General features: G+C 34.4%; 69 protein-coding genes, 3 tRNA genes and 3 pseudogenes (1 of these 75 cut by a window edge). 19 read left to right on the top strand and 56 right to left on the bottom strand.

All coding sequences use genetic code 11. The features are described from left to right. Positions 1 to 39, bottom strand: the start of a protein-coding gene (gene rpsG, locus AAGD89_RS02450; RefSeq protein ID WP_341808693.1) for a 30S ribosomal protein S7. The gene continues 441 nt to the left of window position 1, outside the view; only the first 39 of its 480 coding nucleotides appear in the window; it begins with the start codon at positions 37 to 39; its stop codon lies off the left edge, out of view. A 6-nt stretch (positions 40 to 45) separates the two neighbouring features. Continuing rightward, positions 46 to 420, bottom strand: coding sequence for a 30S ribosomal protein S12 (gene rpsL / locus AAGD89_RS02445; RefSeq protein ID WP_341808692.1), 375 nt, complete (start codon positions 418 to 420; stop codon positions 46 to 48). Between the two features lie 289 nt (positions 421 to 709). On the opposite strand from rpsL, the gene AAGD89_RS02440 reads away from it, so the two are divergent. Further along, complete coding sequence (locus AAGD89_RS02440) at positions 710 to 1633, top strand: aspartate carbamoyltransferase catalytic subunit (RefSeq protein WP_341808691.1); 924 nt, start codon at positions 710 to 712, stop codon at positions 1631 to 1633. Here AAGD89_RS02440 and AAGD89_RS02435 read toward each other — a convergent pair. Together AAGD89_RS02435 and AAGD89_RS02430 are read right to left on the bottom strand one after the other, a co-directional pair. Next, complete coding sequence (locus tag AAGD89_RS02435) at positions 1588 to 2115, bottom strand: hypothetical protein (protein WP_341808690.1); 528 nt, start codon at positions 2113 to 2115, stop codon at positions 1588 to 1590. The two genes, AAGD89_RS02440 and AAGD89_RS02435, sit on opposite strands and share 46 nt — an antisense overlap. Positions 2116 to 2186: 71 nt before the next feature. Next, positions 2187 to 2271, bottom strand: a tRNA-Leu gene (locus AAGD89_RS02430). A gap of 62 nt (positions 2272 to 2333) precedes the next feature. Here AAGD89_RS02430 and tldD point away from each other — a divergent pair. The 8 genes and pseudogenes from tldD to AAGD89_RS02390 all read left to right on the top strand — a co-directional run bounded on the left by tldD (position 2334) and on the right by AAGD89_RS02390 (position 10858). Then, a complete protein-coding gene (gene tldD, locus AAGD89_RS02425) occupies positions 2334 to 3764 on the top strand; it encodes a metalloprotease TldD (RefSeq protein ID WP_341808689.1) in 1431 nt (476 codons plus the stop codon). 152 nt (positions 3765 to 3916) lie between these two features. Then, positions 3917 to 4528, top strand: a complete 612-nt coding sequence (locus tag AAGD89_RS02420) for an L-threonylcarbamoyladenylate synthase (protein WP_341808688.1) — start codon at positions 3917 to 3919, stop codon at positions 4526 to 4528. Between the two features lie 8 nt (positions 4529 to 4536). Then, the gene (locus AAGD89_RS02415; RefSeq protein ID WP_341808687.1) at positions 4537 to 5367 is read left to right on the top strand and encodes an AAA family ATPase; all 831 of its coding nucleotides are present in this window, start codon (positions 4537 to 4539) and stop codon (positions 5365 to 5367) included. Between the two features lie 61 nt (positions 5368 to 5428). Beyond that, on the top strand, positions 5429 to 6244 hold the full coding sequence (locus tag AAGD89_RS02410) for a hypothetical protein (RefSeq protein ID WP_341808686.1): 816 nt from the start codon (positions 5429 to 5431) through the stop codon (positions 6242 to 6244). A 65-nt stretch (positions 6245 to 6309) separates the two neighbouring features. Then, the gene (locus AAGD89_RS02405) at positions 6310 to 6969 is read left to right on the top strand and encodes a VirB8/TrbF family protein (protein ID WP_341808685.1); all 660 of its coding nucleotides are present in this window, start codon (positions 6310 to 6312) and stop codon (positions 6967 to 6969) included. A 327-nt stretch (positions 6970 to 7296) separates the two neighbouring features. After that, positions 7297 to 8070 (top strand): ankyrin repeat domain-containing protein, encoded by a 774-nt coding sequence (locus tag AAGD89_RS02400; protein ID WP_341808684.1) that lies wholly within the window; start codon positions 7297 to 7299, stop codon positions 8068 to 8070. A 19-nt stretch (positions 8071 to 8089) separates the two neighbouring features. Then, positions 8090 to 8923 (top strand): annotated as a pseudogene (locus AAGD89_RS02395) (transposase). 72 nt (positions 8924 to 8995) lie between these two features. Beyond that, on the top strand, positions 8996 to 10858 hold the full coding sequence (locus AAGD89_RS02390) for an ankyrin repeat domain-containing protein (protein ID WP_341808683.1): 1863 nt from the start codon (positions 8996 to 8998) through the stop codon (positions 10856 to 10858). Positions 10859 to 10920: 62 nt separating this feature from the next. On the opposite strand, the gene AAGD89_RS02385 is transcribed toward AAGD89_RS02390, so the two are convergent. Further along, positions 10921 to 11937, bottom strand: coding sequence for a hypothetical protein (locus tag AAGD89_RS02385; RefSeq protein WP_341808682.1), 1017 nt, complete (start codon positions 11935 to 11937; stop codon positions 10921 to 10923). Further along, positions 11867 to 12379: a hypothetical protein gene (locus AAGD89_RS02380; RefSeq protein WP_341808681.1), complete on the bottom strand. Its 513-nt coding sequence runs from the start codon at positions 12377 to 12379 to the stop codon at positions 11867 to 11869. Before AAGD89_RS02380 ends, AAGD89_RS02385 begins: the two co-directional genes overlap by 71 nt. Positions 12380 to 12779: 400 nt before the next feature. Here AAGD89_RS02380 and AAGD89_RS02375 point away from each other — a divergent pair, with 400 nt between their 5' ends. Both AAGD89_RS02375 and fumC read left to right on the top strand, forming a co-directional pair. After that, positions 12780 to 13283, top strand: a complete 504-nt coding sequence (locus AAGD89_RS02375; RefSeq protein WP_341808680.1) for a hypothetical protein — start codon at positions 12780 to 12782, stop codon at positions 13281 to 13283. Positions 13284 to 13436: 153 nt separating this feature from the next. Beyond that, a complete protein-coding gene (gene fumC / locus AAGD89_RS02370; RefSeq protein ID WP_341808679.1) occupies positions 13437 to 14819 on the top strand; it encodes a class II fumarate hydratase in 1383 nt (460 codons plus the stop codon). On the opposite strand, the gene AAGD89_RS02365 is transcribed toward fumC, so the two are convergent. Next, positions 14812 to 15060, bottom strand: a complete 249-nt coding sequence (locus AAGD89_RS02365) for a hypothetical protein (protein WP_341808678.1) — start codon at positions 15058 to 15060, stop codon at positions 14812 to 14814. The genes fumC and AAGD89_RS02365 overlap by 8 nt on opposite strands. Before the next feature lie 275 nt (positions 15061 to 15335). On the opposite strand from AAGD89_RS02365, the gene AAGD89_RS02360 reads away from it, so the two are divergent. Further along, a complete protein-coding gene (locus AAGD89_RS02360; protein WP_341808677.1) occupies positions 15336 to 15701 on the top strand; it encodes a hypothetical protein in 366 nt (121 codons plus the stop codon). Between the two features lie 44 nt (positions 15702 to 15745). Here AAGD89_RS02360 and AAGD89_RS02355 read toward each other — a convergent pair whose 3' ends face one another. The 4 genes from AAGD89_RS02355 to recJ all read right to left on the bottom strand — a co-directional run bounded on the left by AAGD89_RS02355 (position 15746) and on the right by recJ (position 22421). Further along, on the bottom strand, positions 15746 to 18862 hold the full coding sequence (locus AAGD89_RS02355) for a phosphoribosylformylglycinamidine synthase subunit PurL (RefSeq protein ID WP_341808676.1): 3117 nt from the start codon (positions 18860 to 18862) through the stop codon (positions 15746 to 15748). Between the two features lie 49 nt (positions 18863 to 18911). Continuing rightward, positions 18912 to 19331 carry a hypothetical protein gene (locus tag AAGD89_RS02350; RefSeq protein WP_341808675.1) on the bottom strand — a complete coding sequence of 140 codons (420 nt, stop codon included), beginning with the start codon at positions 19329 to 19331 and terminating at the stop codon, positions 18912 to 18914. Between the two features lie 195 nt (positions 19332 to 19526). Further along, entirely contained in the window at positions 19527 to 20531 is a 1005-nt protein-coding gene (locus tag AAGD89_RS02345) for a gamma-glutamyl-gamma-aminobutyrate hydrolase family protein (protein ID WP_341808898.1), read from the bottom strand. Between the two features lie 150 nt (positions 20532 to 20681). Continuing rightward, on the bottom strand, positions 20682 to 22421 hold the full coding sequence (recJ, locus tag AAGD89_RS02340; RefSeq protein WP_341808674.1) for a single-stranded-DNA-specific exonuclease RecJ: 1740 nt from the start codon (positions 22419 to 22421) through the stop codon (positions 20682 to 20684). Between the two features lie 70 nt (positions 22422 to 22491). On the opposite strand from recJ, the pseudogene AAGD89_RS02335 reads away from it, so the two are divergent. Beyond that, positions 22492 to 22587 (top strand): annotated as a pseudogene (locus AAGD89_RS02335) (IS481 family transposase); the annotation flags it as partial. On the opposite strand, the gene AAGD89_RS02330 reads toward AAGD89_RS02335, so the two are convergent. The 6 genes from AAGD89_RS02330 to AAGD89_RS02305 form a co-directional block, all read right to left on the bottom strand. Next, entirely contained in the window at positions 22583 to 23614 is a 1032-nt protein-coding gene (locus AAGD89_RS02330) for a nitronate monooxygenase (RefSeq protein ID WP_341808673.1), read from the bottom strand. The pseudogene AAGD89_RS02335 and the gene AAGD89_RS02330 overlap by 5 nt on opposite strands. 5 nt (positions 23615 to 23619) lie before the next feature. Next, complete coding sequence (locus AAGD89_RS02325; RefSeq protein ID WP_341808672.1) at positions 23620 to 24141, bottom strand: cytochrome b; 522 nt, start codon at positions 24139 to 24141, stop codon at positions 23620 to 23622. 17 nt (positions 24142 to 24158) lie between these two features. Further along, positions 24159 to 24608: a hypothetical protein gene (locus tag AAGD89_RS02320; RefSeq protein WP_341808671.1), complete on the bottom strand. Its 450-nt coding sequence runs from the start codon at positions 24606 to 24608 to the stop codon at positions 24159 to 24161. A 243-nt stretch (positions 24609 to 24851) separates the two neighbouring features. Continuing rightward, the gene (locus AAGD89_RS02315; protein ID WP_341808670.1) at positions 24852 to 25178 is read right to left on the bottom strand and encodes a cell division protein ZapA; all 327 of its coding nucleotides are present in this window, start codon (positions 25176 to 25178) and stop codon (positions 24852 to 24854) included. 63 nt (positions 25179 to 25241) lie between these two features. Then, on the bottom strand, positions 25242 to 25523 hold the full coding sequence (locus AAGD89_RS02310; RefSeq protein WP_341808669.1) for an HU family DNA-binding protein: 282 nt from the start codon (positions 25521 to 25523) through the stop codon (positions 25242 to 25244). Positions 25524 to 25545: 22 nt separating this feature from the next. Next, entirely contained in the window at positions 25546 to 27174 is a 1629-nt protein-coding gene (locus tag AAGD89_RS02305) for a 30S ribosomal protein S1 (protein ID WP_341808668.1), read from the bottom strand. 129 nt (positions 27175 to 27303) lie between these two features. Between AAGD89_RS02305 and trmB the strand changes: the two genes are divergently transcribed. Then, positions 27304 to 27972 carry a tRNA (guanosine(46)-N7)-methyltransferase TrmB gene (trmB, locus tag AAGD89_RS02300; protein ID WP_341808667.1) on the top strand — a complete coding sequence of 223 codons (669 nt, stop codon included), beginning with the start codon at positions 27304 to 27306 and terminating at the stop codon, positions 27970 to 27972. A 44-nt stretch (positions 27973 to 28016) separates the two neighbouring features. Beyond that, a complete protein-coding gene (locus AAGD89_RS02295) occupies positions 28017 to 28730 on the top strand; it encodes a TerC family protein (protein ID WP_341808666.1) in 714 nt (237 codons plus the stop codon). Positions 28731 to 28873: 143 nt separating this feature from the next. Here AAGD89_RS02295 and AAGD89_RS02290 read toward each other — a convergent pair whose 3' ends face one another. From AAGD89_RS02290 to AAGD89_RS02110, 37 genes are all read right to left on the bottom strand, one after another. Beyond that, on the bottom strand, positions 28874 to 30163 hold the full coding sequence (locus tag AAGD89_RS02290; protein WP_341808665.1) for a M48 family metalloprotease: 1290 nt from the start codon (positions 30161 to 30163) through the stop codon (positions 28874 to 28876). Positions 30164 to 30216: 53 nt separating this feature from the next. Next, positions 30217 to 30855, bottom strand: coding sequence for a 3,4-dihydroxy-2-butanone-4-phosphate synthase (ribB, locus tag AAGD89_RS02285; RefSeq protein WP_341808664.1), 639 nt, complete (start codon positions 30853 to 30855; stop codon positions 30217 to 30219). Positions 30856 to 30858: 3 nt separating this feature from the next. Further along, the gene (greA, locus tag AAGD89_RS02280; RefSeq protein WP_341808663.1) at positions 30859 to 31353 is read right to left on the bottom strand and encodes a transcription elongation factor GreA; all 495 of its coding nucleotides are present in this window, start codon (positions 31351 to 31353) and stop codon (positions 30859 to 30861) included. A gap of 9 nt (positions 31354 to 31362) precedes the next feature. Further along, positions 31363 to 32904, bottom strand: coding sequence for a F0F1 ATP synthase subunit alpha (gene atpA / locus AAGD89_RS02275; RefSeq protein ID WP_341808662.1), 1542 nt, complete (start codon positions 32902 to 32904; stop codon positions 31363 to 31365). Beyond that, positions 32901 to 33461, bottom strand: coding sequence for an ATP synthase F1 subunit delta (atpH, locus tag AAGD89_RS02270; protein WP_341808661.1), 561 nt, complete (start codon positions 33459 to 33461; stop codon positions 32901 to 32903). The genes atpA and atpH overlap by 4 nt, the downstream gene beginning before the upstream one ends. Positions 33462 to 33473: 12 nt before the next feature. Further along, the gene (locus AAGD89_RS02265) at positions 33474 to 33845 is read right to left on the bottom strand and encodes a YraN family protein (protein WP_341808660.1); all 372 of its coding nucleotides are present in this window, start codon (positions 33843 to 33845) and stop codon (positions 33474 to 33476) included. Between the two features lie 20 nt (positions 33846 to 33865). Further along, positions 33866 to 34294: a 50S ribosomal protein L17 gene (rplQ, locus tag AAGD89_RS02260; RefSeq protein ID WP_341808659.1), complete on the bottom strand. Its 429-nt coding sequence runs from the start codon at positions 34292 to 34294 to the stop codon at positions 33866 to 33868. A gap of 7 nt (positions 34295 to 34301) precedes the next feature. After that, on the bottom strand, positions 34302 to 35369 hold the full coding sequence (locus AAGD89_RS02255; protein ID WP_341808658.1) for a DNA-directed RNA polymerase subunit alpha: 1068 nt from the start codon (positions 35367 to 35369) through the stop codon (positions 34302 to 34304). A 21-nt stretch (positions 35370 to 35390) separates the two neighbouring features. Further along, positions 35391 to 35777, bottom strand: coding sequence for a 30S ribosomal protein S11 (rpsK, locus tag AAGD89_RS02250; protein WP_341808657.1), 387 nt, complete (start codon positions 35775 to 35777; stop codon positions 35391 to 35393). 23 nt (positions 35778 to 35800) lie between these two features. Further along, the gene (gene rpsM / locus AAGD89_RS02245; RefSeq protein WP_341808656.1) at positions 35801 to 36169 is read right to left on the bottom strand and encodes a 30S ribosomal protein S13; all 369 of its coding nucleotides are present in this window, start codon (positions 36167 to 36169) and stop codon (positions 35801 to 35803) included. Between the two features lie 59 nt (positions 36170 to 36228). Then, the gene (locus AAGD89_RS02240; protein WP_341808655.1) at positions 36229 to 36879 is read right to left on the bottom strand and encodes a nucleoside monophosphate kinase; all 651 of its coding nucleotides are present in this window, start codon (positions 36877 to 36879) and stop codon (positions 36229 to 36231) included. Further along, entirely contained in the window at positions 36876 to 38204 is a 1329-nt protein-coding gene (gene secY / locus AAGD89_RS02235; protein ID WP_341808654.1) for a preprotein translocase subunit SecY, read from the bottom strand. Before secY ends, AAGD89_RS02240 begins: the two co-directional genes overlap by 4 nt. Positions 38205 to 38207: 3 nt before the next feature. Next, positions 38208 to 38678, bottom strand: a complete 471-nt coding sequence (rplO, locus tag AAGD89_RS02230) for a 50S ribosomal protein L15 (protein WP_341808653.1) — start codon at positions 38676 to 38678, stop codon at positions 38208 to 38210. A gap of 3 nt (positions 38679 to 38681) precedes the next feature. Beyond that, the gene (rpsE, locus tag AAGD89_RS02225) at positions 38682 to 39194 is read right to left on the bottom strand and encodes a 30S ribosomal protein S5 (protein WP_341808652.1); all 513 of its coding nucleotides are present in this window, start codon (positions 39192 to 39194) and stop codon (positions 38682 to 38684) included. Positions 39195 to 39204: 10 nt separating this feature from the next. Continuing rightward, entirely contained in the window at positions 39205 to 39576 is a 372-nt protein-coding gene (rplR, locus tag AAGD89_RS02220; RefSeq protein ID WP_341808651.1) for a 50S ribosomal protein L18, read from the bottom strand. A 5-nt stretch (positions 39577 to 39581) separates the two neighbouring features. Then, on the bottom strand, positions 39582 to 40127 hold the full coding sequence (rplF, locus tag AAGD89_RS02215; RefSeq protein ID WP_341808650.1) for a 50S ribosomal protein L6: 546 nt from the start codon (positions 40125 to 40127) through the stop codon (positions 39582 to 39584). Positions 40128 to 40143: 16 nt separating this feature from the next. Continuing rightward, entirely contained in the window at positions 40144 to 40539 is a 396-nt protein-coding gene (gene rpsH, locus AAGD89_RS02210) for a 30S ribosomal protein S8 (RefSeq protein ID WP_341808649.1), read from the bottom strand. Positions 40540 to 40560: 21 nt separating this feature from the next. After that, the gene (gene rpsN / locus AAGD89_RS02205) at positions 40561 to 40869 is read right to left on the bottom strand and encodes a 30S ribosomal protein S14 (RefSeq protein ID WP_341808648.1); all 309 of its coding nucleotides are present in this window, start codon (positions 40867 to 40869) and stop codon (positions 40561 to 40563) included. A 16-nt stretch (positions 40870 to 40885) separates the two neighbouring features. Then, positions 40886 to 41419, bottom strand: a complete 534-nt coding sequence (rplE, locus tag AAGD89_RS02200) for a 50S ribosomal protein L5 (protein WP_341808647.1) — start codon at positions 41417 to 41419, stop codon at positions 40886 to 40888. A 6-nt stretch (positions 41420 to 41425) separates the two neighbouring features. After that, positions 41426 to 41743, bottom strand: a complete 318-nt coding sequence (gene rplX, locus AAGD89_RS02195; RefSeq protein WP_410541862.1) for a 50S ribosomal protein L24 — start codon at positions 41741 to 41743, stop codon at positions 41426 to 41428. Beyond that, positions 41743 to 42102: a 50S ribosomal protein L14 gene (gene rplN, locus AAGD89_RS02190; RefSeq protein WP_341808646.1), complete on the bottom strand. Its 360-nt coding sequence runs from the start codon at positions 42100 to 42102 to the stop codon at positions 41743 to 41745. Before rplN ends, rplX begins: the two co-directional genes overlap by 1 nt. A 13-nt stretch (positions 42103 to 42115) precedes the next feature. Beyond that, on the bottom strand, positions 42116 to 42352 hold the full coding sequence (gene rpsQ / locus AAGD89_RS02185) for a 30S ribosomal protein S17 (protein ID WP_341808645.1): 237 nt from the start codon (positions 42350 to 42352) through the stop codon (positions 42116 to 42118). Beyond that, a complete protein-coding gene (gene rpmC / locus AAGD89_RS02180) occupies positions 42345 to 42548 on the bottom strand; it encodes a 50S ribosomal protein L29 (protein WP_341808644.1) in 204 nt (67 codons plus the stop codon). The genes rpsQ and rpmC overlap by 8 nt, the downstream gene beginning before the upstream one ends. Before the next feature lie 11 nt (positions 42549 to 42559). Further along, positions 42560 to 42973, bottom strand: a complete 414-nt coding sequence (rplP, locus tag AAGD89_RS02175) for a 50S ribosomal protein L16 (RefSeq protein WP_341808643.1) — start codon at positions 42971 to 42973, stop codon at positions 42560 to 42562. Between the two features lie 14 nt (positions 42974 to 42987). Beyond that, positions 42988 to 43608 (bottom strand): 30S ribosomal protein S3, encoded by a 621-nt coding sequence (gene rpsC / locus AAGD89_RS02170; RefSeq protein ID WP_341808642.1) that lies wholly within the window; start codon positions 43606 to 43608, stop codon positions 42988 to 42990. A gap of 39 nt (positions 43609 to 43647) precedes the next feature. Then, entirely contained in the window at positions 43648 to 43998 is a 351-nt protein-coding gene (gene rplV, locus AAGD89_RS02165; protein WP_341808641.1) for a 50S ribosomal protein L22, read from the bottom strand. Between the two features lie 5 nt (positions 43999 to 44003). Then, positions 44004 to 44288 (bottom strand): 30S ribosomal protein S19, encoded by a 285-nt coding sequence (gene rpsS / locus AAGD89_RS02160; protein WP_341808640.1) that lies wholly within the window; start codon positions 44286 to 44288, stop codon positions 44004 to 44006. A gap of 3 nt (positions 44289 to 44291) precedes the next feature. Next, on the bottom strand, positions 44292 to 45116 hold the full coding sequence (gene rplB / locus AAGD89_RS02155; protein WP_341808639.1) for a 50S ribosomal protein L2: 825 nt from the start codon (positions 45114 to 45116) through the stop codon (positions 44292 to 44294). A 1-nt stretch (position 45117) separates the two neighbouring features. Next, entirely contained in the window at positions 45118 to 45405 is a 288-nt protein-coding gene (locus AAGD89_RS02150) for a 50S ribosomal protein L23 (protein WP_110409471.1), read from the bottom strand. After that, on the bottom strand, positions 45402 to 46016 hold the full coding sequence (gene rplD, locus AAGD89_RS02145; protein WP_341808638.1) for a 50S ribosomal protein L4: 615 nt from the start codon (positions 46014 to 46016) through the stop codon (positions 45402 to 45404). The genes AAGD89_RS02150 and rplD overlap by 4 nt, the downstream gene beginning before the upstream one ends. Positions 46017 to 46018: 2 nt before the next feature. Then, complete coding sequence (gene rplC / locus AAGD89_RS02140; protein WP_341808637.1) at positions 46019 to 46744, bottom strand: 50S ribosomal protein L3; 726 nt, start codon at positions 46742 to 46744, stop codon at positions 46019 to 46021. 10 nt (positions 46745 to 46754) lie between these two features. Further along, positions 46755 to 47075 (bottom strand): 30S ribosomal protein S10, encoded by a 321-nt coding sequence (gene rpsJ, locus AAGD89_RS02135; protein ID WP_341808636.1) that lies wholly within the window; start codon positions 47073 to 47075, stop codon positions 46755 to 46757. Between the two features lie 13 nt (positions 47076 to 47088). After that, positions 47089 to 48261 (bottom strand): elongation factor Tu, encoded by a 1173-nt coding sequence (gene tuf, locus AAGD89_RS02130; RefSeq protein WP_341808635.1) that lies wholly within the window; start codon positions 48259 to 48261, stop codon positions 47089 to 47091. Positions 48262 to 48339: 78 nt separating this feature from the next. Then, positions 48340 to 48410, bottom strand: a tRNA-Gly gene (locus AAGD89_RS02125). Between the two features lie 4 nt (positions 48411 to 48414). Continuing rightward, positions 48415 to 48497, bottom strand: a tRNA-Tyr gene (locus AAGD89_RS02120). A gap of 108 nt (positions 48498 to 48605) precedes the next feature. Then, a complete protein-coding gene (carA, locus tag AAGD89_RS02115) occupies positions 48606 to 49703 on the bottom strand; it encodes a glutamine-hydrolyzing carbamoyl-phosphate synthase small subunit (protein WP_341808634.1) in 1098 nt (365 codons plus the stop codon). 88 nt (positions 49704 to 49791) lie between these two features. Next, entirely contained in the window at positions 49792 to 50559 is a 768-nt protein-coding gene (locus AAGD89_RS02110) for a GNAT family N-acetyltransferase (protein WP_341808633.1), read from the bottom strand. A gap of 300 nt (positions 50560 to 50859) precedes the next feature. On the opposite strand from AAGD89_RS02110, the gene AAGD89_RS02105 reads away from it, so the two are divergent. Then, the gene (locus tag AAGD89_RS02105) at positions 50860 to 52140 is read left to right on the top strand and encodes a hypothetical protein (RefSeq protein ID WP_341808632.1); all 1281 of its coding nucleotides are present in this window, start codon (positions 50860 to 50862) and stop codon (positions 52138 to 52140) included. A 3-nt stretch (positions 52141 to 52143) separates the two neighbouring features. Here the strand turns inward: AAGD89_RS02105 and miaA are convergent, their stop codons facing one another. Further along, the gene (gene miaA, locus AAGD89_RS02100) at positions 52144 to 53028 is read right to left on the bottom strand and encodes a tRNA (adenosine(37)-N6)-dimethylallyltransferase MiaA (RefSeq protein WP_341808631.1); all 885 of its coding nucleotides are present in this window, start codon (positions 53026 to 53028) and stop codon (positions 52144 to 52146) included. Positions 53029 to 53103: 75 nt separating this feature from the next. Between miaA and AAGD89_RS02095 the strand changes: the two genes are divergently transcribed. Further along, on the top strand, positions 53104 to 53601 hold the full coding sequence (locus AAGD89_RS02095) for a hypothetical protein (protein WP_341808630.1): 498 nt from the start codon (positions 53104 to 53106) through the stop codon (positions 53599 to 53601). Between the two features lie 70 nt (positions 53602 to 53671). Here the strand turns inward: AAGD89_RS02095 and AAGD89_RS02090 are convergent, their stop codons facing one another. After that, positions 53672 to 54895, bottom strand: a complete 1224-nt coding sequence (locus AAGD89_RS02090; RefSeq protein WP_341808629.1) for a pyruvate dehydrogenase complex dihydrolipoamide acetyltransferase — start codon at positions 54893 to 54895, stop codon at positions 53672 to 53674. Positions 54896 to 54967: 72 nt separating this feature from the next. Between AAGD89_RS02090 and AAGD89_RS02085 the strand changes: the two genes are divergently transcribed. Next, entirely contained in the window at positions 54968 to 55399 is a 432-nt protein-coding gene (locus AAGD89_RS02085; protein WP_341808628.1) for an SH3 domain-containing protein, read from the top strand. A gap of 123 nt (positions 55400 to 55522) precedes the next feature. Next, positions 55523 to 56356 (top strand): annotated as a pseudogene (locus AAGD89_RS02080) (transposase family protein). Positions 56357 to 56507 lie beyond the last annotated feature (151 nt).

Below are 56507 nucleotides of genomic sequence, written 5' to 3'. Positions count from 1 at the left end.
ACTTACTTCTCTTTTTTTTGCTTCATTCCGACGAGCCATAAATTTTTAACCAGATTTCTTTACACCATATTTTGAACGAGATTTCTTTCGGTTTTGCACACCACGCAGATCAAGGGCGCCTCTTATTATATGATAACGTACACCAGGTAAGTCTTTTACCCTTCCACCACGTATCAGAACAACTGAGTGTTCTTGTAAATTATGACCTTCACCTGGTATGTAAGCCGTTACTTCACCATACCCACTAATTCTCACTCTGGCTACTTTACGGAGTGCCGAGTTAGGCTTCTTAGGAGTGGTGGTATATACTTTAGTGCAAACACCTCTCCTTTGAGGATTGCTTTCCCCCAAAGCTGGCACTTTTTTCTTATGGGTCAATCTCAATCTACCCTTACGTACTAACTGATTTATTGTAGGCATAATTATAAACTCAAGCTTATTAAAACAACCAAGTCTCTAGTTATAAAATAATCAATCTCAATAGTCAATATAAAAATATACATTATTATCCTAATAATTTTAGGCTTAGCTGCTTTATTGTTCCAAATTTGGGCCAAAAGATAAAAGTGTATTGAGTCTATTGATTTGTGGATAATTTCTAAATATCCTTCATCTTACCAAAACAGCTGTTGTACAAGAGCTCTATTGAAAAAAAAGCAAAAGGCAAGTAGAATAAATTCAAGTAATTGAGTGATGTTAATAGAAAGCTATGAAGAGCGGAAGGAATTTGTTAAGCATCTCGGATTTTACAATCAACGATGTAGAAAATATAACTAAATTGGCTAATCAGTACCTTAAAAAAGAAGTAGCAAATGCTAATATCTTAAAAAATAAAACAGTAATAAATTTATTCTTTGAAGATTCAACACGTACACTTGCATCTTTTGAAATAGCAGCAAAAAGCCTTGGAGCAAACGTTGTAACTTTACCAGTAAAATCTTCTTCTATTAACAAAGGAGAAGATCTAAAGGACATGGTTAAAACGCTAAATGCTATGAATCCTAATTACATAATAATCAGGCACAAAAATAGTGGTATTATTAATACGTTGGCTGAGCACGTTAGCTGCTCGTTAATCAACGCAGGCGATGGAAGAAGTGAGCATCCAACTCAGGCCCTTGCAGACTACCTTGTAATTAGCAGTCATAAAAAGCAAATAAAGGATCTCAAAATTGTAATATGTGGCGATATTTTGCATAGTAGAGTTGCAAGATCAAATATAAGATTGCTAAAAATGTTTGGAGCAAAAATAAGTTTAGTTGCTCCACCAACTTTGATTTGCAAGAGTTTTCCTGAAGTAGACTCAATACATTATTCGTTAATTGAAGGTATAAAGGAAGCTGATGTGATTATGCTCCTCAGATTGCAGAAAGAACGGATGGATAATAGTTGTTTTGTTCCTTCGGAGAAAGAATATTTCCATTTATATGGGCTTGACTCGCAAAAGCTATCATGCGCAAAAACAAATGCGATCGTTATGCACCCAGGACCAGTAAATAGAGGAGTTGAGATTAGCAGTGATATAGCAGATGATGTTATTTTACAGCAAGTAGAATGTGGATTGGCAGTACGTAAGGCAGTTCTGTATTATCTACCTATTGCAGGATCTTTTACCTTAGCAACGCTTACGTAATCTTCTTGTGTTTGTGGTTTGCTGTCTGCGCACCTCCTGATAATATTAACTGCCATAATAGCACAGCCTAAAATAAAAAAAGATGTAGAAACGAAGAAGATAATGGAAGCCTCGTGCAAAGACAAAGTTGCTGGATTACATGCTAAAGATGCAACCCCTCCTGCTAAAAACGAAATACTAGATGCAATATCCAAATATATCTTTGTCAACTTTTTCTTTTGCTCTGGAGTTCCTTCTATTCCAATTTTCTTATTAGCATCACGTTTTAGAAAATGGTCAGCTAGCGACCATATATTTAAAGCAAGTGAAGCTGCACTTAGTATAGTACCAGCAATAGCGAAATGTAAATCAAAATCAGAAATACCAATGACCAATGCTGCTATGTACCCAGCAAGAAATGCGGTAGATAATGTAGTAACTACAAATTTTAAATCAGCTCTTACTTCCCTTCTGCCAGCTAACCTTTCTTTTTCACTACGCATAGCGTAAACATCATTGAGTATGCCAAATTATAGCATTAATTAACTTAGTAAGCAATGTGGAAATTTAAGAGTGCCCGAGAGAAGACTTGAACTTCCACAACTTAAAAAGTTACTAGCACCTGAAGCTAGCGCGTCTACCAATTCCGCCACCCGGGCTTTTTATAGTTTACTGCGTTAAGATTAAGTAATATACTTAAACAATCTTTAGTTTAAAGCCGATGCCAGACAATATAAATCTAGATCAAATATTTTTTGCTCAAAACAATGTTAATATTAATAACGTATATAAAATAGTCAATAGCGCTTTGAGCAACAGTGATGGTGGCGAGCTATTTTTAGAATTTTGCCAGTCAGAATCTCTACTTTTTGATGATAATATATTAAAGCATGTGGATTTAAATACCAGGAGAGGGTTTGGTTTAAGGTCTTTTTGTGGCGATAGTACATCTTTCGTTTGTTCCTCTGAAATTAGCGAAAAAGAAATCAGTAACGCAGCTTCTATAGTAAAGCACTCATCTGCACTGAATAAAACCAATTCAGTAAATTTAAATGAAGAGACAAAAAAATTATATTCAAGAGTTAACCCAATCAAAGAAATAGATTTAAGTTCAAAAATTAAGCTACTTAATAAAGTAAATGAATACGTAAGATTCAAAAATAGTTCTGTAAAGCAAGTAAAAATAACTTTAAGCGGGGAATGGCAAGTTGTACAAATAATAAAGGATGGTGCCTACAGAGTAAGCGATATAAGGCCTCTAGTGCGCTTTAATGTACTGGTTGTTATAGAGAAAAATGGTCGAATCGAAAGAGGTTCTGCAGGGCATGGTGGAAGAGACTCCTATAGTGAATTTGTTTCCGAGAAGAAGTGGAAAGATGTTGCAAATCAAGCCCTGGCACAAGCATTAATAAATCTTGAAGCAGCACCATCTCCAGCTGGAGAAATGACAGTTGTTTTGGGATCAGGTTGGCCAGGAGTTCTATTGCATGAGGCTATAGGCCATGGGCTCGAAGGTGATTTTAATCGCAAAAAAGTTTCAGCATTTTCAAATTCTATAGGTAAACAAATAGCGGCTAGTGGTATCACAATAGTTGATGACGGAACCCTACCTAATTTACGTGGTTCTATTAGTATAGATGATGAAGGCACTCCATCTGGCTATAATGTATTGATAGAAGATGGGATCCTCAAGGGTTACATGCAGGATCATATGAACGCTAAACTTATGGATGTTAAGCCAACTGGTAACGGCAGAAGAGAAAGTTACAAAGAAATTATTATACCACGTATGACAAACACTTATATGTTACCTGGAAAGCACACACCAGAAGAAATAATATCTAGTGTGAAGAAAGGGCTATATGCAGTAAATTTTGGCGGTGGACAGGTTGATATAACATCGGGAAAATTTGTTTTTTCCTCTTCGGAAGCCTATTTAATAGAAAATGGTAAAGTTACACAGCCAGTTAAGGGAGCAACACTCATTGGGGATGGTCCAACCGTGCTGAAAAAAGTGTCTATGATTGGCAATGATCTTAAGTTAGACCCAGGTGTTGGTACATGCTCCAAAGATGGACAGAGCATACCAGTTGGAGTTGGCCAGCCAACGCTTAAAGTTGATTCAATAACTGTTGGCGGAACTGAAGTATAACCTTTCAAGGCCTACGCATGAAAATTTGGTAGTTAAAAAAAAAGAGAAGGAGCAAAGCGTCTATACATAAGACCTTCTATTCTTAAATTGCCTTGTATGGTTGGATTTTTGCGATGATAATTTGTTAATGATATTTAAATGATTTTACAAAGATGATAACAGAAAGCGTTGCAAAAGACTTAGTGAACGCAATAGAGAGTAATTTGTTAGTATGCTTCCCAACAGAAACAGTATATGCTCTTGCTTGCAATGCTCTGAGCTCTGAAGCAATAAAAAAAGTATATGAGATAAAAAGACGCTCTCAAACCAAGCCACTATCCATATTTGTTCGTGATACTCACGATTTAGCAAAAATAGCAAAAGTAAAGGAAGAATATACTGATTTAATAAACCGATTTTCTCCTGGGCCGATCACCTATATTTTACCACTTAAAAACAACACAATATTGCCGAGCGAATTCTTTAAAGGCAGCATAGGTATAAGAATACCTGATCATCCAATTGCAATTTCAATATTAAACGAACTAAACGTCCCAATAGTTGCAACCAGTATAAATGTTTCAGGAGAAAAGAGTGTGTCCAAGGTAGAAGATATACCTGAGTCCATTAAGCAACATTTGTCTGCAGTGTTTGAATATGATGAATCAGTTTCAGGTGTAGAATCAACCATTGTTGACTTAACTGGAGATAAAATTAAGGTTTTAAGGGAAGGTACAGTTTCAATACAAGCATTAAATAAAGCGCTTTCAAGCTCAGATCTATAGGAAGAAGCATGAAAAAAGTGATAGGTCACAACCAAGCTAAAAAAAAAATAATGAATAACTTGCCTGTTCAATCTTGGCTGATCTGTGGCAAAAAAGGTATAGGAAAAGCAACGCTTGCAAAGTCCTTTTCCAACTGGCTGCTCATAAAAAGTTATGAGTCAGCAGCATTGGACCTGCACATTGTTGAAGGTGATACAATAGGAATAGAAAAAATCAGAGAGATGAAAAATTTTCTGCACTTAAGCCCTATTCAATCAGAATACAAGGTAGCTGTAATAGATAGCTTAGAAGCGATGACCAATAACGCTAAGAACGCAATATTGAAAACATTAGAAGAACCACCAAAAAATTCTAAAATATTCATAATTAGCCATAAACCTCATGACATCCAAACTACTATTAAATGTAGGTGTTTTCAACTGAATTTATTGCCGCTTACCTATGATGAAACAAAACAAGTTGTTTCTTTTCAATGCGAATTTGATGATCAAATATTTAACGAGGTTAACACTCTATTTCCTGGAATGCCAGGAATAATAATAAATGTACTGGATAAAGATGCTTATGAAGAATATAGATGCTTTTACACACTCTTTCACAATTTAAATGATCCTGATACAATTAATAAATTAATTAATAGCAAAATTGAACTGGAATTAGCATCTGATATAATTCAGAGGTTTATTTTAAAAATTGTAAAGAAAGGTACAAATAATATTGAAATTTTACTCAGCCAGTGGAAAAAAATAGATGAGCTTTTTGTTGCTGCAAGACAGCTTCACTTAGATAAAAAGCATGTTTTAGCTAATGTAATTAACATCATAACCGAAGTTTTCTAAATATAATACTTTTAACATAAATTTATGATAAAATTCTATAATTTAGTATAAAATATACGTTTTGGCTGATTCTAAAGAAGATCCTCATAAAAATTCTTTATTAACCGTATGGGAATCAATAAGAATTTTGACAAATGCCATCATAAAAATTCAAGAAGAACTTTCTGCGCTGAATCAGAAAATAACTTTAAAAAAAAGAGCCGAATTATTACCCAATAGCATTTATTATGAAGCACAGATTAAGTTAAACGATGAAGTCAGAGCTACTTTGCCAATAGTTAGCTATCGTATGTTGGGTGGTGAGCTGATTATACGTAATCATATTACAGCAGAAGAAGTAAAAATTCCTAGGGATTTTCATTACCTTAAAGTCGTCAAATTTGGTTACGATGATTATAAGTTAATCTTTTGTAATGCCCTAGGTAGTGAATTTTTTGAGTACAAAAAGTATGACCCTAAATACTCTAGTGTTTCAGATGAATATAAATTTATAAATTTCAATAGTATAAAAAAAATTTACAATACAGATCTTAAGGAGCCTGTCAGTCACGCACCTTCCTTTTTAATTGCAGAAGGAGATATTGAACCTGGATCTCAAAATCATGCAGTCGATTTATTTGAGTTAGCCCAAGGTGCTAGAGGTAGAAAAATCGGAACGCTAGTAGATGAACTTGGTTATTTTGACAACAAAGATCGCTTAAACTATTGTAATTATCACAATAGTGCAGAAAGTAATATTTATGGCCCAGAAGAATTCAAGGTGAAAAGAATAAATATGGATATGAGCGAAAGCGACGAATTTCACCTTATTGTAAAATCTGATAATGTGCTGGACAGTACACTACTTCATCCTATAAGTAATTTAGATATATTTTAAAGTTTTTAGAGTATCTAATTGTTTTATTGTTATAATAATACAATTAAGCTCAGTAGCATTATATTATGGAAGATAAATTGCTTGAATCAGTAAAAAACAAAAGCTATTTTAGCAAAGCGGTTGAATGGTATTGCCACAGATACTTGTTTTGTGTAGCAGAAAGGTCTTGGATTGCATTAATAGTGTCGTTTCTGCTGGTATGCTTATGTTTATTACTGCTCAATATATACTTATTATTTCCCGTTAAAAAAGATTTAAATTTTGTGAAGTATGTGAACCATGCAGAAGATGAATTTTCTGTAATATATAAACTTAGTTTTAATAAAAAAGAAGATGAGTATGCTGCCGTAGCAAGGTATTTAGTAAGCAAATATGTCGAAATATATGAATCAAATAAAGTTGTTGAACCAGAGTACCAAGGAAATTTTATAAAAAACAACTCTACACATAAAGTCTACCAAAGCTTTCAAGATAGAATGAACAATGAGTCTGGTTCATCTAAAATGAGCATTGTTAACGTAAATGTAGTAAAATTATTTATTGACCGAACAATCAAGGATCTAGTTACATTTGCTGGAAATGCTACTGTAGTTTTCACAACTGAGCAAAATAAGAAAGTAAAAGATCAGATTGTTGAGATCAGCTTTACTTTACCGAATATACAGGCAGCTCTGAGTGGCATAATATCATTTAAATTTATTGTTAACGGTTATAAGCTAAGGTAGTTTTGTAAAACACACCCACATTGATAAACTTAATCACTAATTGTAAATATTTTAGTATTTTCTAATCCATAGTTTTGTCCAAAGTAAAATTTATTTAATTTACATAATAATTTTTCTATACCTTTCAAGTAAATTACTGTAATTAACACATTATGTAAACAATAGTGGTAAAATTATGGTAAAAGAATATGAATATCAAAGCAGCAATAAATATGGATCATTATATCAAAAGGCAGCACTCCAACGCACACAGGAGCTATCTGGTATAACAAATCAAAGGAGGAAACTGCTATTGAAATAGAAGAAAACAATAATCTTAAAGCAGAAATGGGTCCTGCTGTAAGTGAAGAGAATTTAAAACACTATTATAACATAACATTTAAAAGCAAAAGTGGTGGCTATGGTGATCATGCAAGCCTAAACCAATGGAAACATTTTTTCACTTACGAGAAAAATATGACGCTTTTACATTTGGCTGCACAGGACGGAGATACAAATGCTATTAAAAAATTAATAAATAAAAAGGCAAAATTTAAGAAAGACATTGATGGAAGAACTCCTTTGCATTATGCAGCTATTGCTGGTAAGCAAGAAACACTTGAAACTATTCTTAAAAAATCGAAATGCGATGGAAGCGAAATTAACAGGCAAGATGAGTATGGTAATACCCCTTTACATTATGCATCTAATGTGGGTTGTATAGAGTCTCTTATAAAAAATGGAGCGAGAATTATAAAAAACAATCAGGGTCATACACCATTACACTCTGCTGCTATAAAAAGGTTAAAAGAATGTGTTGAGTATTTGATAGGCATATCAGCTATCAATCGAAATCTTGATTCTAGGGATAATAAGCATTGCACGTTACTACATTATGCTACTAAATCTGGTGTTGGCACACAATATATAAGTTATCTGTATAAATGCGGTCTAACACTTATAGATGATGGTGAATTAATTGCAGATGAAAGTGGTAAAAGCCTGCTGTTTTATGCTGCAATGAGTGGAAGTTGTGAATATTTTGTAGACTTTTACACTTCATTAGACCCCCTGCGAAAAGGTAAAAAACAGATGAAAAACATTAAAAAGCATGTAAAATGAAAGTTTTAGAAGAGGGAAGATGGCAATAAGTTACGTAAAAATAGCAAGAACACCATATATTTTTAGACAATTGACAGGGCTCACAACATCTGAATTTGAAAAAATTGTGGCAAAAGTGCGTCCAGAGTGGGAAAAAATGGAGGCGAAAAAGAAATGTCACGGAAGAAAATCGCATGTTGAGGAGCTAGAAGACAGGATTTTATGTGTTCTAATTTATTACAGAACGTACATAACGCATCCATTTTTAGGGTTTTTGTTTAATTTGCACAACTCAAATATTTGCCGACTTTTTAAGAAAATGTAGCCATTATTGGCCAAAAAAATTACTATAAAAAAGGATAGAACGCTGACGCCAGAAAGGATTTTAAAAATTTTAGCAGACGTCACGGAGCAACCGATACAGCGGCCGAAAGACAGCAAAAAACGTAAGAAAAGTTATTCCGGAAAAAAGAAAGCAACCACAATAAAAACCGAAATTGTGATCGAGGGAAATGGGCAAATTCTGTCGATTTCGAAGTCGCATAGAGGTCGAATGCATGATTTTCGCATAAGGAAACAGGAAAAATTGTTGGCCAAAGATAGCATAAAATATGCCGATTCTGGGTATCAAGGTTGGCAAAAACTGCAGAAAAACGTTGTGATTCCGTACAAAAAACACCGTAAAAAGCCACTAACGGAGGAGCAAAAGGAGCATAATCGGAAGCTGGCATCGTTCAGGATGCGTGTGGAAAATAAGATTCGCGAGATAAAAATCTTCAAAATAATGTCAAATGTTTACCGCAATTTTCAGAAGAAATACAACATGAGATTTAATATTATAGCAGGAATTGTGAATTTGAGGCATAGTTTTTAATAATTTTTAGGCTGGGGATTTCTTACCAGATTTTATCAGCAACTTGCTTCACGTTGTTTCGCAGGGGGTCTATTGATTACGGTAGATGGATTTAACTCAGAATTTGAAATCGGAAGAAAAGATGAAGATGGTGCTACAATATTACACCATACTGCTCAATCGGATGAAGAAGATTTATTAAAATTTATAATAGGACAGGGAATCGAAAAAAGAAATCCGGTTCATCTAAGTAATAGTAAAAATTGGATTATCAAAGACGCAAAGGGGCGTTCTTTATTGCATTACGCTGCTCAAAGTAAAACGGGTAATTGTCTTCAGTTTCTTATAAATCAGTTGGAAAGGGATAGAACAAAATATCGAATTGATCTAAGTCAAGAAATAAATATGCAGGATGAAGATGGTAATACACCTCTACATTATGCTGCAAAAGAGGGGAATAGGGAATGTATTGAATTATTGTGCAAAAGAGGAGCAAAAATTGATCTCGTTGATAAAAATGGAATGAATCCATTACATATTGCCTCTATCTACGGGCACGTATCTTGTATTGAATTACTTATTTCTCATAGCAAAAATGAACAAGATTACATTAACAGCAAAACTCTGAATGGCGAAACGCCATTCCTTTTAGCCATTAGTGGAAACCATGAAGACTGTGCTAAATTATTAAAAGATGCAGGTGGGAAAATTCATGCTTGCGATAACATACGGGCTAATGCGTTACACCTTGGCGCTGGCGGAGGCATAGAGTATCTTAATCTTGTTATAGCAGCAATGAAAAGTTTCGATCGAATATATAATATTAATGCATGTGATGAGTATGGAAGAACACCGTTACATTCCACAAGAAATAGAGAATGCTTTGAGGCCCTTATACAAAATGGTGCAGATTTTGTTGATCAAGGAAAACTTATTCGTGATCACCATAATAAAACCATATTACATTATGTTGCTGCAAGTGGAAACGCAAGCTTTATGGAATTCCTTTTGAAGGAGTTGAAAAAACATAAAGTTGATATCAGCAAAGAAATTAATCATCAAGACGATAATGGCAGGATGCCACTATATTACGCAGTTGATCAAGAAAATTTGGAGATGGTAAAGCTGCTTTTAAGCATCAATACTCAATTTGCTGCTGAAGAAATAGATAATTGTATTAAGGGTGGGTTGCGCAAGCTATTAACGTATAATGTATCAAATAAAGACGAAATTCTGCATACTAAAGACAAATATGATAAGACTATTTATGATTATGTTTTAAAAAGCAACGCCATTCCTGTACTAAAGATCTTTTCAGACTTCTCTTTCCAAATGAAAAAATTAAAGAAAAGGTTTCATGATAAACTGGATAATCAGTTTTTAAGCAAATTTGCTTACTTTAGTATTATTTATACTAATATTATGGCTTTAGTTGGTATCAGGTCTTTTTTTGAAGGGGATTTTTTCGGAAAGCGCGAACTTTTTTATTTTGCGATTTCTGTCCCAATTGTTAATGCTTCCTTAAATAACTGTCTTTTGTATGCTAAAAGAAAACTCAATCAATCAGAAAAGATATCTAATACATATGAAGAGGAAATAAAAAAAATTAACACTAAAATTGGTGAAATTCAAAAAGGAGAATATGACGAAACTCAAGATTTAAACAAACAAATTCAACAATACGTTGAAGCAGCAGTAGGAGAAGGTAGCGAACCAGACAATCAAAAAAAATGCCTTGATGATTTAAAAACAACTCACAATGACAAAACCCCTTTACAGAAAAAAGTAGCTGAAATATTACTTTCAGATTTATTTTGCACAAAAGCACAAAAGCGATGGAAGAAGGCAGTAAGAAAAACAATTGATGATATACGGATCCAAAAAGTTGCTGTTAAGGGTATCAACGATCAAGACATGCAAAATCAAAAGGAATATGAGGAAATAACTAAATTCTAAGCAATTTAAGGGAGAGTGCTTGTAATTACAAGCACTATTTACAGAAAATTGAATGATTTATATTATACATTACTATATCGAAGATGATCCGGTTTCTTAGAAAACAAATCCTTCAACATAGTTCCAGCAGCTTCCGATTTGCTTATCCCATACTCTGTTGCCATGTTACTGACTTTATCATCAACCATTTCACCTGCTATTCCTATTGCTGCTAGTATTGCCAGTCCTCCTATAACACCTGCAGCACACGCAATTCCAAAAGGCAACCCGGCAAATAAAGCACCAGCTACACATAACATACCCGCAATACATGACACTGCTGCAATCTTTCCTTTGTTTTTATCCCAGAAGGTTGGAGATTTTTCGCTGGTGTTATCATTATCAGATAATACGCTCGTTCCACGTAAATGAGTGGCATAATCTGGATCGCTTGGACCTGCAGGTGATTGGCCTTCATCACCTGAACTATCGGATGATATACTTGTTCCACGAGAATAAGAGCCAACTGTTCCATTTAATTGTTCCTGTGTAGGAAGAGGTAATGCACCAAGATTTAGTCCCTCTCCCACAAAAGGTACATTGCTTTGGTCAACAGGTTGGCTCGGTTGAGCTGGAACTTTAAGTCCAAGCTTTTTCATCTTTTCTTCAATCACCTTCTCAAGCGCCGTCCCCAACCTACTACTATGTTCTCTAGCATAACTCAATGCTGTATAAGATTTACCATCTATAGTTGACTCTTCCTCAAAAAGTTTACGAAAAGCATCTTGATATTTATCAGCTAATCCAATTAGCTCATAAAAATTATTGAAAATAATATTTTCTTCGTAAAAACAATAAGTCAGAATTGAGAAGACGTTTCCATTCTCATCTCGCTTTGCGCTTAAAACTGCATTTAAATCTTCTGAGCAATCAGGACTTGTAAATATTTCATAAAGACTTTTTCGGAATTCTAGTTTCATACCTTTAACTACTGTATCAAATAAATTCCTTTGATTCTCATGTAATTTATCATAACTTAACACACTTTCTCCTCCTTGAGCTTGTTCCTGCCCATCTTCTGAAGAAGGAGGTGATATCAAGATTTAGTCCCTCTTCCATACAAGCTTCATTGCTTTGATCAACAGGTTGTCTCGATTGAGCTGGAACTTCAAGTTCAGCCTTTTGTATTCCTTGAATTATATCAAGCACATCAATATATTTTTCAGAAAAATCATCGTTCCTATCTACTCTGTATTGCAGATAATCCGATAAATTCCCTTGAAATTCGTCTTTTTCTACCTCCATGCTAAGGCATTCTTCTAAAATACGTAAACGACTAGCTGCATTAAAGAGATCTTTGTAATGATTTTGCATTATCATTCTAATCAATCGTTCAGAATTCTCACCAAGAAATACTAACCTAAAATCTTTTAGACTTATATCCTGTAAATCCTCAGGAAAAAAATGATTTCCATATCCCATATCAAGTAAATAGTCTACTGCACTTCCAATATCAATAGTTCCTCTATTGTAAAGTCGCATACTTCCTTCTCCATTTAAAAATAAATATAGTATAATTATTATATATTTTTATAAATAAGTCAACTATATTATTTGATTAAATTATATTAAGTTTATAGTAAAGTTAATATAAAATTAATAAGATCCCAGTGTCAGCTACTCGGATGACAAACATGGGTGCGCTGGGATGACAAGAGTGGGATGACAAGAGAAGGGCTACTGGGATAACAAGCCCCTGAATGCACTGGGATGACAAAAATTGGTGCTGGGGTAACAAATCTGATTTAAAGCCCTTCCGCAAGCTAAAAGTGAGTCAAGCGATATTATTAAAAGGTAAATGCACAACAACAGCTAAATTAACGCTAACTTAAGAATCAAAAATATACAATTGTAATATATTTAATTAATAGTGAGGTTAAAAATGGCTACATTTAACAGAGGTTTCTTTGCTTCAGATTTTGACAATTATCAACGGATAGATACTGAACTCCATACACTAGAAGATACGGTTAACAAAATTGGGGCTACAGTTGAAAAAGTATCGGGAACAGCTAACGAAGCATTAAACACAGCTGATGCGGCATTAAACAAGGTTGATGCATTTGGTATAAAACTAGATATGTTTGAAGCAGCCCAAGGAGCATCAGATGGAGCAGGTATTGCAGGAGATACTGCAGCACTAGTAGGGGATGTTGCAGAAGTAGCTGGGGATTCAGACAAGATAATGGCGATTTGTATTGTAGCAAGTTCTCTCGCAGTAATGGCTACGTTTGGTTTTGTTGTATTCTGTTTCTATCAGGGAATTAAACATGGAAAAGAAGAAGAAAGAAACACTTCTCCTGCTAACTCAAATACGCCAAGAGGGAGCCTTGAAACACTCTCTACAGAAACCAAATCACTAATATCCAATGTGCGCCATAAGTAAACAAACTTAGCCTTTCCAGTGTCACTACAGAGCTTGACACTGGTGCTATATATGAACATCATACTTAACAAATGATGCTAATCGGCAGCGAGTTTGAAAAGTAAAATGAGATTCCAGTGTCACGCACTGGAATGACATCAAGAAGGAGGTACAGTGAGAATAGAGTCAGATAGCTTAGGGGAAGTAAAAGTACCAAATGAACACTATTGGGGAGCGCAAACTCAGCGTTCTTTGGAGAATTTCAAAATTGGTACGGAAAAAATGCCAGAACCTCTAATTAGAGCGTTGGCAATGGTGAAACTTGCGGCAGCTAAGGTAAACATGAGACAGGGTACTATAGATGAAAAAATAGGAAATGCAATCTGCACAGCTGCACAGGAAGTAATAGATGGAAAATTGAGTGGTGAATTTCCCCTAGTTGTGTGGCAGACCGGATCTGGAACACAGACTAATATGAACATGAATGAAGTGATTAGCAACCGCACGATACAGATTTTGGGCGGTAAATTGGGAAGCAAATCTCCGGTCCATCCAAACGATCACGTGAATTATGGTCAATCATCCAATGACACTTTTCCAACTGCAATGCATATAGCAGCAGCAGAGCAGGTAAACCACTTACTTATTCCAAACATGCAAGAATTGCACAAGGCGCTGAGTGATAAGGTTCAGGAATTTAAGGAAATAATAAAAGTAGGACGTACTCATTTGCAGGACGCAACACCTTTGACTTTAGGGCAAGAGTTTTCTGGCTATGCAGTTCAAATCGAAAAGGGAATAAAAAGGATAAAATCAACTTTGAGCGATGTATATGAGCTTGCGCAAGGAGGTACTGCAGTTGGCACGGGACTCAACACTAAAAAAGGTTTTGCCGAGGATTTTGCAAGAGAAGTTTCAGAAATCACTGGCCTACCATTTACTTCAGCAAGTAATAAATTTGAAGCTCTGGCAGCAAATGATGCACTCACTCAGCTGAGTGGAGCATTAAATACAGTAGCAGTGAGCTTAATGAAAATTGCAAATGACATAAGGCTACTTGGTTCTGGTCCGAGGTGTGGAATTGGTGAAATAACATTACCAGAAAACGAACCTGGATCTTCAATCATGCCGGGCAAAATAAATCCAACTCAGTGTGAAGCGGTAACTATGGTGTGTGCTCAAGTTATGGGAAATCATGTTGCTGTGACAATTGGCGGTTCAAACGGTCATTTTGAACTAAACGTATTTAAGCCAGTGATAATTTACAATGTTTTGCAGTCTATAAGACTCTTAGCTGATGCAAGTTTAAATTTCACGGAAAAATGCGTTATTGGTATTCAAGCAAATAAAGAGAGAATAAAAAATTTACTGAATCAGTCGTTAATGCTAGTCACTATATTAAACACACATATAGGCTATGACAATGCAGCGAAAATAGCAAAACTTGCTTATAAAGAGAATATTACTCTAAAAGAAGCGGCAGTAAAACTTCAGTTACTTACTGAGGAAGAATTTGAAAAGATAGTCAAGCCAGAAGAAATGGTGAATTTCAAATAGATTTATCATCAGTGTCATTAATATTTAAAGTAGTTTCTTTTATTTCCTTTATTCGTGCATCTGCCAATATTTTCAACTCATTACCATATCTATAATAATTTTGCTTTATAACGTGTAATTCATCAGCAACAGAAGAGTCTAATTTGGGATAATACGTATAATTGCAGTTTTTTTCAACACTTACGGATAACGCCAACATAGGAAATAGAATTAACAGCAAAATAAGCGAAAAGTTTGTCATATCTGCAAAACTCCAACATTAGGCTCAATTTAAACTTAATGTGTTATAAATGTATTAACTCTCTGTAAATAACAGATGGTATAATACCGTTTCCAATTACTATAGTACTTCCCAATATAAATGAAGCCATCATAATCACCTTACCTACCAAAAAAAGAAAAATTTCCAGATTAGCGTGCTTCGATAACTTTTTTCTAAATTCTTCCGATCCACTTAAGAAAATTTTTATTATATTTATATATAATATGGCATATTCTTAAATATAGGAAACAATTATGAAAAGTAGTATAAAATTCAATCACGTAACTGATTACAAGGTTTATGACATGAGTAAGTACGGCGCTGGCGCTAAGAGTTATACTATAAAATCACTGAAGGATCCAAAAGATCCTGCCAGTGAAGCAAATTACTATGCAAGCATTGATCCAGTAGATAATGGAATGAGTAGTTTAATAATTCATTCCCGTTATCCCAGTGAGAAAGGATCTATACATTTTGGGACACAAGAGTGTCGCTTACTAACAGAGCCTGTGTGTCTGGATAGCAAGGCATGGGTTGAATTCGAGGTTCCTGATAATAGATATCTCGGCTATCAACAAGACGGTCAGGGCTTGTCTCTTATTGACATGGAGATGGTTTAATAGGTAACGCATAACCGCTTAAGTTTAACTTTATAGAAGGTTTGTTACAATAAATAGCCCTCAGTATTTAGTTTATAGCACTGATTAAACCTTCTATAACTATCTGCCAAACTTTTTATATCCACTTCCATGACATCCTTTATATTCAATACTTTTTCTTCTGTTACTTTACCAATATGTGAATAAACTATACCTTGAAATAATTCTTCGAACTTTTTCTGATTTTGCGGTGCAACAGTCGCTAATATTCTACTTTGCGACTCAGAGAACATTATTACCTTGTTCACCATATCTGTATTTTGTATTTCCACTGCTGGCACTAGTGAGAGATCTATTTCAGCACCAAGATCACCCGCAATAAGCGATTTTGCTAAAGCTATAATTAAACCTCCCAGATTTGGTGCAATCGCGGAAGCAATGATGCCATCTTTTATTGCTTGATTGTAGCATTCATACAATTTTCTAGCGCTTTTTGCATCAACTTTTGGCACATTGTTATTACCCGTCCCACTATGCAGCTGGTATTCCGATCTACCAAGTTCATCGTGAGTTTCTCCAAGTATGTATATTAAATCACCCGGCATTTTGACATCGAGCGATACCGCATTTTCAATATTTTCTATAACTCCAATTGCTGAGATGAGCAATGAAGGTGGTGCAGATATCATTACTTCTTCACCATTTTCATTATATCCCTTAAAGTCGTTAAACATACTATCTTTACCAGATATAAATGGCGTTTTGAAGGCAGTAGCGTAATCATAGCACGCCTCTGCAGCTCTTTTCAATTGCCACAATCTTTCTGGGTTATAAGCATCGCACCAACAAAAATTATCAAGTAATGCCAAGTGGCTTATATTTCCACCTGCAGCTACGTAATTACGTATTGCGGTATCAACCGCACATGCTGCCATGTGATAGGTGTCAATTTCTCCATAGCTTGAGCCAAACCCTTGCGATTTTATAACACCTTTACTTGAGGAAAGAATCGGTCTTGAGACAACGGCTTCACTGCACACTCTGCCTTTACCTTGCAATGGCTTTAGCACTGATGATCCTTGAACTTCATGGTCATATTGAACCACTATAAACTCTTTACTGCATATGTTTGGCCTGCTTAGCATTTCTTTTAGTTCAATAACAATAGTGTCATTCGAGTAGCTGACACTGAAATCTATTTTACGTTCAATTTTACGTTCAATTCCACCATCGCATGGATTTTGGTAGAAAATGTTTTCAGGCAAAGCCTGCTGGATTCCAGTGTCACGCACTGGAATGACAGAAGAACCTCCAGTCCACGGCTTTGTTTTCAAGTGCACTTTAGGATTACCATCATGCAAAAATTCAGTTTCGATATCCATTACCAGTGCGAGTGATGAGACTCGAACCCTAGCCCTCATGCTATCATTAAACTCTCCGATCACACTGACCTCCACATCATGTTTTTTCATGATTTGCTGAAACAATGGGAGATTTTTTTCCGGTACTGCTAAAGTCATTCTCTCTTGTGACTCCGATATCCACATTTCCCATGGAGCCATGTCATCATTTTTCAGTAGAATTTTGCTTAAATCCACGTCAAATCCATTTTTTCCCATTTCGCCAACAGAAGATGCAAGACCTCCAGCTCCGTTATCTGTTATTGCATTATAAAGACCAAGATCTCTTGCTTCTATAACGGCATTGGATAATTTTTTCTGGGTTATAGGGTCACCAATCTGCACAACAGTTGAAGGGCTGTTTCCTGACAACGCCTCTGAAGAAAATGTTGCCCCATGAATTCCATCTCTGCCAACCCTTCCGCCAATAATTACAATCTTATCACCATTTTTAGGTCCCTTGATGTGTGAAGGTGCATTATTTATATTGCGTGGAATAATTCCTACGCTCCCAACAAAAACTAATGGCTTTCCACAAAATCTGTCATCAAAATATACCGATCCAAGTTGTGTTGGAATGCCTGAGCAGTTGCCAGCAACATTTACACCGTGAATCACTTCTTTCATTATATATTTTGGTGGTAAAATCTCATCAGTGCATTCTTTGTCTCTATAAAGTTTGCCTTTTATTTCCTTAGCAAAGCAAAAATAATAGGTATTCATTATAGGCTCTGCGCCCTTACCAAAACCAACTATATCACGATTAACTCCAAGTACACCAGTCATTGCTCCACCAAATGGATCAAGAGCTGAAGGGCTATTGTGAGTTTCAACTTTATCTACAATTAAGTACTCATCATCAAAAATTATTCCTCCAGCGTTGTCGGAGAAAACTGACACACATATATCAGAGTTTATTTCACGTGTTGCACGCTTAATGTAGTGTGCATATAGGCCTTCTTCTACCTCATCAATAGGAGAGCAAAAAATGTTGTGCTTACAATGCTCAGACCAGGTCTGCGCTAGAGACTCGAGTTCAATATCATATGGACTTCTACCGAGCTTGTTAAAGTAATCTTTTATAGCTTTCATCGCAGGTAGTGAAAGACCCAGAGTGCCGTTACCATTAATTCCATCCCTGCTGATTTTTTCAAGCTCCTGGTCACTCACGTTTAAGTCAACAGATTTAGCACTACCAACTGTCATCTTAGTTTTTTTTTCTGTCATTCCAGTGTCGGAGCACTGGGATGACAAGTAAGAGAGCGCTGGAATGACACACTTCAGTTTACCATAATATTTCCAATGATAACTGCTATTTTCCTTATAGATGAGCGTACAATACTCAGTGATAGGATTAAACTGCTCTTTTATATAAGCTTTAGTTGGAATATCACCTTTATCTAAAATTAATTTTGAACTTTTAGTGCTTATCTCAATCGATGCCATTTTACCGTCACACGCTGGAATGACAGAGGGGTCTATACTTATTAAATACTCTCTAACTATTTGCTTCGCTGTATTAGCCACATTATCAGTCATACCAGCTAAAAAGCTTATCTCTAAGCCCCACTCAGCTTGTGGAACTATAAATTCATATTGAATCTCTTCAAGGCTCTCATTGTAGATGCAATAACGGCAGTCTTGAATGACTTTGTTATAAAATAGTTCGCAGATTTCTTCGTATAATTTTGGTGTAAGATCTTTGCTTATATGAATTGTGTAAACGTTAACTACACCAACTTGTTCACATTTATTTAAAACTTCTATTCTGATGTTTGTCATTTAGTATTATAAAAGATTTTAATATATCATAAGAAATTTTATCAAAAATTTATATATCTGATTTAGATTTTTTTGTAATACTAAAGCCAGATTTCGTACAGCATTGAGTTAACTTTCTAATCAACAGCGAGCTAATCATTGATAAAATACAAATTGCTAAAGCACCTATTAATAAACCAAATATATCTAACGCTACCAATAATGGGCTTATCTCTGATGTTATACGAAAGAAAACATTAATCCCCACTAATATTGGGATCAGTAGTAAAACCCTAACGCAAGCATTAACATCGATCTCACCTTCTTTTGTTTTAAAGCTTGGATTGATAAGACATCCAAAACCAATTAAAATTATCCCAGAGCCAGCTCCTATAAATAAAGAAGGAAAGTAAAATGAGCAAATTACTCCTGCTCCACCTATTGCTACTCCTGATATTATTCCTACAACTATAGATATTATAAGTACCACTAACTTAGCGAGCATTTGACAAATTAGCATATTCATCATAATTATATAAAGATTTTATTGTAACATGCTTTGCTGAAAGAGGCTTATGGTTTTTGCTTGACTATTTGTAAATAAAAGATTACAACTTTAGTATAAGTACTAATTTTTAGTATTCGTTCATCTAAATGGTGTCAACTTAAGGCTATAGGTCTATCTCTAGATAGTCCGCTTAACACGATAAAGAAAATCATTTATAATCGCTATAGCAACTAGTGTAGATACTTGACGTTCCTTCTGATTTGATAAATAGATGTTTTTATCTGAATTTACCACAAGAGCTTCAGGATGACTCTGAAAATAGATATTGCCATGCTTATCTTCAACCGCCTCTATTACTCCATCTCTCGAAAATGCTACAATTTTATACCCAAGCAACTCTAATTTACTTCTATTTTCAGGCGTATTACTTACTGCACCTGAATGAGCATCTGGAAAACACGTTGAAAACCAGCCATTCTCATCAGGTATGAGGAATTTAGCTACTACTTCTGCTAAACGACTATTCGGAACAATCTTTACCTGTTGGAGAGGTACACATTCCTTCTGTGGATTAGGTGCAGATTTTAAATGAGCTTTTTGCTCCTCTTCATTGCTCACAAGATTTGCTACACGCACTACTTCAATTCCTTTTGCATTCATAATGCCCTGTAAACCACCACATATTCCGAGTAAGTGAATTGAAGGATTATCATCTATTATTTTCACAATTGCTTCGGTGACGAGCTGACGGCAAGGAGTAGGTGGAAACGGCTCTGAATGAAGATTGTAATAATTTCCTGGAATAAATATTCTATTTATTTTTTGCTCTTCAACAAACTTTGCAACTTCAATTTTTATTCGATCTAATGTTAGCTTTCTTGCAAGCATCTCATCTTGCTTTGCAAGGTTCAATGACTCTTCTTGAATTTTTTTAAGGCTAATTATTTTATTATAATCAATTAGTACAGTTTTAACTCCAAAATTATTGAACATCTCATAGACATTTTGAGATAACCCAAGCTCATGTGGATATGTTTCCTCTTCTGTTTTTAATAAACCAACAACTATATTATCGCTTACTGTATACAAGTTTTCATGAGTGTTTGCGTGAATAAAACTGCTGCTAAATAATAAAACTATAAGTAATAAGATATTTAGTACTTTATTGTAATATTTATGTATCATGATTTTGATCTAATAGTTAATATATTAACATTGTAATATATTATAAAGCATTTTGCAATAAAAAGGTGAATTTAAAGAGCTATAATCTATTTTACTCTAACTTAATGAGCAGTCCTTTTGCCACTCACCTGAACTGATACAGTAAACTCAACTAATGGTCAATATATCCTCTATTAAAAATTGTATGAATTCATTTCCGTTCCAGTAATTCATAGAGATTTTACCTAAAATGGCCTTAACGTTACCCTGCATAATAGCAGAACCAAGCTCAGTATTTGCAGAACGAAATGCAATACCTCTAACCATAATATTATCATCGGCAATGAAGCATTTGATATGATCAGTTCCCATAATTTCAGGCTTTCTTATCTTTGCTCCTTGAATAATAAATCTTGGTTCAGGATTGCCTGGTCCAAATGGTTCTAAACGCTGTAATTGATTCCATAAAGATAGGTTTATTGCTTTAGCTGTTACTATACCATCTGCTTTTAAAGTTTTTTCACTTATAGAGCTTGAAAACCTTTCAGCAAAAAAATCATGCAAATCATTTATTTTGTCTTCTGTAATCGAAAACCCAGCTGCCATATTATGGCCGCCTCCTTCAATAATTAAATTTACAAACTTTGCAGAAAGCACTGCTGCACCAATATCAATTCCAGAAATTGATCTACAGCTTGCTTTTCCAACTCCGTTATTTAAAGATATTACTATTGTTGGCAAGTGAAACTGTTCCTTTAGCCTTGATGCAATAATACCAATTATTCCCTTGTGCCAGTTACCATTTACCATTATAAAATTTGCACCCAGTTTTGCAGACATTTCAGCTTTTGCTGTAGCTTCCAAGAGAGCTTCATTCTCTAACACTTTTCTTGCATTGTTCAAGTCTATTAACTTCAGCGCAATCGAGTGTGCCTCTTCTTCATCATTTGTGGAAAGTAACCTTGCTCCAAGTGATGCTTCTCCAATTCTCCCTCCAGCATTTATGCATGGCCCAATACCAAATCCTAACCGAGAAACGCTTGGTTTTTCAAGAATTCCTAAAGCATCAAATAAAACACGCAAACCGATATTTTTTCTTGCTGACATAACTTTAAGCCCTTGCGCAACGAATGCCCTATTTAGGCCAGTAATTTGCATAACATCACACACAGTTCCAAGAGCAACAAGATCCAATAGATCAAATAAATCTGGCTCTTTTTTACTAGCAAAAAACCCTTGTTCGCGTAAGCTTTTATTAAGAGCAACAACTAACAAAAATGATACTCCAACTGCTGCGAGATTATTATAAGAAGAGCTCTCATCAAGGCGATTTGGATTAACAATTGCCACAGCATTAGGTAATTTTTCTGTACCAAGGTGATGGTCAACAACTATAATATCAAGACCAAAGCTCTTTGCATCATCTATCGGTTGATATGCAAGTGTGCCACAGTCAACAGAAATGCATAAATCGATCCCATTTTTTTTGAGTTGCAATAAAGCATCTGTGTTTAATCCATAACCTTCATCAATACGATCTGGAATATAAATTATAGAAGGTATACCGACTGCTGATAAATATCTATTAATCAATGCTGATGATGTTGCACCGTCAACGTCATAGTCACCAAAAATCGCAATATTTTCATTATTGTTTATTGCCTTTATTATGCGGAAAACAGCTTTATCCATATCAAGAAGATGAAAAGGATCTGGCAGCAGTGATCTGATTAGTGGATATAAAAAATCACTCGCATTTTCTATGTTAATACCACGAGTAGCTAGTATTCTTGCCAATATTTCTGGCAACTCGAATCTCTGAGTAAGGGTTAAGAACTCCCTTTGATTTGCTTCCTGCAACTTCCACAGTGCATTTGTTACGCTACGCTTTTCAAGTTCATTTAGCATGCTTTTTGTAAATGAAGTGATTTTATCAGAGTTTTGAAGCTAGCTCTATATAAAAAGATTCTCTTACAGATCGCAACTTAAAGAGCACTTATACAACTTTGTTATGGCCTATAACTATGCGAAAAGACTTAAAACTCTTATGGGTCTTACCCCATATGAATTCATATCCACTTTTTCTGGGTAAGATCACTTCCGCCTTTAATAAACTCATTTGCTTGCTGAACTAGCATATCTATAACTTCTTTGACAGGCTTTTCCTTATCAACCATACCAACACTTTGACCAGCCATTAGAGATCCTGTTTCAACATCTCCTTCAATCACCGCTCTTCTTAAAGCTCCAGCCCAGAATTTTTCTATCTCAAGCTGTCCATCTTCTTTTGAGATATTTCCCCTATTATATTCATCAATAACTTCTTTTTGACGCTTCACAAAATCCTCACTTGCTTTGTTAGCTATAGCTCTTACTGGAATTACAGGAAAATCAGCACTTACCTGCACCGAAGGTATTGCGTTACGTGCAGCTGATTTGATAAATACTTCTTTAAAGTTTTTGTGGGCAATTGATTCATTAGTGCAAACAAATAACGTACCTATTTGGCAGCCACTTGCTCCCATTTCAAGGTAATTGACAATCATTTCACCTCTTCCTATTCCGCCCGCAATAAACACTGGTATTTGTTCACTTTTTAAATAAGGTAATATCTCCTGTGCAAGCACAGAAGTGCTAACCGGACCTATGTGCCCACCTGCTTCCATGCCTTCTATTATCAATGCATCAACCCCCATTTTAACGAGCCTTTTTGCAATGCTGAGCGCTGGAGCAAAGCATAAAATTTTTATTCCGGCATTTTTGATTTTTTCTATACTAGGTTTTGTCGGCAAACCACCGGCAAGTACTACATGGCTCACTTTCGTTTCGGTGCATACTTCTATTAATTCATTTAATTTGGGGTGCATAGTAATTAGATTCACACCAAATGGCTTATCAGTTAATTTCTGTGTCTCTGTGATTTCTTGTTTTAATAGGTTTGGAAACATCGCACCACATGCAATAACGCCAAAACCGCCAGCATTTGAAATTGCTGAAACCAAATTCCTCTCTGAAACCCAGCTCATAGCACCACCCATTATTGCAAATTTACTGCCGAGAAAATTTGTTCCCTTTTTCCAAAGGCTATCCAACTCCTGCATATAATCTATATAATGCGTTTTAGAATATTCTGCTTATCCATAAATACGTGCTTTAAAACACCAAGTATATGCAGAACTATAAAGAATATCATAAAATATGCAAGTATCGAATGCGCCTCGTTAGCTGCAGAAGCTAATTCTCTATTCTTGTTAATTAATAAAGGAATATGAAAAAAATACTTGATCTTTATACCAGAAGCGGAAGACATGACATAACCAGATAGCGGTATTAATATCATCAAAAAATACAGACAAAAATGTACTATTTTGCTTGCGCTCACAACAAGTTTGGAAAAAGTTGATGGAAATGGTGGAGCATAAGTGAATATGCGAAAAAATATGCGCACTATAATTAAACCCAAGACAGTAACTCCACAAGCCTTATGAATAGCATAGATACTAAATTTAATTTCGTCACTTGCTGGCAAGCTTTTCATATAAAGCCCAGAGCAAAGCATACTTATAATAAAAACAGCCATTAACCAATGGATAATTCTTAAGCCTAAACTATATTTATCGTTTTCCATTTTATTATAACAATCGGCTATGCAGAGAGCTTAACGTATTTCTTCTTTACCAGACAAAACAAATATACTCCTATAAATAAACAGATGCTTATTATTGATGCATAAGAGAATTTAAAAATTAAATCTCTAATATATATTGATAAACACTTGCCTGCAGAAAATTTATATAGCAACCCAATACATACAACAGCACTATCAACCACCGATGCTACAATTAAAGTGATGAAATTTGCTATATGAAAGCTGAACTTTGATTTTAACTTTTTAAAAAGCATTATGCTTAAAAGAAGTGATACTAAAATCCCAGTATATGAAATTAGTAACATTAAGCCAAAATTTTGCCATTTCAAGAGACAAACTGACAACGTGCATATCATCAGACTACCAATCGCTCTTTTTTTGCCATAAAATTCAACCATTGAATTTATAACTAAAGCTGACCCAGTAAATAAAGCAGCACAGATCATTAACTTGCTCGAATAATTAAGTAGAAAAATATTAATAAATAGCAGGAGCGATAAAATAAACATAGCATTACCTATAACAATATACCTTTATTTTAGATAAATATGATAGCAGGTAAATAATTATTTTAGCCTTAATAACTAAAGAAATATTATGATTAACACAACATTAGTAACTATAGCTAGAATAAGTAAGATTTACCAAATGCCTTGTTATTCCACTAATTAAGAAGTGGAATATTGAAGCTAATCCTTGATGTATTCAAGGTTAGTTATAATCTTATTTATTCTATTTAATACTTCGGTATACTCTATTTTTTTTTCGTTCCTATGTTTCTCAAGCTCTTGATTTATTTCACCCAACTGTCTTGTTAATTCTAAAATTTTATCCTCAAGAGTTAGTGCTGCAAGTAAGAAATATAATGCTTCTGAACCTTTACCTCCAGTTTTTTGAGATATAGAATTAACTAGCTTGTCAAAGTTGGCAACAAGACGTAATAAATGTTCCTTCTTCTCACTTTCACAAGATATTTTGTATTTATTATTACGTATAACTATTTCTACTACTTGCATATACGGTTAATAAAAATGATGTTTCCTGAACTACATAATAAGTAAAATTACTTATTGCACGCTCTATTCATTTATCAAGTCTGTTAATTCTCTACTGCTACGAAAATACGCTTTAAAGTATTGATTTTTTGCAAACCTCTGTAACATCAAATGATTTTCTTCTTTTTTTAAGTTATAAGTTCTAATTGAAAAGGAACCAAACCCCCTAATTTCAATTCTATTATGGTGTTTCAATGTATCTAAAAGTATCTCAAAGAATCTCTCAACTATAGCCGCTATAATCATCTTATCCAAAAAAGGATGCCCTCTTGCTACCTTTGTTATTATATCAGATTTTGTTGCCATTTATGTAAAACTAAAATAAATATTATTTAGCCGATAATATGATGTTATACCCTTCAACACCCAGCACTTCAGCTTCTATTTCTTCTGATATAGAAAACTTTTTATTTTCTGGTAAATGCTCTTGATTTATTAAAAGAGTTATATCGTTTCCAGCTTCAACGACTAACCCATTATCTTCCCTGTTGCTTACAGTAACCTGAATTTTATCTCCTACATTAGTCTTTTTTATTAAATTTTCAAGAGGATCATATTCTATCTGCTTTATACCGAGATAAATCCTAGCCCGATTCACGTTAGCCCTCAATACTTTTGCTTCTATTTTGTCACCCACATTATATTTTTTTATCTCATCGGCACTGCTTTCAGACCAACTTAAATCTTTTGCATATATTAACCCTTCCACATTTTCATCTATTTCAGAGTCATTAAAAGCGATAGATATATATGAACCAGTATTATTCTTAACTTCACCAGAAACAATAGAACCAAGAGGATATTTATTGACGAACACCTGCCAAGGATTATCTACATACCTTTTCATACTTAAACTCATTCTATTCTTGCTAATATCAATACTAAGAATTTTGACATACACCTCTTGTCCCCTTGTTACGAGGCCGCTTACTGGTAAATTACTCTTAACCCAAGTGATTTCCGATGAGTGCACTAAACCCTCGATTCCAGGCCTAAGCTCAACAAATAACCCATAATCTTCTATACTTGTTACGTGACCTTTATGCACACTATCAATCGGATATTTTAACTCAGCATCTTGCCAAGGATTATCTTCCAGCTGCTTTACACCCAAGGAAACCTTTGCATTTTCCTTATCTATTTTTATGATTTTAACTTTTATAGTCTGACCACAAGCAAAAACTGCAGATGGGTGGCTTACTCTACTCCAAGATATATCTGTGATATGCAACAAACCATCTATTACCCCCACTACATCTGATTCATGAATACCGACGAATACACCGTAATGAGTAATGCTTTTTATTTTTCCTTCTATTACGTCACCTTCATTTAAAGATTCTAAAAACTTAGTTTTTTCGCCAGCATGTGATTTCTCTAACACCAATTTCCTTGATACTACGATATTGCCCTGCTTTTTATCCATCTTAAGCACAATAAATTTTTGCTCGGTTTCAATAAGGTGCTTAGCATCTTTCACTTGTTTCAAATCCACATGACTGAGTGGTAAAAAGGCGCTTATTCCATCACCAAGATCAACAATAAAGCCGCATTTAATTGAGCGTTTAATAACACCACTCACTTCATCTCTTGTAACCGCATCTTCTTCCAACTTATTCCATTTTTCGTCCCTAATGGCTTTCTCACGGCTAAGAACAACATTACCGTGATAATCTTCAATTCTTTCTACATAAACTTTAATGATAGAGCCAATAGCTACCTCATCATTAGGACCGAGCTCCTTGATCAAAATTCTTCCATCGGATTTTAAACCAATATCCACCACGATGTCGTTAGGGTTTATTCTAGTAATCACACCATCTATGACATCTCCTTCTTTAATTTTACTAACAAAAGAGTCTTCAAATAAAATATCATCTTGACCCTCAAACTGGCCTTGACATGTCTCTTCTATAAACTTATTTGACGATAATTTTTTGATAGCAATATTACTCATGCAACGCGACCTTTAATTTAAACTTTGTTAGAATAAATATATTATATAATATTAATAATTAGTGACAAGTAATTTTTCGTTAACTCATAAGCATAAGAGAATTATTTGAGCTATAAAACGAGAAATTATATGTGTATCAAAAATATGCTATGCAAGTGGATTAGATCATTTTCCAGAAGATCAAGATTAAAACCTGAGGTTGATGAAACATTAAAGCAATATTCCATACAAAATAATAAGGAATCTATAGAGAATGTTGTAAACTCTCAAAAAAGAATATGGGTAGAAATAGGCTTTGGCAGTGGTGAAAACATGCTTTATCAAGCACTTAATGAGAGTGATTTGTTATTTATAGGATGCGAGCCCTATTTAAAAGGGGTTTCTAAATTACTATCCAACATAGAAAAACACAATATAAAAAATATTTTAATATGGACAGAAGATGCAAGAGAGCTGATTGAAAATTTTCCTGATAACAGTGTTGAAAGATTTTTTATTCTCTTTCCAGATCCTTGGCCAAAGCGGAGCCACAATAAAAGACGGTTAATTAACACAGAATTTTTAAATTTATTAGCAAAAAAGATGCTTATGACAGGGGAAATATTAATTGCAACCGACCATCCGGATTATGCAGAGTGGATAGCGTTACACATAAAGCAGTGTAATTTTTTAAGCTATAGAGAAACTGATTTTTCAAACTGTCCTTTTACAAAATACCATAAAAAAGCACTCAAATATCAACGTAAAGTAAGATTCTTTAAAATAAGCATTTCATTGAAACAAAGCACAGTCACTTAATTTTTATAAACATACTGTAAAATATAAGAAAAATTAAGCTTAAAATGTTAGCTGATTCTTGGACTTTACTAATACTTACACTACTTGAAATTATACTTGGCATAGACAATTTAATCTTTATTTCTTTAGCGATAGATAAGGTACCAAAGCTGCTCAGAGAAAGAGTGCGTCTTATGGGCCTTGGATTAGCACTATTGATGCGTTTTGTAATACTATTTTTTACATCATCTATATTATCAATGCAAAACCCTATATTTCAGGCTTCACCATTCAATATCTCAGCAAAGGATTTGCTTATGTTTGCAGGGGGATTATTTCTTATTATTAAAAGCTCTATGGAATTGTGGAACGACATTTTTTTACATAAGCAAATCAAAAAAAAGACAAATATTAAATCGCAATTTTTTTTGGTTGTATTGCAAATTATATTGATAGATTTAGTTTTTTCAGTTGACTCAATACTAACTGCTATAGCATTGACTCATAATATGATAATAATAGCTACAGCATTCACATTTTCTATATTGGCAATGCTGTTTTTATCGAGCTACACCGCCAAGTTAATCAAATCTAATCCGAGCTTAAAGGTAATCGCCATTTTATTTATTTTACTTGTTGGTGTATATCTCATGCTTGATGGATTTCACGTAGAACTACCAAAAGAATATTTATACTCTTCGTTTATATTTGCGTTGCTTGTGGAAGTTGTGAGGAGTGTAAAGAAAAAATACAGCGTACGAAAGCGAAATGAAACCTAATTGTCATTCTATAAACCATGCCATGTGATATCATCGAAGTCACCTTCCTCTTGGTAGCAGGCTACTCAGCCCCAGATGTAATATAAAAATATTTCAAATTATACAAGAGTACAGTTGATAGTAGTTGAATTTCTAAAACTTTTCTATCCCTTGAATTGCTTCATATCTTCAATTTGTAACAAGTAACGGCTATTTTTTGGTAAAGCTTGAGCAGCAAGCTCTGCATATTTCATAAACTGCTTTGAATTACCTTCAATACAAGCTTTTTTCGCTAAAGCAAAGTAATACATTGCCATATCAGCGTCGTGTTTATATGCAATGCTTAAATATTTCCAGATAAAGGCATTATTTGGTTCTATATTTAAAATTTGTTCTAGGTAAAAAATCGCCTTTTTTGCATCACCATGTAACAATAAAGTGTGAGATAATGCAAGTTTTACTAAATAATTGTTATTATCAGATAAATATTTAAGCAATTTTTCATACATTTTGACTGCTTCACTTAAATTTCCAGACTTGTACAGCATTTCTGCTTTTAATTCATATAAGTATGGGTCACTAAATGTTTCTTGTATCAGTAAATCAACTCTAGCAATAGCCTCCTCTACCTTCCCTTGTCTATAACAAACTATAGCATTTACATACTCAGAAATTCTATCATTCCCCTCATATTTACTAGATAACACATGAATAGGAGAAAAAAAAGAGTCTAGCTTTGCAACCATACGCTCAAATTTCAGCAATTTATCCGCCAGAATTGGTTTTATATTATTTTTAACTTTATAATTCTGTACAGCAAATAAACGTTTATCACTAAGCGGATGAGTGCGGAAATATTGTTCAGTACTTTCACTCTCAATACTTTTAAAATAATCAAAAACCTCTTTCATGCCTGCATTATCATAACCAGATTCGTCAAGGTACCTTAGAGCATAGCTATCTGCTACACTTTCTTGTTCTTGAGAATAATTAAAAAATAGCTTTGTGCTAAGTGACACACCACCAAGCAGAATTGCACTAGCAATCTGAGGATCAATAACAATACTAGAAACCAATCCTACCACATAACTGATCATTGCTATCGATTGGAAATAACTCATAGAACCGCTCATCTGCAATATATGACCAACAGATATATGAGCAATTTCATGCGCTAAAATACCAAGCAGAACGTAAGGTTTAGTAGAATATTGTAAGAGTCCCAAATGAATAAAAATACTATTATTGTTAACTACGAAAGCATTAATCGAATTATCATTGATTATAAAAACTTTTATTCGGTCACTATCAATATCTGCAGCAGAAAATAGAGGTTGCGCTAACTCTTTCACCATTGCTTCTACTTCGCTATCTCTAATAACACTAGCAGAATAAGCATCATGACAATATACAAAAAAAAGCAACGCGATTAATAAATTAGCAATTTTGATCATGAAAACCCCTGAGAGGAATTTTATATTTTAACACTTAAGTTATAAATGTTAACCTATTTTTTGACGTAACTGATAAGCTTGTCGATGGTAGTTAACTTAATTTTATGATGTTCAGCAAATTCAAGCAGCTCTGGTAAACGCATCATAGAGCCATCATCATTCACTAATTCACAAATCACTGCTGAATGATCAAGCCCAGCTAGCTTTGCTATTTCAACGCTTGCTTCAGTATGGCCAGCACGCTTTGTTACCCCGCCTTCATTTGCAATTAGAGGAAAAATATGGCCTGGTGTTACGATGTCATCTTGAGTACTATTCTTGTTAATAGCAGTAAGTATAGTTTTTGTCCTATCCTCTGCTGAAACACCAGTTGTGATACCATAACGCGCATCTATAGACGTAGTAAATGCTGTATGATTATCACTAACATTTTTTTTCTCCATAAAGTTAAGATTCAAGCTTTCCATGTGAGATTTAGTCATCGCCAAACAAACAATGCCCGTACCATGATTTACCATAAAAGCCATATGTTCTGGCTTTATTTTCTCAGCCAAGACAATTAAATCACCTTCATTTTCTCTATTTTCATTGTCAACTAAAATAAATAATTTACCGGAGCGAGCATCCTCCAAAACATCCTGAATAGAAGAAATGCCCGGTGAATTCACTGACTTGAAATTGGCTTGTACCATAATTTATTTAAATTCAATCTTAACTATTTTATACAATTTTTCTCCACTTGGCACAACCACTTCTACATAATCACCAACTTTCTTGCCAATTAAAGCACTCCCCAGTGGTGAGCTACTGGATATCAACTTTCTTGAAACATCAGCTTCATACTCACCCACAATCTTATAAATATATTCTACTTCACTATCATCATGATTTAACATACTTAGTGTAACAGTCGCACCAAACATTACTGTATCACCAGACAAGTTCTCCACTTCAATCACTTCTGCGTGTGAGAGCTTATTCTCTAACTCTACTATACGGCCTTCGATGAAACCCAACCTTTCTCGTGCAGTATGGTACTCTGCATTTTCAGATAAATCACCATGATCACGAGCATCAGAAATAGCTTGTATAATAGAAGGTTTTTCTTCCTTTAATTTTCCAACTTCAGCTTGCATATGCTCAAAACCTTCTTTTGTCATAGGAAATTTACTAATAATGGATGAAGCCATAACCACCACCTAAACACAATTAAATTGAGTAATAAAATTATTCACGATATTAAAAATATCACTTTTTATACCATCACTCATGTCATTTGACAACTTTTTTAAAACTCCAGGGTGTGCAGCATTAAAATAACTAATAAGATCATGTTCAAATTTACTAATGTCGCTTAAAGCTATATTACTTAATTGATCGTATAGATTAGAAAAAATATACATCAGCACTACTTGCTCTTCCACTTGCATAGGTGAATGTTGCTTTTGCTTTAATAGCTCAACAAGGTATTTACCTTTATTCAAGGATAATTGAACACTAGCATCAAGATCAGAACCAAATTTCGCAAAATCTTCTAGTTCTCTATATTGAGCTAAACTTAGCTTTATAGAGCCCGCAACTTTTTTCACAGATTTCAGTTGTGCGGCGGAACCAACACGCGAAACTGATAAACCTATATTTACTGCAGGACGAAACCCTTTGTGAAACAACTCAGACTCAAGAAAAATTTGTCCATCGGTAATTGAAATAACATTTGTTGGCACATACGCAGACACATCACCAGCTTGAGTTTCAATAATTGGCAAAGCAGTTAATGACCCCTGCCCTTTCGCATCAGACATCTTAGCAGCCCTTTCAAGCAAACGTGAATGTACGTAGAATATATCGCCAGGATAAGCTTCACGACCAGGAGGACGTCTGAGTAACAAAGACATTTGCCTGTATGCTACAGCATGCTTAGATAAATCATCATATACGACTAAACAATGCATTCCATTGTCACGAAAAAACTCCCCAATAGTGCAACCAGCATAAGGTGCCAAAAATTGCATAGGCGCGCAGTCAGATGCGCTAGCTACAACTACAGTTGTATACTCTAATGCCCCACTCTCTTTCAGCTTATTTACTACTTTTGCTACTGTTGAAATTTTTTGACCAATCGCAACATAAACACAATAAACCTTTTGATTATCATCTACCTCATCATTAATCTTTTTTTGGTTGATAATAGTGTCCAGGGCAATAGTAGTTTTACCAATTTGTCTATCACCAATAATTAACTCACGTTGTCCTCTACCTATTGGAATTAGCAAGTCTATAATTTTCACTCCTGTTTGAAGTGGCTCATGCACAGACTTACGATCAATAATGCCTGGTGCTTTGGATTCTATATCCATCGTGTTTTTAGCTCTAATTTCTCCATGCCCATCTATAGGATGTCCTAAAGCATTTACAACTCTTCCCAATAATTCATGCCCTACAGGCACTTTAACGACATCACCACTACATTTTACCAGATCACCTTCTTTAACATCACGGTCATTACCAAGTATCACCACCCCAGCTGTATCATGATCCAAATCAAGAACTATTCCTTCTATACCGCTTGCAAAAGTTACCTTTTCACCGAATTTTGCCTTTTCTAGCCCATAAATTAACGCAATACCATCAGTTACTGAAATCACCTCACCTATATTTTCTCGCTTTATAGGATTATCAAATGCCCCAACTTTCTCTGTTATTATCTTTACTATTTCAGAAGCATTCATACGATCTGTCATATACAATTCCCTATTTTTAATATTTCCATTTTACTTAAATCAACTAACCTATCTAAGTAACTTCTTAGCGAAGCATCAATCAAATTAAAGCCATATCTAACTATAAAACCACCTAATATAGAAGGATCAACCACATTACTTACTTTTATTATTTTACCAAGAAAACTCAAAGATTCAGTAATTATTTTTATATCTGACTCTTTTAAAAACTCTGCCGATTTGATAGTAACTTCGAATTCATTTTTATTTTCTCTTACAAGATTCAAGAATTTTTCTAATATAGGAATTAAAAAACCAGGACGCTTATTAGAAAATATAACAATAATAAACCTTATTAAATCTTCACTTAGATGCCCTTTCATAGAAAGCATTACTTCTTTTTTGCTTAAAAAAGACACCCTAGGATTTGATAGATACATCAAAACATCATGTTGATTTTCAAAAAAAGCCAATAAAAACTCTACTTCGTTTCTTATGGTATCTAATTTATCATATGAAACATGTAACAGTACTCTAGCATAAGATGAAATTAAATTATTATACTCAGTCTTTCTCATACTTAAAATTACCTATATAAATTTCTCGCCAATTGATCCCTCAATCCAAGCATTTTTTATATAAACAGGTTTCCTTTTTAAAGAAAGGAAATATAAATCATACCTAATTGAACAATCCAAAAACTTAGGATTTTTACTCAAAAAATATTTAGAAGAATTTACAATAGACTGACACTGAACATTAGATATCGGTATTTCTTGGCCAAATAAACTTGTTTTAACTTCTATAAAAACAAGCTCCCTTTTTTTCAATACAATTAAATCAACTTCACCAAATCTAGAGCGGTAACGATGCTTTACAACATTATACCACTTTAATTTTAAATATACTAAAACTAATAATTCACCAAAGTAACCTATAAAGTAGCGTAAACCATTCACCATAAGAAGGCTATAATAGAAAATTAATTTTGTACCACTACCTTATTCTCTTCTTTATTTCTGCCATAAGTCTTACCCTTTGCTGAAATATCTCTATCAACCAACTCAATTACTGCCATTGAAGCACAATCACCTTTCCTAGCGCTAAGTTTCATTATCCTAGAATATCCACCTTTACGATCTTGATAACGATTAGCTAAAGCGGTTAATAACTTATCAACTACTAATTTGTCGTTATGAAGGCGCGAAAGTAAAAGTCTTCTACCATGCAAATCATTGTTATTCTTAGCAATCGTAATAAACTTCTCCACATACGGACGAAGTTCCTTAGCTTTTGGTAAAGTAGTTACAATCTGCTCATGATTAATTAATGAGATAGATAGATTTTTTAGCATCGACACCCTATGCTGAGTGCCACGAGATAACTTACGTTTTTTTATTCCATGTTTCATATACTACCTAATCTTCATCAGTGTGTTGTTTAGCTAATTCTTCTATATCTTGAGGTGGCCAATTTGGCACACTCATACCTAAAGACAAGCCAAAATTAGTTAAAACCGCTTTAATTTCATTCAAAGATTTTCTACCAAAATTAGCAGTCCTAAGCATTTCACCCTCTGTTTTCTGAACAAGATCACCTATATAAGTAATATCCTCATTCTTCAAACAATTGTGGGATCTAACAGATAACTCCATTTCATCAACTTTACGTAATAACACTGGATCATAACCCAAATCTTTAGCACTAGAAGATGAAGAAATCTGCTGTTTCTTATAACCCGTATCAGAGCTAACAAAAGGCTGCAGTTGTTCCTGCAATATTCTTGCAGCAGAATCAGCAGCTTGACTAGGAGAGATAGTACCATCAGTTTCAATTGATAGTATTAACTTATCCTTATCAGTTACCTGACCAACACGACTATTCTCTATCCTGTACGAAACTCTATTGACAGGACTATACAAAGCATTAACAGGGATAAAACCAGTTAAATCTTGCTCATTAATAAGCTTTAAAAATTCATTCTCTTTATATTTAGCTACAGGAAGATATCCCTTCCCGTTAGCCACATATATGGTCATATTAAGCTCTACATTTTCCCCCAATGTGCATATTAACAAATCTTTATTCACAATAGAACACTGCCCATCAGTTTCTATCATACCAGCTAACACCTGACAAGGACCCTTAGCAATCAAATTTAAGCATTTATTAGCAGTACCATTTAATTTACATCGCAACATGCTCATATTTAACACTATGTCAGTTACATCTTCTCTCACTCCCTGAATTGAAGTGAATTCATGCGTTATACCTTCAATTTTGATTCCATAAACAGCACTACCTCTAAGAGAAGACAGCATTACACGCCTCAGCGCGTTACCTAGTGTTAAAGCAAAGCCACTTTCAAGTGGCTCCAATACTATATCACCTTTTTCACTTGAACTACCTGATATTACCTTAACTGAGTTAGATTTAGTCAATTTATCTAAGTTATCACAGATAGAAACATTATCGTTATAATACATAAAACACCTTTTCAAATAATTCTATACTCTTCTTTTTTTTCTTAATCTACATCCATTATGAGGAATAGCAGTTTTATCTGCAATTGAAGTAACAGTTAACCCAAAGTTTCGAAGAGCCTTAACTGCAGCTTCAGTACCAAATCCAGGACCACGGATTATTACAGAAATAACCTTCATACCAAATCGCTCTATTGCATTCTTCGCAGCAGACTCTGCAGCCTTACCTGCAGCATAAGGTGTAGATTTTCTCGACCCCGAAAAACCATACGCGCCTACAGAGGTTTGGTATAATGTATTACCTTGAACATCAGTAACATTCACAAAAGTGTTATTAAAAGTTGCACGGATATGCACAACACCAGTAATAAACTTCTTCGTACTTTTAGCAACCGTTTTGACTTTTTTCATTAAAACTCACAATAATAATAAATTTATTTTTTCCCAGCAACAGGCAAACGAGATCTACCTTTACGTGTCTTAGCATTAGTATGAGTTCTTTGCCCCCTAACAGGTAAACCTTTTCTATGCCTCACTCCTCTATAACATCCCATTTCCACTAAAGATTTGATATTCATGGCTACTTCTTTTCTGAGCTCGCCTTCTATGGCATAATTTTGCCTAATGAAACTGCCGATTCTTTCTATGTCTTCATCCCGTAATTCTGAAACACGTTTCGACTTATCAATTTCACAAGCGTGGCAAATTATATTCGCAGTAGCAATACCTATACCATATATATAAGTTAATGCAAAAGGAACACATTTCTTTACCGGAACATTTATACCTGCAATACGTGCCACTGATACCTCGATATTTTATTAATAATAACTCTTAATTTATACCATAAAACAACTCTGAGTCAAACTAAATTACAAGAAATTTTACTTTCAATCTCTTGCGTCACCTTATCAACGCTCAAATTAGCGTCAATCGTCAATAATTTGCCTTTATAATACTCGCGTAAATCCTTCATCTGAAGGTGATATTCGCTTATTCTCTTATTAATTGCAGTTAAATTAGCATCATCAACCCTTTTCTCTAATCTCGTACTTTTACATTCAAGACAATGAGGATTATCACTACTGTTAAAAGAAGATACACTATATACACTCTTACAGTCCAAGCACACAAGACGATTTTTCAATCTATCAATCGCAATCTCATCATTAAGCTGCAGCTCAATTACAATATCAACATCCCTTTTATATTTTTCTTGCAAAGCATGAGTCAAAAAATGAGCCTGATTTAAATTTCTCGGGAACCCATCCAGCAAACAATTATTATCCACTAATGCAAGTTGATCACATAATAACTCACATATAATATTGTCTTGTATTAAATTACCGGACTCAACAGTATCCTTTATTTTTTTACCCAATTCACTGCCGCTAGATATAATATTTCTTAGTAAATCCCCTACTGAAATTAGCTTTAAGCCATATTTTGCTATTAATAAGCTTGATTGAGTACCTTTACCAGAACCCGGAGGACCAAAAATTGTAATGATCATCTTATTTTCCTTGCTTTAGACTCATATTTCTTTATCCAACTATCATACCTATTTGAAAAAATATAAGATTGTATCTTGGTGATAGTATCAGTAATAACATTAACTATAATCAATAAACTCGTTCCACCAAAAATAAATGGTATATCATAATGATATCTCATAATTTCAGGTACAGTACATATTACTACCAAATATGCAGAACCAATAAATGTTAACCTGAAAACTATATCTTGAAGGTAATCAGAAGTATGTTTTCCAGGTCTTCTACCAGGAATAAATCCACCATTTTTTTTAAGAAAATCGGCACTTTCCTCTGGATTAAATATAAAATTGGTATAGAAAAAATTAGAAAATACTATGAATGTTAAGTAAGCTATGATATACACTACTTTATTTGTCATAAAGTAATTTAAAATAAAGTCAGCAACAACATGCCCCTTATAGAAATTTGCGATTGAAATAGGTGTTAATAAAATTGCATTAGCAAAAATAGTCGGTATCACACCAGACAAATTAATCTTGAGTGGAATATAAGTAAAGTCATCATTATGTAATTTTTTGAATTGCTTTTTGGGATATTGAACAATTACTTTTCTATACGAGGATTCTACAAAAATAACTAAAAGAAGCAGTAAAAAAAATAATACTATAACCAAAAGGATAACAAATAATGATATGCTTCCATTTTTATTTAACGTTAATAAAGACGACAAAGCATTGTGCAATTCCGATATTATGCCAGTAAAAATGATTAATGAGATACCATTGCCTATGCCGTTAGCACTAATTTGTTCACCAAGCCATATCAAAAACATAGTCCCGCCTAAAAGGCTAAAAACGCCTACTGTACGAAACATAACACCAGGCTCAATTACAACTAGCGCTCCTTCTCTATTCATCCCCTCTAATCCAATCAAAATTGGTATTGATTGAAATACACAAAGTACTATGGTCAGATAACGTATATAAGAATTCATCTTTCTACGCCCTAATTCTCCATCGTTTTTAACTTCATTAATTCCCTTAATGGCAGAAGATAATAATTGCACAACTATAGAAGCCATTATATATGGCATTACATTTAATGCTAAAATCGTCATTCTAGCAAATGCACCACCAGAAAATAAATTCAACACTCCAAAGACACCAGCACTCTCTTTGGAAAATATATCATTAATTATGTCAAGATTAATTCCAGGAATAGGCACATAAGTACCCAAACGATAACAAATTAAAGCTATTAGTGTAAAAAATATATGCTTTAATAAATCGCCTTTATACAATAATGTAGGGCTCAAGCTATTAAATGCGGATTTACTGCTCATAATTTATGACAGTATTTCTACACTACCACCAGCTAAAGCCACAGATTTTCTTGCAGCCTCTGACACAAAATCAACATGAAATGCAAACTTCTCGCTTAACGTACCTTTGTTAAGAAGCTTGATTTTGTCTTTCATAGATTTTATAAAACCTAGTTTATACAACATTTCTTTATCTATAACAGAATTTTTTGCTATTTTTCCAGCCTCTATCAAGCGCTGTACATCACCAACATTAATTATAGAGTATATATTTCTGCGTATAGGCTTAAAACCTCTTTTCGGTAAGCGAGTATATATAGATTGTTGCCCACCTTCAAAGCCATTTATAGACACTCCACTTCTAGCTTTCTGCCCTTTATGCCCTCTACCGGATGTTTTGCCCTTGCCACAACCAATCCCCCTACCTAGCAACTTAGGCTTCTTTTTCTTAGATAAATTAGTAAATATAGAGTTTAACTTTATAGCATCGTTCATACTTTACCTATTTCCAACTATCTCACTAACTTTTTTACCCCTTTTGCTTGCCACTTGGCGAGGAGATAGCATACTATCAAAAGCCTCAAACACCGCACATATAACATTATGAGGATTATTTGATCTAGTAGACTTAGCTACCACATCTTTTATACCAAGAACCTCAAAAACTGATCTAATTGCTCCTCCAGCGATGATGCCTGTTCCAGGTCTTGCAGATCTTAAAACTATTTCACCAGAACAAAATTTAGCTTTTATATCATGATGCAAAGTTCTACCTTCACGTAAATACACTCTTATCATCGATTTTTTTGCAGCATTTACAGCTTTTATCCTCGCTTCAGCAACCTCTGCATGCTTGCCTGTTCCGCAACCTACCCTGCCCTTCCCGTCACCAACAACAACCAAAATTGAAAATGAAAATCTTCTACCACCCTTCGTAACTGTTGTTACTCTTCGCACCGAAACTAAAAGCTCTGATAAATCAGTATTATTTTGTAAATTCTTTACAGCCATATTAAACCTTTTAAAACTTAAATCCAGAGCTTCTTAAAGCTTCAGCAAATCGAGAAACCAATCCTGTATATTTATATGCCCCACGATCAAACACGAGCTCTTGTTCTAATTTCACACCAGACAGACGCTCAATCATTAAAGAAGAAACCTGCTTTATAGCTTCAGCATTGACTTTCCCTTTACATATGTTCCTAATTTTAGCATCCAAAGTAGAAGCCGAAGTAAGAGTTATTCCCTTTGCATCATCAATTAACTGAACATAAAAATGTCTATTAGATTTAAATATGGATATACGCAAACGTCCAGCGCCCTTATCGAGTTTCGCTCTATTACGGAGCTTTCTTTTTTCATAGCTACTTAAAAAATTATATAATCTTCTCATCTTAATTACTTCTTTTTACTTACAACTTTACGCAACATAAACTTACCTTTTATTACAATTCCCTTACCTTTATAAGGATCATATTTTCTAACTCTGCATATATCAGATGCCACCATATAGACTTTTTGCTTATCTATACCACTTACTACTAGATGAATTGGCTTTATGCACTTAATCTCAACACCCTTAGGCACTTTATACTTAACATTATGGCTATAACCAAGATACAAAGTCAAATACTTCCCATCACACTCTGCTTTATACCCAACACCATTAATCTCAAGATCAACAGAAAAACCATCAACCATTCCATTAATGATATTATTAATATTGCTCCTATAAGTACCCCACATAGGTTTTATTTCATCATAATTGTCTTGATCTTGATCAACGAAAAGCAATAGCTGATTATCAACAATCCGGCACACAACATCACTAACCAGGGTAAGCTCTTTTTCCTCCTTAGCACTCTTTATTAACATTCTACCATTGCTATATTCAACTGAAACACCAACAGGAATATTGATGGGCGCAGCACCTACACGAGACATGAATTTCTCCTATTATTTAAAACACACGACACAAAACTTCTCCACCAACCTTTAACTTATGCGCATTATAATCGGTCATTACTCCTTTGGATGTCGATATAATAAAAATACCAAGACCATTATATGCTTTAGAAATATCCTTATACCGAGAATAACGACGACAACCAGGCTTTGACACCCTAACTATGTCACTAATTACAGGTGACTTTTCATAGTACTTCAATTTTACAATAAAAGAAGGTAAATTATCTATAATTTGCTTTTCATAATCAAAAATATACCCCTCCTCTTTTAAAATCTCCAATATAGAAGAATTCATCTTAGAAAACAGCACCCTTGTCGTCCTATGCATTGCCAATTGCGCATTACGTATTCTTGTTAAAAAATCACCAATAGTATCAGATAACGCCACTATATACTCCTTATATTATAGTTACCAACTAGACTTTGTAACTCCTGGAATCTGTCCAAAAGAACATAAATCACGTAAAACAATTCTACACAAACCAAATTTTCTATAAACCCCTCTTGGCCTTCCAGTCAAAGCACACCTATTTCTAATTCTAACCTTAGAGGAATTTCTAGGCAACTTTTTAATTAATTTATTTTGAGCTGCAAACCTTTCACCAATAGACAAATTTTTATTATTCATTATAGATTTCAATTTTTCCCTTTTTTCTTTATATTGATCGCACAGCTTCATTCTGCGAAGATTTCTTTCTATCATAGATTTTTTTGCCATATATCTCTTCTCTCAATTAATCAAAAAAAGGAAATTTAAAAGCTAGCAACAATTCCTTTGCTTCCTTATCACTAGCTGCAGTTGTTACAATATTAATGTCCATACCTATAATCTTACTTATTTTATCGTAATCTACCTCTAAAAACGAGATATGCTCCTTTATGCCGAAGGAAAAATTACCATTTCCATCAAATTGCTTTACACTAAACCCTCTGAAATCTTTCTCCCTTGGCAAAGCAATATATACCAATCTTTCTAAAAACTCATACATTTTATCTCTACGCAATGTCACTTTACAACCAACTTTAGCATCTTTTCTGATTTTAAAACCAGCAATAGATTTTTTTGCAGAAGTTGATACAGGTTTCTGCCCTGCAATTAAATGCAAGCTCTCAAGCGGCTCATCTATTACTTTACTATCTGCAGCAGCATCTCCAACACCCATGTTAATACAAACTTTTACAAGTTTAGGCACTTGCATTACATTGCCGTAATTAAACTTATCCTTTAAGGACTTTACTATGCTATCTTTATATAACTCTTTAAACATATCAACCTAATCTATCACTTCTCCAGAAACTTTCGCAAAACGCACTTTTTTACCATCTATAACCTTAAACCCCACTTTAGTTGGAGTTTTATATTTAGGGTCTAATGTTGCAACGTTGGATATATCAATAGCTAATTCTTTACTTAATATACCACCATTATTACCAGCTCTTGGCTTGGTATGCCTCTTGCAAACATTTACTCCAGAGACAATTACCCTTTTTTTAGCACCGCGCGCTATAACTTTAATTATTTTGCCAATTTTTGCTTTGTCTTTACCAGTTAAAACTATAACGTCATCACCACTTCTTATTTTAGCACTCATTATAAAACCTCAACAGCTAGTGACATTATTTTCATAAAAGAACCAGATGATAACTTTTTTATCGGACCAAACACCCGAGTACCAAGCGGCTCGCCTTGATTATTAATTAAAACTACAGCATTGCTAGAAAAACGAATCACAGAACCGTCAGACTTCCTAATAGCCTTTTTCACCCTAACAACAACTGCTCTATATACCTTCCCTTTCTCAACCTTCCCCCTTGGGGTAATAGATTTAGTAGATACAATAATCGTATCACCTACAGTTGCAGATTTTCTACCACCTAACAAACCAATACAAAGAACTGCACGCGCACCAGAATTATCAGCCACTTCCAATAACGTATTTTTTTGAATCATATAAATATCCTATTCAATTTGAGCTATTAACAACAACCCATTTTTTAGTAGCAGAGATAGGCTTGTGTTCTTGTATCAAAACCTTATCCCCTTCCTTACAACTATTATTCTCATCATGTACTGTATATTTCTTATATTTTTTTATAACTTTTTTATACATTTTATCTTTATATACTTGCAACACCGAAACTTTTACAGTTTTATCACATTTAGTCTTAATTACAGTACCACAAAAAACCTTCTTAGGCATTCTTTTCCTCTCTTCTTCTTTCATTTAATGCAGTTAAAATACGGGCTATGCTCTTTTTTATCAAACCAAAACACGAAATATTATTGTACTGTCCTAACTTTTTTTGAAAAACTAAATTAACAAACTCTTTTCTCAAATTCACAAGAATCTCATGTAATTCTTGCGAAGACTTTGATCTGATATCAGTTATATCCATTACAACCTCATTTAATTATGATTAGATATAAATTTACACTTTATAGGAAGCTTAGCAGTTGCTTTTTCAAGAGCCAATTTTGCTAAATGCATAGGTACATCATTACTGATTTCAAATAAAATCCTGCCAGGCTTAGCTTTAAACACCCAAAATTCAACACTACCTTTCCCCTTACCCATGCGCACATCCGCTGGTTTTTTACTAACAGGAGTATCAGGAAAAATCCTTATCCATACTTTACCAGAACGTTTTAAAGTTCTAGATATTACACGTCTTGCTGTTTCAATATGTTTAGATTGAATTCTCCCAGGTTCCATGGCCTTTAAGCCGTAATCTCCAAAAGACAGTGTGCTGCCACCCTTCGCGTTACCATTAATTCGTCCTTTAAATACTTTTTTATATTTACTCTTTTTGGGAACAAACATCTCAATATACCTAATTAATTACCAATATAAACCCAGACTTTAACTCCTATAATGCCATATATAGTTTTTGCTTCAGCAAAAGCATAGTCTATATTAGCACGTAAAGTATGCAAAGGCAAACGACCTTCTTTATACCACTCAGTACGAGCTATCTCAGCTCCGCCAAGACGCCCAGAACAACTTACTTTAATACCTTTACCACCCATCCTCAAACAACTCTGAATAGCTTTTTTCATTGCCCTTCTAAATGATACCCTTTTTTCCAGCTGTTGCGTAATACTGTTTGATATTAAAGTTGCATCTATTTCAGACCTCTTAATCTCAACTACATTCAACTCTACATTATTTTTCACTTTTTCAGCTACTTTTTTCTTTGTCTTTTCAATATCCGAGCCTTTCTTACCTATTATCACTCCAGGTCTAGAAGAATGTATTGTTATAGTCACCAAATCAATTTTACGCTCAATGATTATTTTAGAAACGCCAGCGTGCTTAAAAGACTTATTTATATAACTGCGAATATCTAAATCTTGATGCAATCTTTGTTTGTAATCTTTATTAGCATACCAGATAGAATTCCAGGTATTAGCATTTATTTTTAACCTAAATCCTATAGGATTAACCTTTTGTCCCATATCTCTACACTTTCCTTGTTAATTTTTCATTTTTAAAAATCATATAATTTCTCTTAGTTTTATAGTTATATTGCTATAACGCTTGCTAATTCTATTCGCCCTACCCATAGCTTTTGGATACACCCTACGTAAAGTAAAAGATTTACCTATTAAGATCTCTTTTATATATAAATTATCAATATCCAGCCCATAATTATATTGAGCATTAGCAATTGCAGAATTTAATACTTTACTTATAAGACCAGCAGCTTTCTTTTCACAAAATTTTAATTGCACCGTAGCATAAGAAACCTTTCTATTACGCACTAAGCCAGCAGCCAAATTCAACTTACGAGGAGTTGATTTTAAAACCTTAGAGCTAGCTTCAACTATTATATCCCTATTTTTCATATCAATTACCTTCTTGTTGCCTTTTTATCACCGCTATGCCCAGCAAATTTACGAGTAGGTGAAAATTCACCAAATTTATGACCTATCATATTCTGATCATTAACATTAACAGGAATGTAATCCTTACCATTATAAATAGCAAATTTCAAACCCAAACAATTAGGCAAAATTACAGAAGCTCTAGAGCGAGTCTTTATAACCATATTAACAAGCCCTTTCTTTAAAGCAGCACTTACTGCCCTTATTACAGAAGGATGACAAAAAGGCGGCTTCCACGCAGATCTACTCATAAATTACCCTTTCAATTGCTTTATATATTTATTACTAGCTTTGTTTTTCTTTCTAGTTTTCTTACCCTTAGTTGCAACACCCCAAGGAGTAACAGGATGGCGTCCCCCAGAAGTTTTTCCCTCCCCTCCTCCATGTGGATGATCAACCGGATTCATAGCAACTCCACGAACAGTAGGTCTAACTCCGAGCCACCTATTTCTTCCAGCCTTACCCAATTTTCTATTTTTATGATCAGCATTAGACACTACACCAATAGTAGCTTTGCAAGAAGATAAAATCAACCTAACCTGACCAGATCTGAGACGCAATAAAAAATATTGGCCATCACGACCAACGATTTGCGCATAACAACCAGCAGATCTAGCAATCGCAGCACCATTACCTGGTTTAAATTCAATATTATGTACAAAAGCACCAACAGGTATATGCTTGAGTGGCAAACAATTCCCCGGCATAATGTCAGCATCACTTCCAGATATAATAACATCACCTGGCTTCATACCCTGAGGAGCTAATATGTAAGACTTAGCGTCATCTTCCTTATATGATACTAAAGCTAAAAATGCACTCCTATTTGGATCATATTCTATACTCTCAACTACCGCTTGACCACTTCTATTACGTTTAAAATCTATAATTCTATAGGTCTGTTTATGACCACCACCTTTATGACGAGTTGTAATTCTACCGTAATTATTTCTTCCACCAGTAGAACTTTTACCACGTGTAAGAGACTTTTCTGGCTTATCTTTTGATAAACCAACTCTACTTACTAAAACAGTCCCACGAGAAGATGGAGTAACAGGATTAAGAAATTTTATACCCATATTAAACACTCATTATATCTAATTTTTGACCATCCATTAAAGAAAAATAAACCTTCTTTTTCTGTTTTTCACAACCAACCACACCCCTAAAGCGCCTAGATTTAGGCTTAATTTTAAGAACATTCATAGAAGAAATTTTAACATCAAATAAAGATTCTATTGCTAGTTTTATTTGACGCTTACTTGCATTTGCAAATACATACAAAGAATATTTATTAAATTTCTCCCTTAAAAAAGAAGCCTTTTCGGTAAGTATAGGAGATTTTATTATATTATTATATTTAATCATAGCAATCTACCTTCAAGATGCTTCAAAGCATCACTTGTCAACATTATACACTCATGATTTAGTATATCAAAAACATTCAATCCTATAGGTTTGATTAAATCTACATAATGCAAATTTCTAGCAGCACGCAGTAAATCATCTCCATAATCACCAACTATTAGAAAAGAAGAAAATTCAAAATTTTTAATATATTGACACATCTCAGATGTTTTTTTTACATCAATATTTAAATTATCAAGAATAATCACTTGATTGTTTAAATATTTTAGAGATAAAGCAATTCTTAACCCAAGCTTGCGCACCTTCTTATTAAGAGAATAAGCGTGACTCCTTACAACAGGCCCAAAAATGATTCCACCACCTCTAAATTGAGGAGAGCGCAAACTCCCTTGCCTTGCCCTACCAGTCCGCTTTTGACTATAAGGCTTAGCAGTCGTACCAGAAACATCACTAATACCTTTCGTTTTATGAGTACCAGCTCTCCTCTTCGCTAATTGCCATCTTACTATATCATGCAAAATACTCATCTTTTGCTTAACAGAAAATATCAAAGGATTAAGCTGGGCAGTGCCCAGATCGCTATTAGATAAATTCACCAACTTACATTCCATAACTAACTCGCTACACTACTATCATCACTCATATTATCTAACAAAAACCCTACAGGAAAAAAAGGAACGTCTTTGTGTAAAGATTTCTTAACCGCATCTCTCACAAAAACACAAGAACTTTTAAACCCAGGAACATTATTACCTTTCACAGCAATTATACTATTTTCATGATCAATAGATAATATCTTCATATTCTGCACAGTCACTCTGCTATTACCCAAATGACCAGCCATTTTCTTCCCTTTAAATACCCTACCTGGATCCTGACATTGACCAGTAGAACCTTGCGATCTATGAGCAATAGAGACACCATGAGATGCTCTCAAACCGCTAAAATTATGTCGCTTCATCACACCAGCAAACCCCTTACCTATAGAATAACCTGTAATATCAAGATACTGACCAACCACAAAATGATTAACACCTATTTTCTTACCACATTCTATTCCTGATAGATCATTCAATCTACTTTCATATAATTTACATTTACTATTTATGCCAATTTTCTTCAAATATTCCAGCTGAGGCTTTGCAATGTTTTTAAAATCTCCAACACCTAAAATAACTGAATTATAACCACACTTATCTTGCTCTTTTACATCAACAATACAAGTTTCACTGAGATGCAACAAAGTTACAGCTGTGCAACCAGTAGCAGAATATATAGACGTATGACCAATATTCGTCATTAATAAACCAATTCTTCTCAGCGAATTTATTCTCTTCATTAGTCCTACCTTAAACCTTAACTTCTTTGACTTTCAAATCAACTTCTACACCAGCAGAAAAAGATAAACCCTGAAGCATCTGCATCATAGTAGGAGTAAGATCATGTAAAACAATCAATCGCCTAGAAGTTCTCATTTCAAATTGCTCACGAGATTTTTTATCAACGTGAGGAGATCTATTAACAGTAAACTTAGAATCTTTCCTCGGTAATGCAATCGGACCGGATAATTTTGCACCAGATCGCTTTAACTCATCGATAAACTTGCGAACGCATCTCTCTAATAAAGAACAATCAAACGCCGTAATGATAATATATATATCCTGCTTCATCTTAATTACTTACTCACTCTAAAATCTCAGAAACAACACCAGAACCAACAGTTCTACCGCCTTCTCTTATTGCAAAACGCAAGCCCTTATCCATCGCTATTGGCACATGCAACTCTACCTCTATACTCACATTATCACCCGGAATCACCATCTCTTTTCCATCCAGCAACTTTATACTTCCTGTTACATCGGTCGTTCTTAAATAAAATTGCGGCTGGTAATTCGCAAAAAATGGCGTGTGCCTGCCTCCCTCCTCTTTCTTCAATATATAAACCTCCGCCTTGAATTTCTTATGCGGCGTTATCGTCCCTGGTTTTGCGAGCACCTGCCCTCGCTCCACTTCTTCTCTTTTTGTTCCTCTGAGCAATATTCCCACATTCAGTCCCGCACTGCCTTTATCCAGCAATTTCTTGAACATTTCCACGCCCGTACATATCGTCTTTTGGGTCGCTTTTAAACCTATTATCTCTACTTCATCGCCAGTCTTTATTTCTCCACGCTCTATTCTTCCTGTTACCACCGTTCCGCGGCCTGATATAGAAAATACATCCTCAATCGGCAATATAAATGGCAACTCTACAGGTCTTGGTGGAATTGGCACATATTCATCTAATTTCTGCATCAATTTATCTATTGATTTTTTGCCATATTCGCTATCCTCATTCTCCAGCGCCTTGAGTGCCGAACCAACTATCACAGGAACATCATCGCCTGGAAATCCATATTTACTCAACAATTCCCTGATTTCCATTTCCACTAAATCTATCATATCACGGTCAGCAACATCCGCTTTGTTTATATATACCACAATATACCCAACTCCAACCTGCTTTGCGAGCAATATATGCTCTCTCGTTTGTGGCATCGGCCCGTCAACACCTGACACCACCAATATCGCCGCATCGATCTGCGCCGCTCCCACAATCATATTTTTCACATAATCAGCATGACCAGGACAGTCAACATGCGCATAATGGCGTGTCTCAGTCTGATATTCAACATGCGCCGTTGATATTGTTATCCCACGCTTCTTCTCTTCTGGCGCCTTATCTATCTGATCATACGCTACAAAATTTCCATAATGCTTTGTTATCGCCGCCGTTAACGTCGTCTTCCCATGATCCACATGTCCTATCGTCCCCACATTTATGTGCGGCTTTCCAAATGCTTCTACTACTGTTGTCATAATTTAAACTTTTCTATCCAAAATACAAATACATCAATAAATAATATGTTGATTTTATAAAAACACAACAAAAAAAAGAGCGGATAGTGGGAATCGAACCCACGTCACTAGCTTGGAAGGCTAGAGCTCTACCATTAAGCTATACCCGCGCAATGGAGGAGGTAGGATTCGAACCTACGTACGCTCACGCGGACAGATTTACAGTCTGTTACCTTTAACCACTCGGTCACTCCTCCACAAAAATTGTTAAGAAAATACTATTCGAGTATCTTAACCCGAGCTTTCATTGCATTTAATACTAAACACCTAAAATTAAAAAATCAAGCAATAAAACTTGGGTGTTATTAAAGACATACTGATTTTATTTTATATGATGCGATATTATCAATAAAACGTCTAAACAAATAATGTGAATCATGTGTGCCTGGAGCTTCTTCTGGATGATATTGCACTGAAAAAACTGGATAATCCTTCATCGCTATTCCCTCTATACTATTATCAAACAATGAAATATGAGTAACCTCAACATTACTTGGCAAAGAAGCTGAATCAACAGTAAACCCGTGATTTTGGCTAGTGATCTCAACTTTTTTACTATTTACATCATAAACCGGATGATTGCTCCCTCGGTGACCATTTTCCATTTTGATAGTTTTTGCCCCCATGGTTATTGCAAGTAATTGATGCCCCATACATATACCAAAAATTGGTATTTTAGATTTTATAATAATATCTATTTCTGAAACTACACTCTCTCCTATTTCTTCTGGATCACCAGGACCATTTGAAAGCAACACACCGTCTGGATTCATGTTTAATATTTTTCGAGCAAAACCTGCACTGGGTTTTATTAGCTCCACTGCACAACCAAGCTCTATTAAGCGCGAAGCTATACTGATTTTTACGCCAAAATCAACTACGGCTACTTTATATTTTGTATCAAGATTATCTTTAAAATTGTTACTCAAACTAACCTTATTAGTTATCCCTATTCCACTTACAGATTTATATGCTTTTAACTCATCCAATGCATGCTTCTCATCAGGTGAGCATATCATTCCATTTTGAGATCCATGCTCTCTCAAGTATCTAGTTAAAGCCCTTGTATCAACACCTGATATTCCAACTACATTATTTTTCTTTAACCAGTCATTTAGATTAATATATGAAGAGGGATGAGACTCAGGTGAAAGCTCTCGCACAACCACACCACTTGCAAAAATTTTTTCTCCTTCATTATCCTTGTAATTTATTCCGACATTACCAATATGAGGAAAGGTAAATGTTATAATCTGATCCGCAAAAGAAGGATCGGTTATACTATGTTGATAGCCAGTCATACCAGTGGTAAAGCAAACTTCCCCGATGCACTTACCTTTTTTACCTATTGATCTTCCCCAAAAACATTTACCATCTTGTAAAATTAAAATCGCGTCCTGCACTTCATTATCTATTTAACTGATTCAAAACAGTATATAAGCATTTCAAATAATACGTAAACAAATACTAAATCTCTTTTTTCATAAAAATTCATTTTCTTTCCATATATGCATATATTCTCCTTTTAAACAATGGGCTAAAACCGATTTTTTGATAAACAGATACTCCTGATTCTGAAGCGTCGAGAAAGCAATGTGTAGCGTTCAAGGCTCTGGCTTTTGTGAGCGCATGATACATGAGATGGGTTGCGTAACCTTTTTTCTGGTGCTCAGGTAGCGTCCCAACATCATCTACACGTACACTATCTTTATCAATTGACAATGTAAGAGATGACACAGGCTTATCATCTTTATAGAGACTAAAATGATGAAAGCCAGCATTATTTTCATGAGTTTTTCTATACTGATCTGCCACTTCATAAGTGGACTCATAAGCACATATTAATGGTATCATCCAGTCTGTTAAATTTTCATCAACGCATTTAATTATTAGGTTATTATTTTTATGTGACTGAGGTAAGCATAATTCTTCATTTAATTCAATAAACATTGCAACTGATTTACTTGTATATTTAAAATTTTTATCTTTTAAGATATTTTCTAATCTATCATCCAGAAAATGTTCTGGAATTACTACAACCCATGGCAATTTATTTTTCTTAAAAATCTCAGAACAGCTATCTAAAACTTCATTAATGTCTGGAATATTTTCCCGCACGATCAAAGGATTTAAATCTCCAGAATCAACTCCTGTTAAATAAGCCTTTGTTTTGCCATTAAACTCAAAACCTTTGCTACTTATTGACCTTGAGAAAAAATCTTCTGCTTTGTAAAATAGATTGATTAAGTGATTGCTCATTACTTTTGCTTCGCGAACTAGTTAGTTATAATAAACGATTCCAAATTTGGTGCGCAAATTTTTCTTCCGTATAGCCTCCATCTACGGAGATATTTTCCATTTTTGAAAGATTTTCCACCTCAAATTCTCAATCATTTTTATAGCCAAGTTGAGAGAATCTGTTAGCTAAGAAGCTGACCGGATTATTGTTTTAAGTAAAGCGTTTTTCACAAGAGATCTGTGCCTATAGCAGGCATTATTATCAAATTATTCATAATCTATGTTATAATTGACAATATATTTATTAGTAAGGTATGGGTTATGATAGGAGTAAAGGTAAATGACGCTAGTCCAGTAGTTACATTGGAAGCTACGGCTAAAGAATTGGATTTTAGCAAATTAAGAGCAAAAGACAATAAATTAGCAAATTCTGGCGAAACAATGTACTTAGATCTTGGGAGGATGAATTTCATTATTAACGAAAAAAAAATAGATAATAATTTTATTAAAGCATTGAAGGAGGGAGCTAAGCACCCGGAAAGCGAACTTTTTAATAGTAGTGATATATTTAATTCAAAAGAAGCAAGAGAAATAGATACAGATCATGGCCAAGTTTTTGTGGCCTCAGTGCTCAAAGAGCTTGGGAAAGATGCATTTCTTAAAGTATGGGATAACCATTGCAAAAAGGATGACACCACTGCTGATCAAAAAACTGACTCATATAAGGAAGAATTTGAAAAATTTTACAATGCTGGCCAGAAATATGCTCATCTAGCACCAGAAGCGGGCGACGAAAATAAAAAATATCGCCCGCTTGTAAAGGAATTTGTCAAAGAAATATTTGAATATGCTGGAGTAAAAGCTTCAAATGAGATTGTAAATGAGTTTATTACTACTTGCAATCAAGCAGGATGTGTAGGTGCATTATATCGCGAAAATGGACCTCTTATCCATGTAGCTAATATACATAACTTATCTTTCAGTTCTAGTCATACAACATATATTAATTGTAGTGATTCAAATCATGTAACATTTATATCTGATGAGGTGATATCTGTTCGCGATTTTGAAGATCCAAAGGAAATCCTGTGTAAATTGGATAGCTCACTAGAATTTACACTTGAATCTCAAAGTAATGAAAAGGGTGTCACATACAAAGATGGCAAATTAACGCTTACTATTCCTCGAGAATTGGAAAATTATCATTCTAGCAATAAAGAAGAACAATCACATTTAGATACTACTGTGAAAACAAGCTTACTTGAACACATCATTGAAAAATTTTTAGTTATTATTGAAAAACTTTTCAATATAAAACCTGAAAATAGACAGAGGTTTCATGAGGGAATAAAAAATGCACTAAGTCGCAGTAAGAGTTCTGAGGCAATAGTAATAAAGGACACTGGTTATACTCCATTAAAAATAAAGCATAATTTAGGTGATCCATTGACAGTAGTGGATGGTCATCTAGATGTAAAACCACATAAAAATGAACATATAGAGCATGACTTAGATCCGTCACTAAAAGTAAACAACCTCTTAGAAAAGCTAGGACTGTCTTCTCATACTAATAGCCGTGCTGGACGTACATGCGGTTATTAGTAATTAAAATATTTCGAACTCTGTCACACAATCAATTGTTTCAGAGTTCGGAAATTGATTCTTAAACCAAGTATACTGACGTTTCGCGTAGTGCCTTGTGTTGATCTGCGCAATTTGTATTGCTTCTTTCAGGGTAATCTCGCCTTTTAAGTGCTTTATAATCTCTGGAACTCCGTGTGCTTTCATAGCTGGTAGATGTGGATTCAGATTCATACTGAGTAATTCTTTCACTTCATCGATCGCTCCATTTTCAATCATTGTTATAAAGCGTGAGTTTATTTTTTGATATACATATTCTCGTTCAGGCAAGATCGTATATATCTTATAGTTGTAGAACAAAGGAGGTTGTCTATTTTCTTGCCATACAAAGATTGATTTTTCAGTTTCAGTGATAACTTCAAGTGCCCTTGAAAGGCGATGCGAGTCATTCATGAATATTTTACCTTGAATTTTTGGGTCTTTGCTTAGCACTAGTTTATAGAACTCCTCTTTACCTAAATTTTTACTCAGTTCATTTACATTTTTTCTTACTTCCTGACTTATTTGTGGCATTGACGATAAGCCTTTGATTAAACTACTAATGTAAAGCCCACTTGCTCCTGTAATAACAGGTACTTGCAAGTTCTCAAGTGCATTGTTGACTTCTTTCTTTAAATCTTCTAACCATAAGCCCACGGAATAATTTTCTTTTGCTGAAACGTAGCCATATAGTTTATAAAGTCCTTCTTGCTTTTGCGGTTGAGCAGTAATTATAGGAATTTCCTTGTATACTTGCTTTGAATCACAATTTATTACCATAAAATTATCATATTTTTTTATCAAGTTATCACATAATTCTGATTTACCTGAAGCTGTAATTCCTGTAATAATTAGTATATTATTTTTCATTTATATTAATTTAATTAATATATGATAAAGTGTAATAGAAATTTAGATATTATAATCTAAAATTTGGAGATCTGTATGACAAAAAAGGAAGACGATAATTCATTTACCAAACGCTTTGCAAAAAAGACTTCTGATGATGAAAGTTCTGGTAGTACTTCAGCAGGAGGATTCGCCAGCAAGTATTCATCTGGAAATACTAAAGAACAGGCGCTCGGAGCAAAAGGTAAAATTTCTGAATTGGCGGGTAAAAAATCTGCTCCTCAAGAGGCTTTTTCTGACAGTGCAAGTGTAAAACGCACAAAGAAAGAAGAAGATGATGATGGAGAAGGGGCTTTTGCTAAGAGAACAAGGAAAAGCAGATCAGATCTCATATATTTAGTCCGTGGTAAAGATCGTGGAAAATCAGCATGGCATTACGTATTAGTTGACAAAGAAAAAAGAGAAATGTTTCTTGCAAAAAGCAGGTCTGGCTCTATGGACGTTGCAGATTACGGCGAAATTCTATATTCAGGGTGGGGAGAAGATCCACCACAAGACATAGTTGATAAGATTAATGAAGAATTTGGACTATAGTCTAATGCCAGCTTGCAGACGGTTGTCCTTCCCTTTGTTATACTGTTGTTGAGAAAATTTTAAACAGGTTCTAAATAAGCATTACCACTGGGTTCTCTATGTAGTGCTTAAAGGCATTCAAAAATTTTGCCCCTAATGCTCCATCAACTGTCCTATGATCAACAGAGAGCGTCACTGTCATTATCTCTGCTATCTCTATTTTTTCATTCACAACAATTGGTTGTTTTTTAGATGCACCAACAGCCATGATGCAGGATTGTGGAGGATTGATTATAGCGCTGAAGGTCTTGATACCAAACATTCCTAAGTTGGAAATAGTAAATCCTCCACCTTGAAATTCCTCAGGTCTCAACTTCCCAGATCTTGCTCTACTCACCAAATCCTTCACTTCTTTTGATATTGACAAAATACCTTTTTTATCAGCGGTTTTAACTATAGGAGTGATTAATCCATCATCAAGCGCTACAGCGATTGAAATATCTATATTTGAATATTTGAGTATTTTCCTATCTATCCATGAAGAATTTATATCAGGAAATTTTTTCATACTTAAGGCTACAGCTTTTATAACCAAATCATTAATTGTTACTTTATTATTTTCATCTGCTAAGTTAATTTCATTTTTTAATGATACCAACTTATCAACTTGGCAATCTACCGTGAGATAAAAATGCGGAATAGTTTGTTTAGACTCAACTAAGCGCTGCGCTATTATTTGGCGCATGCTACTCACTTCAACTACAGTATTTGCAGCATTGGACCTATCACAACTTTCTAATTGCACATCACTATCCAGTGATTCCAGCACATCAGCTTTAATGATACGACCATAAGGACCTGTGCCTTTCAATTGATTTACATTTACTCCTTCATTTTGAGCTATCTTCTTAGCCAATGGGCTTATTTTTATTCTGTTCTCATCATTTTGATGTGTTACTGTGTTTACCTTCCGATTATCGACAATTTTTTCTGCCACTTCTTTAGATTCCTTCTTAATTTCATTGCCAGTAGAAGAAACGTAGTGATCAAGCACACTTTCATCCTCTCCTTCTTCAAGTATAAGAGCTATCAGCTGATTTACAGGCACGCCACTTGTTCCTTCTGTTACTAAAATTTTTGCCATTACTCCTTCATCTACAGATTCGAACTCCATTATGGCTTTATCAGTCTCTATTTCAGCGATTACATCACCTACTTCAACTCTATCTTGTTCTTTCTTATGCCACTTTACTATTTTCCCTCCAGTTTTACTCATTGTCGGAGAAAGAGCAGGCATTAATATTTTTATAGGCATTTGTCGTACACTAAGAATCTATTCAATTTTTAATTTACTCTTTATCTTATGTCAATCTAATCGTGAATTATGATGAATAAGTTTGTCATCCTATTACTTTCATTATTGAGTTTCAGCGTATCTGCTAATAACTTTGTCTCAACAAAGTCAAATAAGATCAACATGAGAACAGGCCCAGGATTTCACTATCCCATTAAGTGGATATACACTTGCAAGAATCTACCTCTTAAAGTTATAGAGGAATTCGAAAATTGGAAAAAAGTTTGTGATATCAATGAAGCATGTGGGTGGATAAAAAGCAATCTGCTAAGTAGCAAACATTACGCAATGATCAAGGAAGATACTTTTGGCTATCACAAACAGAACTCAGGTAGTAAAATTACCATAAAAATAGATAAATTTGTCATAATGAAAATAGAAAAATGTAGTGAAAAATGGTGCTTATTATCAGCATTGAAATACAAAGCATGGGTGCAGAAAGAGTTCATTTGGGGTGATGATTGAAGCTAAAGTAGTACTTTCTAAGCTAAGCTGTACAGTCCCAGAGTGTAGACCCCCTGCAAAACAAGCAAAAAACAGATGAAAAACATTAAAAAGCGTATAAAATGAAAATTTTAGAAGAGTAAAATGGCAATAAGTTACGTGAAAATAGCAAGAACACCATATGTTTTTAGACAATTGACAGGGCTCACAACATCTGAATTTGAAAAAATTGTGGCAAAAGTGCGTCCAGAGTGGGAAAAAATGGAGGCGAAAAAGAAATGTCACGGAAGAAAATCGCATGTTGAGGAGCTAGAAGACAGGATTTTATGTGTTCTAATTTATTACAGAACGTACATAACGCATCCATTTTTAGGGTTTTTGTTTAATTTGCACAACTCAAATATTTGCCGACTTTTTAAGAAAATGTAGCCATTATTGGCCAAAAAAATTACTATAAAAAAGGATAGAACGCTGACGCCAGAAAGGATTTTAAAAATTTTAGCAGACGTCACAGAGCAACCGATACAGCGGCTGAAAGACAGCAAAAAACGTAAGAAAAGTTACTCAGGAAAAAAGAAAACAACCACGATGAAAACCGAAATTGTGATTGAGGAAAGTGGACAAATTTTGTCGGTTTCAAAGTCACATCGAGGCCGAATGCATGATTTTCGCATAAGAAAACAGGAAAAATTGTTGCCCAAAGATAGCATAAAATATGCTGATTCTGGCTATCAAGGTTGGCAAAAACTGCAGAAAAACGTTGTGATTCCGTACAAAAAACACCGTAAAAAGCCACTAACGGAGGAGCAAAAGGAGCATAATCGGAAGCTGCCATCGTTCAGGATGCGTGTGGAAAATAAGATTCGCGAGATCAATGTTTTTAAGATTATGTCAAATATTTACAGAAATTTTCAGAAGAAATACAACATGAGATTTAATATTATTGCGGGTATTGTGAACTTGCGGCATAGTTTTTAATAATTTTTGGGCTGGGGATTTCTACCTGATTTTATCAGCAACTTGCTTCACGTTGTTTCGCAGGGGGTCTTGTGATGGCAATGCTCGACACATTTGTTCTATGAGTTATTTGCCTTGTTATTATAAGATTTGGTAACATTTCTTCGCTTCA

The sequence above is a fragment of the Wolbachia endosymbiont (group E) of Neria commutata genome, assembly GCF_964026735.1.
Lineage (GTDB): Bacteria > Pseudomonadota > Alphaproteobacteria > Rickettsiales > Anaplasmataceae > Wolbachia.
This window is presented reverse-complemented; position numbering and strand designations above follow the sequence as displayed.

What these genes read in the sequence shown, in the direction of transcription:
- rpsL (WP_341808692.1), bottom strand. Translation starts at nt 420, where the DNA reads ATGCCTACAATAAATCAGTTAGTACGTAAGGGTAGATTGAGATTGACC.
- AAGD89_RS02440 (WP_341808691.1), top strand. Translation starts at nt 710, where the DNA reads ATGAAGAGCGGAAGGAATTTGTTAAGCATCTCGGATTTTACAATCAAC.
- AAGD89_RS02435 (WP_341808690.1), bottom strand. Translation starts at nt 2,115, where the DNA reads ATGCGTAGTGAAAAAGAAAGGTTAGCTGGCAGAAGGGAAGTAAGAGCT.
- tldD (WP_341808689.1), top strand. Translation starts at nt 2,334, where the DNA reads ATGCCAGACAATATAAATCTAGATCAAATATTTTTTGCTCAAAACAAT.
- AAGD89_RS02420 (WP_341808688.1), top strand. Translation starts at nt 3,917, where the DNA reads ATGATAACAGAAAGCGTTGCAAAAGACTTAGTGAACGCAATAGAGAGT.
- AAGD89_RS02415 (WP_341808687.1), top strand. Translation starts at nt 4,537, where the DNA reads ATGAAAAAAGTGATAGGTCACAACCAAGCTAAAAAAAAAATAATGAAT.
- AAGD89_RS02405 (WP_341808685.1), top strand. Translation starts at nt 6,310, where the DNA reads ATGGAAGATAAATTGCTTGAATCAGTAAAAAACAAAAGCTATTTTAGC.
- AAGD89_RS02400 (WP_341808684.1), top strand. Translation starts at nt 7,297, where the DNA reads ATGGGTCCTGCTGTAAGTGAAGAGAATTTAAAACACTATTATAACATA.
- AAGD89_RS02380 (WP_341808681.1), bottom strand. Translation starts at nt 12,379, where the DNA reads ATGCGACTTTACAATAGAGGAACTATTGATATTGGAAGTGCAGTAGAC.
- AAGD89_RS02375 (WP_341808680.1), top strand. Translation starts at nt 12,780, where the DNA reads ATGGCTACATTTAACAGAGGTTTCTTTGCTTCAGATTTTGACAATTAT.
- AAGD89_RS02365 (WP_341808678.1), bottom strand. Translation starts at nt 15,060, where the DNA reads ATGACAAACTTTTCGCTTATTTTGCTGTTAATTCTATTTCCTATGTTG.
- AAGD89_RS02360 (WP_341808677.1), top strand. Translation starts at nt 15,336, where the DNA reads ATGAAAAGTAGTATAAAATTCAATCACGTAACTGATTACAAGGTTTAT.
- AAGD89_RS02355 (WP_341808676.1), bottom strand. Translation starts at nt 18,862, where the DNA reads ATGACAAACATCAGAATAGAAGTTTTAAATAAATGTGAACAAGTTGGT.
- recJ (WP_341808674.1), bottom strand. Translation starts at nt 22,421, where the DNA reads ATGCTAAATGAACTTGAAAAGCGTAGCGTAACAAATGCACTGTGGAAG.
- AAGD89_RS02330 (WP_341808673.1), bottom strand. Translation starts at nt 23,614, where the DNA reads ATGCAGGAGTTGGATAGCCTTTGGAAAAAGGGAACAAATTTTCTCGGC.
- AAGD89_RS02325 (WP_341808672.1), bottom strand. Translation starts at nt 24,141, where the DNA reads ATGGAAAACGATAAATATAGTTTAGGCTTAAGAATTATCCATTGGTTA.
- AAGD89_RS02320 (WP_341808671.1), bottom strand. Translation starts at nt 24,608, where the DNA reads ATGATCTGTGCTGCTTTATTTACTGGGTCAGCTTTAGTTATAAATTCA.
- AAGD89_RS02315 (WP_341808670.1), bottom strand. Translation starts at nt 25,178, where the DNA reads ATGCAAGTAGTAGAAATAGTTATACGTAATAATAAATACAAAATATCT.
- AAGD89_RS02310 (WP_341808669.1), bottom strand. Translation starts at nt 25,523, where the DNA reads ATGGCAACAAAATCTGATATAATAACAAAGGTAGCAAGAGGGCATCCT.
- AAGD89_RS02305 (WP_341808668.1), bottom strand. Translation starts at nt 27,174, where the DNA reads ATGAGTAATATTGCTATCAAAAAATTATCGTCAAATAAGTTTATAGAA.
- trmB (WP_341808667.1), top strand. Translation starts at nt 27,304, where the DNA reads ATGTGTATCAAAAATATGCTATGCAAGTGGATTAGATCATTTTCCAGA.
- AAGD89_RS02295 (WP_341808666.1), top strand. Translation starts at nt 28,017, where the DNA reads ATGTTAGCTGATTCTTGGACTTTACTAATACTTACACTACTTGAAATT.
- AAGD89_RS02290 (WP_341808665.1), bottom strand. Translation starts at nt 30,163, where the DNA reads ATGATCAAAATTGCTAATTTATTAATCGCGTTGCTTTTTTTTGTATAT.
- ribB (WP_341808664.1), bottom strand. Translation starts at nt 30,855, where the DNA reads ATGGTACAAGCCAATTTCAAGTCAGTGAATTCACCGGGCATTTCTTCT.
- greA (WP_341808663.1), bottom strand. Translation starts at nt 31,353, where the DNA reads ATGGCTTCATCCATTATTAGTAAATTTCCTATGACAAAAGAAGGTTTT.
- atpA (WP_341808662.1), bottom strand. Translation starts at nt 32,904, where the DNA reads ATGACAGATCGTATGAATGCTTCTGAAATAGTAAAGATAATAACAGAG.
- atpH (WP_341808661.1), bottom strand. Translation starts at nt 33,461, where the DNA reads ATGAGAAAGACTGAGTATAATAATTTAATTTCATCTTATGCTAGAGTA.
- AAGD89_RS02265 (WP_341808660.1), bottom strand. Translation starts at nt 33,845, where the DNA reads ATGGTGAATGGTTTACGCTACTTTATAGGTTACTTTGGTGAATTATTA.
- rplQ (WP_341808659.1), bottom strand. Translation starts at nt 34,294, where the DNA reads ATGAAACATGGAATAAAAAAACGTAAGTTATCTCGTGGCACTCAGCAT.
- AAGD89_RS02255 (WP_341808658.1), bottom strand. Translation starts at nt 35,369, where the DNA reads ATGTATTATAACGATAATGTTTCTATCTGTGATAACTTAGATAAATTG.
- rpsK (WP_341808657.1), bottom strand. Translation starts at nt 35,777, where the DNA reads ATGAAAAAAGTCAAAACGGTTGCTAAAAGTACGAAGAAGTTTATTACT.
- AAGD89_RS02240 (WP_341808655.1), bottom strand. Translation starts at nt 36,879, where the DNA reads ATGATCATTACAATTTTTGGTCCTCCGGGTTCTGGTAAAGGTACTCAA.
- secY (WP_341808654.1), bottom strand. Translation starts at nt 38,204, where the DNA reads ATGAGCAGTAAATCCGCATTTAATAGCTTGAGCCCTACATTATTGTAT.
- rplO (WP_341808653.1), bottom strand. Translation starts at nt 38,678, where the DNA reads ATGAACGATGCTATAAAGTTAAACTCTATATTTACTAATTTATCTAAG.
- rpsE (WP_341808652.1), bottom strand. Translation starts at nt 39,194, where the DNA reads ATGGCTGTAAAGAATTTACAAAATAATACTGATTTATCAGAGCTTTTA.
- rplR (WP_341808651.1), bottom strand. Translation starts at nt 39,576, where the DNA reads ATGAGAAGATTATATAATTTTTTAAGTAGCTATGAAAAAAGAAAGCTC.
- rplF (WP_341808650.1), bottom strand. Translation starts at nt 40,127, where the DNA reads ATGTCTCGTGTAGGTGCTGCGCCCATCAATATTCCTGTTGGTGTTTCA.
- rpsN (WP_341808648.1), bottom strand. Translation starts at nt 40,869, where the DNA reads ATGGCAAAAAAATCTATGATAGAAAGAAATCTTCGCAGAATGAAGCTG.
- rplE (WP_341808647.1), bottom strand. Translation starts at nt 41,419, where the DNA reads ATGTTTAAAGAGTTATATAAAGATAGCATAGTAAAGTCCTTAAAGGAT.
- rplX (WP_410541862.1), bottom strand. Translation starts at nt 41,743, where the DNA reads ATGAGTGCTAAAATAAGAAGTGGTGATGACGTTATAGTTTTAACTGGT.
- rplN (WP_341808646.1), bottom strand. Translation starts at nt 42,102, where the DNA reads ATGATTCAAAAAAATACGTTATTGGAAGTGGCTGATAATTCTGGTGCG.
- rpsQ (WP_341808645.1), bottom strand. Translation starts at nt 42,352, where the DNA reads ATGCCTAAGAAGGTTTTTTGTGGTACTGTAATTAAGACTAAATGTGAT.
- rpmC (WP_341808644.1), bottom strand. Translation starts at nt 42,548, where the DNA reads ATGGATATAACTGATATCAGATCAAAGTCTTCGCAAGAATTACATGAG.
- rplP (WP_341808643.1), bottom strand. Translation starts at nt 42,973, where the DNA reads ATGTTTGTTCCCAAAAAGAGTAAATATAAAAAAGTATTTAAAGGACGA.
- rpsC (WP_341808642.1), bottom strand. Translation starts at nt 43,608, where the DNA reads ATGGGACAAAAGGTTAATCCTATAGGATTTAGGTTAAAAATAAATGCT.
- rplV (WP_341808641.1), bottom strand. Translation starts at nt 43,998, where the DNA reads ATGAAAAATAGGGATATAATAGTTGAAGCTAGCTCTAAGGTTTTAAAA.
- rpsS (WP_341808640.1), bottom strand. Translation starts at nt 44,288, where the DNA reads ATGAGTAGATCTGCGTGGAAGCCGCCTTTTTGTCATCCTTCTGTAATA.
- rplB (WP_341808639.1), bottom strand. Translation starts at nt 45,116, where the DNA reads ATGGGTATAAAATTTCTTAATCCTGTTACTCCATCTTCTCGTGGGACT.
- AAGD89_RS02150 (WP_110409471.1), bottom strand. Translation starts at nt 45,405, where the DNA reads ATGATTAAATATAATAATATAATAAAATCTCCTATACTTACCGAAAAG.
- rplD (WP_341808638.1), bottom strand. Translation starts at nt 46,016, where the DNA reads ATGGAATGTAAGTTGGTGAATTTATCTAATAGCGATCTGGGCACTGCC.
- rplC (WP_341808637.1), bottom strand. Translation starts at nt 46,744, where the DNA reads ATGAAGAGAATAAATTCGCTGAGAAGAATTGGTTTATTAATGACGAAT.
- rpsJ (WP_341808636.1), bottom strand. Translation starts at nt 47,075, where the DNA reads ATGAAGCAGGATATATATATTATCATTACGGCGTTTGATTGTTCTTTA.
- tuf (WP_341808635.1), bottom strand. Translation starts at nt 48,261, where the DNA reads ATGACAACAGTAGTAGAAGCATTTGGAAAGCCGCACATAAATGTGGGG.
- AAGD89_RS02110 (WP_341808633.1), bottom strand. Translation starts at nt 50,559, where the DNA reads ATGAGCAATCACTTAATCAATCTATTTTACAAAGCAGAAGATTTTTTC.
- AAGD89_RS02105 (WP_341808632.1), top strand. Translation starts at nt 50,860, where the DNA reads ATGATAGGAGTAAAGGTAAATGACGCTAGTCCAGTAGTTACATTGGAA.
- miaA (WP_341808631.1), bottom strand. Translation starts at nt 53,028, where the DNA reads ATGAAAAATAATATACTAATTATTACAGGAATTACAGCTTCAGGTAAA.
- AAGD89_RS02095 (WP_341808630.1), top strand. Translation starts at nt 53,104, where the DNA reads ATGACAAAAAAGGAAGACGATAATTCATTTACCAAACGCTTTGCAAAA.
- AAGD89_RS02090 (WP_341808629.1), bottom strand. Translation starts at nt 54,895, where the DNA reads ATGCCTATAAAAATATTAATGCCTGCTCTTTCTCCGACAATGAGTAAA.
- AAGD89_RS02085 (WP_341808628.1), top strand. Translation starts at nt 54,968, where the DNA reads ATGAATAAGTTTGTCATCCTATTACTTTCATTATTGAGTTTCAGCGTA.